The organism is Shewanella sp. YQ_9, from assembly GCF_043103185.1.
Taxonomy (GTDB): Bacteria; Pseudomonadota; Gammaproteobacteria; order Enterobacterales; family Shewanellaceae; genus Shewanella; species Shewanella algae.
Genome location: NZ_JBICJO010000007.1, coordinates 1 through 57,671, shown reverse-complemented (window position 1 = coordinate 57,671; position 57,671 = coordinate 1). Strand labels below are relative to the sequence as shown.

Below are 57,671 nucleotides of genomic sequence, written 5' to 3'. Positions count from 1 at the left end.
CGTCTCAGCGCCAGCTACATCGGCGCTGAGCTGCGGGTCAACGAGTTTTATGCCAAACACACAGATGCCAGTCTGTCGCTGGAAGGTGAACTGACTCTGGATAAACATTGGCCCATGGCACTGACGGTACAACTGGAGTTACAGCGTTTACCTGAACTACCGGGACTCGAGCAGCAACAGCTGGATCTCGCCCTCAAAGGAGATTTCAGCGACTTGCAGCTCAAGGCCAAACTCAGTGGCGAGCAGAGCCTGGCACTCAATGCCAGCGTCAATCTCGCCAACCCTGAACTGCCCTATTCAGTAAACATCTCAGAAGGGGAACTGCATTGGCCCTTTGATCTGGCTCAGTACAGTGTCAGCGGACTGGCGTTGGAAAGCCGCGGCAGCCTCAAGCAACAGGCCGCCAGTGTGGTCGCTCAGATAAGCACTCCCTTCTACCCTGAGCTCAGCCTCAATACCCGCCTGGCGCATCAAGGCCAAAGACTCAAGATTGAAGAGTTCAGCAGTGACAGCAGCGCCGGTAAACTTGTACTCCAGGGTACGCTGGATTACGCCGATGGCATCGCCTGGGATGCAAATCTTGCGCTTTCACACTTCAACAGCGGCGCAATAACCCTGCCTTCTACCGAAGAAGCTGTTAAGGAAAAAGACCCAAATAGCCAAGTTGCCCACAACAAGCGTAAGAGTGACAACGAGGCAACAAGTGCACAAAGCCAAGCTGACGAGGGCAAATCTGAAGAAAGTCTGGCGGAAGATACGCCGGTGATCCCGTCCAGCGATATCAGCGGACAGCTGGCCAGCAGTGGTCGCTGGCAGGATAGCAAGTGGCGAGTGAGTCTGAAGCAGACCCAACTTCAGGGCTCATTGGACCGCCTACCCTTTGAACTGACAGGCGATCTGGATATAGATGATTCGCTTGAGCTCAGCAGCCAGGGATTATCGCTGCGGGCGCTCAATACCCGCCTGGACTTTTCCGGCAGCGCCAAAGAGCAATGGGATCTCAGTGCCACGCTGGACGTGCCCGATTTCAATCTCTGGCATCCCGACGCTTTCGGTGCTTTGACGGCCGATATCCAGGTGGTGGGCGATGCCAAACACCCGCAGGTACAGCTCAAGGCCAATACCCAGAGTATCAGATTTGGCGATCTCAAACTCAGCGGCAGTCAACTCAAGGCGCTCTATGCACCGCTGGATCTGCATGAGTTTGCCCTATCGCTGAAGACAAGTGAATTTGACGGCGCAGGTATTCATCTCGATGGCATCACTCTCAGAGCCAAGGGTAATGAACAGCAACAGAAACTGGGGCTGGAAACCGAGGGCGATCTGCAGCTGGATACTGCCATCCACAGCAAGCTGGATCTCGCCAAACAAAAGGCCAAGGTGGAACTCAGCAAATTCAACTTGGGATCCGTTCTGGGGCTTTGGCAGCTTGAACAAACAGTGTCACTGAACTGGGATCTCAAGCAGAACCGTGGTGAACTCAGTGGCTTTTGTTTGAGTCACCCATCCAGCAGACTCTGCCTGACCGATAATGTCAGCCTCAGTGACAAGGGGGAAGCCAAGTTGCATTATCAGGGGCAACCCGGGCAACTGCTCGCCAAGCTGTTACCCGAGCAGTTCAGCTGGCAGGGTGATGCCTTGATGGATGCCGCCATCGCCTGGAAACCCGGCGCGCGTCCGCAGGGTAAGCTCGACTTCCAGTTGGCTCCCGGGAAAGTCAGCCTTAAACGCAAACAGCAAGCCAGTGCCAGCGTTGACTATCAGGCGTTGAAACTCAACGCCACCCTGGATGATGATGCGCTGAGAAGCCATATTCTGTTCAATTCCGATGCTCTCGCCCGCTGGGAAAGCCAGCTGGATATCAAGGTCACTCCGGATCGCAGCCTCAGTGGTTACGTCAATATTGAAAAAATCAATCTACAACTGCTTGGCCAGTTCATGCCACAACTTGAAACCATTGAGGGTTTACTCGGCGCCAACTTGAAGTTGGCTGGCAGCCTCAACAACCCAGAGCTCAGTGGTCAACTTAACCTACGCGATGGAGCCCTGGCCAGTACAGTCAACCCCACTAGACTGGAGCAGATATCACTGGATATGGCCTTTGCCGGCCAAACCGCCGAGCTCCAGGGCCAGTGGATGATGGGCAGCGGCCAGGCGAACCTCAGCGGTCAACTGCGCTGGCCTGAAGGACAATTCAGCGGTGATATCCAGCTCAAGGGACAAGAACTCGGTGTCATTCAACCACCACTGGCAATTGTCAATGTCAGCCCGGATATTCAACTGCATTTCAGCCCGGACGCGCTCGATATCAAGGGTGAGGTCAAGGTGCCCTCCGGCAATATCAAGGTGGTGCAACTGCCGGCCGGAGGGGTGAGCGTATCATCCGATGTGGTATTCAGCGACTCTATTTCCGAGCAGGAGGCCAAGGCATCCCCCATGGCTTTGAGCGCCGATCTGAATATTGATGTCGGTGATAAGCTGGCTATCGATGGTATGGGTCTCAAAGGGATGTTGGTGGGTACCTTACGGATGCAGCAATCGCCGCAGAAGCCGCCGCAACTCTTTGGTGATATCAAGGTAGTTAACGGCAGCTATAAATTCATGGGGCAGACGCTGAAAATTGCCACAGGTGCGGTGCAGTTTGTTGGGCCTATGCAAATCCCCAACCTCAATATCGAGGCTATTCGGGAGATCCGCGATGAAGATGTCACCGCCGGGGTACGTATTACAGGCACTCCCAACAAACCGATAGTGACCCTGTTTTCCACCCCCGCCAAGGAGCAGGCCGAAATCCTCTCCTATATTGTCCAGGGTAAAGGTTTTGGCTCCGGCAATGAGCAGAACAACTCACTGATGATGGGCGCAGCGCTGTCGCTGAGCTCCCAGGTCGATGGTGGCGCCATTTCCAGCCTGGGCGACACGGCGGCCGGCCTGGTAGAGATGTTTGGCTTCTCCAATGTGCAGTTGGATACCAATGATGATGGTAAAGTCGCCATCAGCGGCTATATTGGCAAAGATTTGATGATCAAATATGGTGTCGGTGTATTCAATCCGGGTTATGAAATGACGGTACGCTACTATCTGTTGTCGCAGCTCTACCTGGAAAGCGTATCCGGCACTCTGGGCCAGTCACTGGATATCTACTACAGCTTTGATCTTTAACTCATGGTAGCGGATGTCAGCCTTGCGGGTATCCGCTACTTATCCCATCCGGCCTGGACATAAAATGCGACTTAAAGCCTAATTAGCTGTCCCCGCTGCTCAAAACCCAAAATGCAGACATAAAAAAAGCGCCCTGAGGGCGCTTTTCAACATCCAATTATCGATTAAGCGTAAACGAAGTCTACGTGCTCGATCATTGGCTTGAACGCGTGACGCTGCATAGCCTGAGCGCGTACTTTAACTTCTTTACCGTCCAGAACTATGGTCAGATCGCTGGTGTAGAAGTCATCGTTGCTTTGGATGTTGATGATATCTTTGTGCTCGAACACAATAGCAACGGCTTCTTTGCCGGCGCCATAGATAACGGCTGGAACTTTCCCGTCACGACGCAGGCGGCGGCTCGAACCTTTCCCAATCTCAGTGCGGGTTTGTGCTGGAATAGTGTAAGACATAATAATACTCTTTTGATAGTCAATAACTGGCCACTATTTTCGACCAATAGCGGCCTTCATATAAAGCGGGCGAATACTAGCACAGAGGTAACTGAGCCGACAAGCTGATTTACCCTTTACAGGTAAAAGTGAAGTCAATTTCTCTCTCCCGCTGTTGCTCATCTGTAACATCTGTAATCATTAAGAAAAGCCATTGCTTAGCAGAGGTTTTACCCTGATCGAGATCACAATTTTTCCATCGCCCTGCTGCTACCCTGCTTTCAGTAATCTGGTTTTATTACATGAAGCAGGCCGATGAACGCCAATCTGCAGCAACTGATACGGGATGATAGCCTGTGCTATAAACTGGCAGCGGAACTCCATTACCTGATCGAACATGCTCCCTTTCAACAGGAGAAGCTCGACCTGATTTTATTGGAGTTTCTCGCCTGTAATCAGCAGAAAAGCGGCCATCTGTTACATTTGATGCGTGCCTGCAACTGCCCGGATCTCATCGAGCAATTGAGCTCAGACGCCCTCTTTTATGACAGACTCAACACCTTGGTCGCCGACTGGCAGCAAACCCGCGAGCTGTTACGTCTCAGATTGCAGTTCAGCGAGCTGATGGCACTGCTTGAAGATAGAAAGCCCCGCGAACAGGGCTTTATCCGCAGGGCGGAAACCAATCTCTCTGTGCCGGAAAAACCTACCAGCTGCGCACCGGCCCGCAGTCAACGTGGACAAATCCCGACTTCGGATAATAGCCGACTCCCCCTAGTTTTAATGACAGGGCAGCCTCACGCAAAGTCTCAAGCTTAACTCCGGGGATCGCGATATCCATTGCCATACCCCGCATATGGTAACTCTTCTTGGCTACGCCGTTACTCTTGCCGGCCAGCATGGCGTTGGTTTTAGGCGAGCGATAACCTGAAATCACATGGATCTCTTCAGAAACCGACAGCGTCTGCTGTAGGCTGAACAGGAGATCGAACAGGCGTTTATCCATAGGGGCCGCCAAATTCAGCCGATGATCTCTCAGCAGATGGCTGAACTGCGACAGAGTGTTACTCTGATAATGACCGTCTTTCCAATAAGTCCCATCGCCACGCTCCCCTGTATGCCGGTTATAAAAACTCAGATATCGACTACCTTTAGTAGACCGACTCGCCATCGCTTTTGAAGGAAGCATAGAAACCATTGCCGCGCCGCCAAGGCCCATCAACAACTGCCTACGGGCAGGACATACTACTGACACTTATTCACCTTGCACAAAAAACAACCACAAGGCGGCAAATTATACGGGATTAACGCCAAGGTCAAGCGCCGATTTAGAGGCAGCGCCGCGGCCTTTTGAGATGAAATAGACAGAAATCGAGATAATTCCTTGCACCACATTAAGTTAGTAAAGCTTGGGTTCGGCGCCCCAAAGATACTGTTTCTCAAGGACGCAGCAAATGCTCTTCACGTCCCTGACGCTGCTCTGCCTTGTGGGCCAATTCAGTATTCCTTATTGTCTGCGCCCCAAGAGCCACCTTAACTCCCGGGCTCAATTGATAGATGTCACTGCGAAATTGCGCTCTTTCCCGCTCATCCATCCACGCAGTCCAATAAACCAGATGAACAGGCAGGCGCTGCTCAAAGGCAAACCATTGAGTGGTTTGATAGTCACTTTGCATCTGCTGCCAGGTTCTCTTGTCCCGCACCAGATTATTGGCCATCCAGGACGCCAACTCTTCCACCTTGTCGACCCGGATACAACCGGAAGACAGGGCTCGATTGGCTTTGGCAAACAGATGCTTGTCCGGTGTGTCATGCAGATAAACATTAAAGCCATTGCTGAAATGGAACTTGTAGCGTCCCAAGGCATTATCGGCGCCCGGTTGTTGTACCAAACGATAAGGGAAACGGCCACTCGCCTCTTTTTGCCAGGCTTCGGCGCTTTCTTCCACTCTATTACCCTGATAGTCATAGACATTGAAATGCCGCTGCTGCAGATATTCACCATCCTTGCGGATCTGCGGCAGTAAGTCGCGCCTCAGTATACCCCTCGGCACAGTCCAGGTAGGATTTAAAACGATATTGGATACCTCACTGCTGAGCAGTGGTGTTTGCCGATAGGGTTTGCCGACTATGACCCTGGAGCGTAACTGCACCTGGTTGTCATCCACCAGAGTCAACTCGAACGCCGGGATATTCACCAACAGATAGCGCTTTCCCAATTGCTGCTTGTAGACGGTGCGGGCAACGAAGTTGCCGGCCAGCATGCGGGCACGTTGCAATGGTTCAGTATTGAGCCAACGCAGCGTATCAGGGCCTATGATGGCATCGGTTTTAAGCCCATGACGGGATTGAAACGCTTCTACCGCCGAGGCCAGCTGCGGTGAATAAACCTTGTTATCGCCCGGCTCGCTGCTGAGATCGCCAAGCCAATATAGACGCTTCGCAATTGTTGGGATCAGCAGATGACTGTCGCCAGGGCGCAGCCAACCACCGGGATCCAACCTGGGCCATTGATGCCGCTCAGCGAGCCAAATCAGATAGCGGATCCGGCTGCTGGTTGCCAGATAGTCGTCTTCCTGAGGCTCCAGCGCCAGCGCCCGGCTGAGCGAATTGGCGTCAAGGGGTAGCGTGTTGAAGGCCAAAGGAACGCCACGACGCTTCCAGAAGGCTGCAATATCCTGTTCAATCCCCTCACGCAACTCCAGTTGAAGGTTAAGATCGCCGCGGCTCATGGAACGTAAATCATCGGCAAACTCCTGCCCTTCAGGCAGCAGAGCCAGCAACTGCAGCTGATTATTCAGGATCCTGATAGCGGCATCATCGGCTTTAACTGCATATGCCGCGCCGCTGAGGAGCAGAATGATCAGTAAAGGCATTAACACGCGCTTTGTCATATCGGCCTCCCGGGACATAAGCTCAATTATGGCAAATATGCGCCGTGATTCGATGATATTTTGCTGACAATTGGCTGAACGACCATTGATTAACATAATACATTGGCAAGTAAATGATTATTAGCGATTGATAATTAACCACTTATCAGCACAAGCCTGTGATCATGGAGATTATTCTGATATAAAATCCTGCCAAAGCAGTAACAGGCAATATAATGAACAGACAAATGCTCATTCGGCAGATGGCCGAAAGACAACAGATCTCAAAGGCTCAAGCCAAAGTGCAACTGCAGCATATTCTGGCTAGCCTTACCCAGGCACTCAGTGAAGGCGAGAAGGTTTATCTGCCGCAGTTTGGCACTTTCGAGCTCAGATACCACCTTCCCCGCAACGGCCGTAACCCACAAACCGGTGAACCTTTGGAGATTGCCGGCAGCAATCAGCCTAGCTTTAAGGCTTCCCCTTCGCTGAAACAGGCTCTGCAGCCAGAGTAATACGTTCTCGGGGCAGGCTCTCTGCCCCCTGCATCAATAGTCATGCTTGTTGCTGGCCAAAGATATCAATACTGACGCTTGTATCTGACAGTTGAACCGGGATTTGATGTGATAAAAGTCAGCAGCTATTAACGAACGTAAACTTGGTATGAAAACAAGGGCTAAGTCTGCTTCTAGTGACTTCAAGGGAATTCAATTTAGGGGGATTAAATTTGGAGGCGCGACCCGGAGTCGAACCGAGATCGACGGATTTGCAATCCGCAGCATAGCCATTCTGCCATCGCGCCTTTTTGGGGTCACAGCATTGAGGTGCTGTGTGAGATTGGAGCGACATATCGGGTTCGAACCGATGACCTGTACCTTGGCAAGGTACCGCTCTACCAACTGAGCTAATGTCGCATCACTTTTCTTGCTTCGTTTTGTATTCAGAGCCAGCCCTGACTACGGATTGGCATTCTACGCTTTTAACCCCGACTGTCAACGAAGAATTAGTGCTTAACTGTTTGCTTGGACACTAAATAATCTTATCGAAACATTATTGTGCAATCGGGCACAAACTAGCACCGTTTAACCTGCTATCAGATCCTTCCAGGCGGCCTTGATATAACTGATCATCGACCAGAAGGTCAGGAAAGCCGCCACATACAGCAAGGCATAGGCGGTATAGATCATCCAGTCGCCCTGCTTCCAGATAAGCCCAATAATTGCCACCATCTGGGCTGCCGTCTTGTACTTGCCAATCCAGGATACCGCTACAGCGCCGCGTTTACCTATCTCGGCCATCCACTCACGCAGCGCCGATATCACCAGCTCACGCCCTATCATAAACAGCGCCGGCAAGGTCAGCCAGATGGTGTTGTAGTCTTCAACCAGCAGCACCAGGGCCGTGGTCACCATCAGCTTATCGGCCACAGGATCCAGGAAGGCACCAAAACGAGTGGACTGCTCCAGTTTACGGGCCGCATACCCATCCAAGGCGTCGGTAATGGCTGCAAGCCAGAAAACAAATGCAGCCATGAACGGCGCCCAACTGTACGGTAAGTAAAATACCAGAACAAAAACAGGCAGTAAGAACAGCCTAAACCAGGTAAGGGCGATGGGTATATTAAACGGCATGATAAAACCAAATAATCAAAAGCAGCGCCAATCTTGCCTGATTTTTACTACCCCCGCAATGCATCGTGTATCGTTTGAGCCATTTCTGGACTAATCCCGGGCACTTTTGCCAATTCCGCCACACTTGCCCCCTTCACCTGTTGTAATCCCCCCAGATATTGCAGCAAAGCCTTACGTCTTTTCGGGCCAATCCCCGGGATAGACTCAAGGCTTGAGGTGTTGCGGGTCTTTTGGCGTTTATTTCTATGACCGGTAATCGCAAACCTGTGGGATTCATCGCGAATATGTTGAATAAGATGCAGCGCCGATGAGTCATCCGGCAGTGAAAAGCTCTCTTCGGTATCACCGAAGATCAGGGTTTCCAACCCGGGTTTGCGGCTTTCACCTTTGGCGACCCCAATAAGTGTAGGTACGGCATCTATGCCGACAAACTTTTCGTTGACCACTTCCTGAGCCATTCTGAGTTGCCCAAGGCCGCCATCGATAAAGACAATATCCGGGATCTTGCCCTGTGCATTGACTTTATCAAACCTGCGAGTCAAGGCCTGCTTCATCGCCGCATAATCATCACCGGGAGTAATGCCCTTGATGTTGTAGCGCCGATATTCGCTCTTGTCCGGCCCTTCACGATTGAACACCACGCAGGAGGCCACAGTGCTCTCCCCCATGGTATGACTGATATCGAAGCACTCCATACGTTTAATCGGGGTGCTTTGTTCAAGCGCCTCTTCAAGCAGCAGGAATCTCTGCTCCACCGTATTGCGGTGGGCCAGCTTGGTATTGACGGCATTGGTAGCATTGGTCTTGGCCAGGCGCAGATAACCGGCTCTATCCCCCCTGACCCGAGTGCGGATGGCCACTTTCTTGTTCAGCGCTTCCATCAACACCTGCTCCAGCTCCTCCAGTTCCTCATAGCTGTCACTCAGGAGAATTTCCCGCGGGATAGTACGCTGAATATCGACATTGAGATAAAACTGCAGCATAAAGGCTCTGAGTACCTCAGCCATTTCGGTCTGCGCCGGCACGCTGGGATAGTAGCTGCGGCTACCGAAAATCTTGCCCTCGCGAATAAACAACAGATGGAAACAGGCCACCCCTGAGGCGTAGTGCACCCCAATCACATCAAGATCACCATGGCTGGATGACACTTCCTGCTGCTCGGCCACTCGTCTGAGCGCCATGATCTGATCCCGATAGCGGGCCGCCTGCTCGTAGGCCATGGACTCGGCCGCCTGCTCCATTTTCTTGACCAAGGCGCTGAGCACCTGCTGATCCTTGCCCTTGAGAAACAGGGTCGCCAACTTGACCTGCTCCAGATATTCCTCGTCCGAGACCTTGCCGACACAAGGGGCGCTGCAACGCTTGAGCTGGTACTGCAAACAGGGACGCGAGCGCGCCTTGTAGTAGAGGTCGTCACATTGACGAATAGGAAACAGTTTCTGCATCAAATGCAGGCTTTCACGCACCGCACCGCCATTGGGATAAGGCCCGAAATACTGCCCCTTCTCCCGTTGCGGCCCCCTGTGGTAGGCAAGCCTGGGGTGCCTGTGCTGGCTCAGCAAAATAAAGGGGTAAGACTTGTCATCCCTGAGCAGCACATTGTATTTCGGCAAGTACTGCTTGATGTAATCGTTTTCCAGGATCAGTGCTTCGGTTTCACTGTGAGTCAGTGTCACATCGATATTGGCGATATGGGACACCAGCGCCTGAGTCTTCACATTGGGCAGATTCTTGCGAAAATAAGACGAGAGCCGTTTCTTGAGATCTTTGGCCTTGCCCACGTAAATCACGCTACCGCCGCTGTCGTACATACGATAGACGCCCGGCGCTGAGGTCAGATTTTTAAGAAAAAGCTTGGGATTGAATTCCTGCGGCATGAACCCACTCTACGAATAACGGCTGAGGAGATAAAGATTTCAGGGACAGAAAACAACAAAAGAAAGAGGGAGCCATGGCTCCATGTGTAAATCAGAACTGCCCGGTGTCGAGCATTTTATACCGAATCGCCAATCGGGTCAGCTCCACATCGCCGCTGATCCCCAGTTTGGCAAACAAGCGATAGCGGTAGCTGTTAACCGTCTTGGGGCTGAGGTTCAGCTGCTCGGAGATATCATTGACCTTCTCACCATTGGTGATCATCATCATGATCTGCAATTCCCGCTCTGACAGCGACTTGAAGGGGTTCTCATCTGTCTGATCAAACTGACTCAAGGCCATCTGCTGGGCAATTTCCGGTGACAGATATCGCTGCCCGTGAGCCACCTGCCGAATGGCTTGGATCACCTCCGGCGGCTTGGCTCCCTTGGTCAAATAACCGGAAGCACCGGCCTGCATCACCTTGGTCGGGAAAGGGTCCTCTGAGTGAATAGTCAATACTATGATTCTGGCATGGGGTTGGTAACGCAGAATTTTACGGGTTGCCTCAAGCCCCCCTATTCCGGGCATATTCATATCCATCAAAATCACATCGGCTTCATTCTGCCTGCTCCACTGCACAGCAGCTTCGCCATCACCGGCTTCCCCTACAACTTTAATGCCTTTCTCATCTTCGAGGATCCGGCGGATCCCGGTTCTGACCAACTCATGGTCATCCACCAAATATACGGATATCAACTTCAACCCACCTTATTATTGTCGGCCTTTTCGTGTAGCCCTGATTCTTCGAAGCCTTTGGGATAATTTAGCCCATCTGCCGACAATAGAAAAGCTCAAGTTAACTTTATGATTATAAAAGAAACTCATTCTTATGTTGACTTGGATAAGGGATAAAGTGCAACAATCTTCCCTTTTGTTGCATAAAAATTCTCTTGCCAAGGCAATAAAATGCCAAAGTCAGTGCAACAATGCCTTGGCCGAAAGGCAAATGGGTTCGGGTCGACATTGAGCCGGTTAAGATTCAACCAACATATGCAAGTTCCGGCCAACCCGTTTCAGATCTCTCAGGGCAGCCGCTTCTGTAGCCATACGCAGCGGCCTTTGCGGAATTTTGATGGTATTATGCAAAATATCCATGTCATCGCGCTGGGTATGGGTAAATTCGATAGTGCCATAGGGTGTCTTGAAAACCCCCTTTCGACCTGTGGTCATCACGGTAATGTAACTGATAGGGATCTGCGAAATCGCACCATATTCAGACAGGGCCGATTCCAGCGAGACATAGTTATACTCACCGCGCCGCAGTGCACAGGCGATATGCTCTACCGCGTAACTATCTCGCCGGCTCAGTGCAAACAGGTATACGCCGCGGCAGGGCCTTTCCAGGATCCCCTGCTTTATCAACCTAGGCAGGCTCTGCTTAAACGCTTCTGCCGTATCATCAAAAAATAGCCGCTTCAGATTCCCCTTGGTATAAACATAGATGCCTTTACGATCAAAACTGTGCAGCCGTTGCAAAGCAGTACTGATATCCATAATCCAATCAAATAGACATAAAAGTGCTTAATAGCATACCTAAATGCTCACTTAAAGCCTATTGGAACGAGATAGCCTCTCTGTCTGAATTAAGAGGAAAATTAATGGACTTGAAACTGTGTAGGTGAGCTCTAACACAGAACTGATTTTCCAGTAGCAATCATTAAAACTGGGGCACGAAAAAGCCCGCTTATTTGCACAAGCAGGTCTCTCAGAATAAGGCAGAGGTACAGAGATTTAAATCCTGCATAACTGCGCTATAAACCCTGTTACGCTTCAGTCAGAATGACAACTAGCTTGGATAGATATGGAAATCAGGCATGAAAAAGCCCGCCTGTTTGCACAAGCGGGCCTCCCTGAATATGGCAGAGGTGCAGAGATTTAAATCCTGCATAACGGCGCTATAAACCCTGTTACGCTTCAGTCAGAATGACAACTAGCTTGGATAGATATGGAAATCAGGCATGAAAAAGCCCGCCTGTTTGCACAAGCGGGCTTCTCTGAATATGGCGGAGGAGCAGGGATTTGAACCCTGGATGGGCTATAAACCCATGCCGGTTTTCAAGACCGGTGCATTCAACCACTCTGCCACCCCTCCGGAACGACGCAAATAGTATATCCAACAAAAAAGCGTGTAAACCTTTAATAAATCATTTTATTCCAACTGCTTATTCGTTAAACAAAGCGGCTTTTAGTTGAGCATTTCAGAACTATAAACTGTCCCAACCCCGTCAGATAGATCTGAGTATCGTTGATGTAGTCGTTGGACAAACAAGTGGATTGCCTACTCTATTGGCGACTTTAAGTCTATAACTGGCATAGGAACGGAAATACGAAAGGCCCACCTTTTTGCACAAGCGGGCCTATCTGAATGTGGCGGAGGTGCAGGGATTTGAACCCTGCATAACGGCGCTATAAACCCGCTATTCTCTAACCGCCTATACCTGGCTAATCGCTATCATCAAAACTGAGATACGAAAAAGCCCGCCTGTTTACACAAGCGGGCCTCTCTGAATATGGCGGAGGAGCAGGGATTTGAACCCTGGATGGGCTATAAACCCATGCCGGTTTTCAAGACCGGTGCATTCAACCACTCTGCCACCCCTCCGGAACGGCGCAAATATTATAAGCTCACTAAGCCGTTGTAAACCCTTATTTCTAAAAATATGTTCATATGCCTAAATCTCAGCCATCCGAAGGATTCAAACGGAACTCATATCGAACAATAAAAGCCGCTCCAGAATGGAGATTTACCATGCCGCTCCGTCACCCCTGTGGTAAAATCAGCTTATCTTTAAATGACTTTGAGCCACAATGAAGCCTAGCTTGATCCCGGCCGGGGCCCTTACCCCTCAATACTCCAATCTGCAGCTTCCCACATCGAGCCAACTGACAGATCTATTACTTGGACAGGAAAGAGTCATAGACGCCTTTGGTCTGCTGCAAACCTTATCAGGACAACAGCTCTTCCTGGCAGACTTCCAGGGTATCCACCGCACTTGGCTGTTTGAAGCCCTGAGCGCCCAAAGCAAAATGCCGATGCAATATTTAAGCGGTCGCATCACCCGGGCGCAGCTACTCGGCTATCCGGATAGTCAACCATCAAGGCAACCGGGTGCCCTCGCAAAGCCCGGACTACTTTTTATCTGCGCCGAGTCCTTGTGGAAACGTGAGCCTTTATGGGAGCTATTGTTGGATGCCATCGAAAAAGGTGGCTTCGAGCTTCAGGGACAATGGCAGCCACTGCAAGCCAAAGTTGTATTGGTGGGCTCGAGTCTGCTCTACAGCGAGCTCAGGTACCATGAGCGCAGATTCAGCGAGTTGTTCGCCCTGCTTGGCGAGCTGGTATTTGAAATTGATTTGCAAAAGGTTACTGTCAATGCCTATGTAGCCTGGCTGGCAGAGCTGGCCAAGCTCAGTCATTGTCAACTGACCGAGTCGGCCTTACTGCCTCTGCTCAGGTACAGCAGTCGCCTGACAGAGCATCAGCAGCGCTTGAGCCTCGCCAGCGCAGATTTGGCACAGGTGTTCGCTGAAGCTGCTTTTTACAGCCAGGGGCAAGCGCTGGATGCCAACGCCATTGAACATGCCCTGGAACAACGTCAGCAGCGACATAACGCCCAAGAACAGCAGTCGGCACAAAATCTTGATGACGCCTTCATCTATTTGCCAACTGAGGGTGCTATGGTGGGGCAAATCAATGGCCTGACAGTGATAGACACCTTGGATTATTGCTACGGCGAGCCGGCCAGGATCACGGCATCGGTGCATTATGGTGATGGTGAAGTGGCCGACATTGAACGGAAATCTGAGTTGGCGGGCAATATCCACGCCAAGGGAATGATGATCCTGTCCGCATGTCTCTATCGGGTATTTGGCCGCGACGCGCCCTTGCACCTCAATGCCAATATTGTATTTGAGCAGTCCTATCAGGAAATTGACGGCGACAGCGCCTCCTTGGCCGAATATTGCAGCCTGATCTCGGCGATAACCGAACAGCCAATAGACCAAGGGCTGGCGGTGACAGGTGCGCTTGATCAGTTCGGCAACGTACAGGCCATCGGCGGTGTCAACGAGAAGATTGAGGGTTTCTTCAAGCTCTGCGCCAGGCGTGGCTTGACCGGCAGCCAAGGGGTGATTATGCCCAAGTCCAATGTGCAGCAACTCAACCTGGCACCCGAGATCATAGCGGCGGTAGAGCAAGGTCAATTCCTGCTCTACGAAATCACTCATGTCGACCAAGCTGTCACTCTGTTGATGGGGATAGAGGCCGGGGAAGCAGACGAAGACAACAACTTCCCCGAAGACACTTTATACGGCATGGTGCAACAACGACTGGACAAGTTGGCAGGCAATCTTGATGAAGAACCGGGCTATTTTGCGAGCTTGCTGGCAAGATTGCCATTTTTTCGCCAATAAGTAGCTGATCGGAGTTGTTTGGCTTACACCTGTTCGCTAATCTTGGCGGCACTTGATGAAGGATGTGGTAACAACAATGACTAAAGCAAACAGTTTCAACAAAGAAGAGCTCATCGCCTGCGGCCATGGTGAGATATTTGGCAAGAACTCCCCTCGCCTGCCCGTGGACAACATGTTGATGATCGACAGAGTCGTCACCATCAACGACAACGGCGGAGCCTTCGGTAAAGGTGAAATTGTTGCAGAACTGGATATCAACCCGGATCTCTGGTTCTTTGGCTGTCACTTTGTTGATGACCCTGTTATGCCAGGTTGTCTGGGACTGGATGCCATGTGGCAACTGGTTGGCTTTTTCCTTGCCTGGGAGGGCGCTGTGGGTAAAGGCCGTGCACTTGGTGTAGGTGAGGTCAAATTTACCGGCCAGGTGCTGCCAGGCGCCAAGAAGGTGACTTATAAGCTTAATATCAAGCGCACCATACACCGCAAACTGGTGATGGGTATTGCCGATGCGACTTTGGAGGTAGATGGCCGCGAGATCTACTCGGCCACGGATCTGAAAGTGGGTGTATTCAGCGATACCTCAACCTTCTAAAGCCATCGAATACAAGTAACAAGGTCGGCAATTGCCGACCTTGTTGTTTCAGAGCGCTATAAAAATGCCCTCATCTGGGAGGGCAGTCTTGCTGAATTACTTATTGAACAGGCCGTTTATCCGGCCTTCTACCCCTTCGCGCCAGCCTCCTAGCCACTGGGAGCGAGAATCAAGATTCGAATAAGGACAAAGCTCCTTGGAGCGGCCGCCGACACCGGCTTGGAATCCCTTCGAAAAGGCTCGGTCTAAACGATCTCGTTTTTGTCTCTTCATGCAAGCGTCCTCTGTACTATTTTACATAGAAGCATCAGCTTCACCTGCTATGAATAGAACTTTTCAACGCCGAGATCAATCAAAAAATCGCCAATTATAGCGAAGAAATTTTAAACTATTGAGATCCTGATTAAAAAAAATCGGCGCCTTTTGGGCGCCGATCTCACAGGCTTAAACTAAGCTTAAATTTTGCGTCTGCGCCACCAGATCAGCGGCAGTAATGCCAACCAACCCAAACTGGCCGCACCGGAACGCTCAAACGGCTTATCGATATCACCGTCGTCCACCTGAGTACAGGCTTCACCACTGCCACTGGGCTTAAGAACAACCATACGCGGCAGATAAGAAGTCACTGGCTGACCGTTACCATTAAGCTCAAACAGCGGTTTGCCGTTTTCACCAATCACCAAATTACCTTTTTCATCAAACTGGTAAGAAGGCTTACGGATAAAGGCAGTACCTACTATGGTGCCTTCCTCATTGATGCTGTTGGCTTCCACCACCACTATGTCAGTGTTGTAGGTCAGGGTTTTGCCTGAGCCATCTTCAACACTCACTTCATGACGTTTCCAGTTGCCTTCGGCATCTTTCTCATAGCCTTTGGACTCACAGGTCAGCAGCTTATTGAGATTACTGAACTCACCGGACTCTTTGTCAAACAGGAAACCCACCTTAGGTCTTGGTTTATCCTTGTCATGGGTAGACTCGATATAACCCACGACCTGACCTTTGTTGTTGATATCTCTGGGCTTGCTAGAGAGATCTGACATGGTGTTGTAGAAATCATTGGGGGTAACCGGCTTGGTCTCAGGGGTATTGGTATCATAGATAAAGAACTTATCGCGGATATAACCCTGAATGTACTTGTTGTAGCTACCGACCAAGATCCCTGCATCATTGACATCATAGGCAATGGAGTTGCGCACATCATCATCGACAACCGGGATCCAATGGTACTTGTATTCACCATTGGCATCTTTACTCCAGTAGGCCGCATCCATTCTCAGGTTGTCTGAATCGTTATAACGATAAACATGGGAGCGTCCGGCAACAACTCCTGAGTTGTTCAGCCCCAGTCCCTGAGCGGTAAAGGTATAGTCTGAATCACCGGGAGTCAAACCAAGTGGTAGTTCAGTACCGGTAACCGCGCCATTTTCATACTGCCAGACATAGGCACGCATCTGGTACTGAATATTGCGGGTGTTGTTGGCGTTGGGATATTTTTCCCGCTGCAAGCACACATCCAGCGGCAGCGTGTTGTCGTCACTGAGGCAAGCCGCGGCCCGTTCGGCGCCATAGTTGCTGATGGCGGTACTGGCATAGCCGGCAACCAGGTTATTGCTGTTGATGGCAGATGCCATGGACCAACCGCCGAGCTCGGCCGTCTTGTCGTCCTTGGTATAAGTAGTATAAGGCGGCAACAGCGGCACTTCAGTACTGCCGTCTTTAACAAAGCCGCGCTGCTCGAAGTCACGGTAATACCAGTACTCCTGCCCTTCGGTTTCTCCGGTGTAGTCGACTTTCTTCTCTTTACCTGTCATGGCACCGACACGAATACCGGCGTCATTGACGTCGTAGAAGAAACTATCGACCGAATTGACACTGGCCGGATCGGCAGGGTCGGTATCCGCAGGCGGCGTGCTACCGTTTACACTCTCGAAATTGGGTGTCCAGGGACTGGCAGGATCGTTTTCCTGAGAGTTGAAGGTGAAGTTATTGGCAATGATGGGATCATTGATGGAATAGGTGATCTTTTCCTCTGGGGCGATACCATCTTCAATGTCGATAATGCCGTCATCATTATCCACATCCGAGGTGCTGAGCTTTTTCTTGCCCTTGGCTACACCTATGGCTTCATTATTGGCATTAACGCCCATACCATAACCAGTACGAGTATCGGTCAGGTTACCTTTGAGATCATATTCATCCAGGTTGACGACTTCATAGACAGGAGCCGCCTGCGATACCTGTAATACACTGATAACCCCCATGGCCACCAATGACAGCGCACTATTCAACTTCATTAATTTGATTCCCATTTAAATTTTTGAGCTTACTTCATTGACTCGAGTTCTTCCCAACGCTCGAAGTAAGCCTCCAGTTGCTGTTCTTTCTCTGCCAACTGTTGCAATTCGCTGCTCACAATAGCTTGATCCTGCGAATAAAAGTCCGGCTGATTGACGCGCTTCTGCAGCTGTTCCAACTCCTGCTCCAGAGTTTCCATCAAGGCAGGTAAAGCATCCAACTCACGTTGAAGCTTATAGGAAAGCTTTTTGGCTGTCTTGGGTTCTGCGGCTTTTTGCGGCGCAACCTCCTGTTTGACAGGCTTAGCTGCCTCAGGTTCCTCAGCGTCGCGATAGAAACGTGCCCCTTGGGCAACCGCATCCTGATAGCCGCCGACATATTCACTCCAACGGCCGTTGCCACTGAACCACCAGGAACTGGTGACTGTATTATCAATAAAGGCCCGGTCATGACTGACAAGCAGCAGAGTGCCTTCATATTCAGTGAGCAGAGACTCTAGCAATTCCAGTGTCTCTATATCAAGATCATTTGTCGGTTCATCGAGAATGATAAGGTTGGCCGGCCTGAGCAGCAGTCTGGCCAGTAGCAAACGGTTTTTCTCACCGCCACTGAGCGCCTTGACCGGAGTCCGGGCCCGCATGGGTGAAAACAAAAAGTCTTGCAGATAACTGAGGATATGCCTGTCTTTGCCGTTAACAGTAACAGTGCTCTTACCCTCGCCGACGTTTTCTTCAACTGTCTTCTCCGGATCCAAGGCTTCACGGTATTGGTCAAAGTAGGCGACTTCCAGCTTGGTACCCGTCTTGATTTCACCACTCTGCGGCGCCAACTGACCTATCAACAACTTGATAAGCGTGGATTTACCGCAACCGTTGGGGCCAATCAGTGCGATGCGATCGCCGCGCATCACATTGGTGGAAAAGTCTCGCACCAAGTCCTTATCTGCCAGGTTGTAATTGAGATCCTGCACCTCAAACACCAACTTGCCACTGCGATCGGCTTCAGACACCTGCATTCTGGCATTGCCCTGGCGTTCCAGGCGGGCCCGGCGCTCCATTCTCAAGGCCTTGAGAGCCCTCACCCGGCCTTCATTACGGGTACGGCGAGCCTTGATCCCTTGACGGATCCACACTTCTTCCTCGGCGAGTTTCTTGTCGAAATGCGCATTTTGCTCGGCCTCAACCCTGAGCCACTCCTGCTTACCATCGAGATAACTCTGGTAATCACCGGGCCAGGAGGTAACCACTCCACGGTCCAGATCCACTATGCGGGTGGCTATCTTCTGAATAAAGCCACGGTCGTGACTGATAAAGGCGATGGCGCCCTTATATCCCAACAGAAACTGTTCCAGCCATTCTATGGTGTCGATATCCAGGTGGTTGGTAGGCTCATCAAGCAGTAACAAATCCGGCTCGCTCACCAAGGCTCTGGCCAGGGCGACTTTACGTTGCCAGCCGCCGGAGAGTTCAGACAGAGGTTTATCCGGGTCCAACCCCAGCAGCCGACAGTTTTGCTGAATACGGTTGTCGAGCTGCCAACCATCGAAGTGATCCAACTTGGATTGCAACCGCTCAAGGTTTTTCAGCATTTTGTCGAGCGCTTCGCCCTGGGCCTTGGCCATAGACTGCGACAGTTGATGGTATTCTTCGAGCAGTTGGCCCACATCGGCCAGACCGGCGGCAATATAGGAATAGACAGTGCCCTGTTCCGCTTTGGGTGGGTCCTGTTGCAGGCGGCTGACTTTAACATCGGTGGCGATATTGAACTCACCATCATCAAGCAGGACTTCTCCTGCCAACACCTTCAATAGACTGGACTTGCCGGCGCCATTACGGCCGACAATACAGACCCGCTCGCCGGCTTCAATACTGAAATCTGCCTGCTGCAGCAGAGGGGTATAACCATAGGCAAGCGAGCCATTATTGATACGAACCAGACTCACATTATGCTCCTGTAAAGCGTTTTACTTGCTGTTCATCGAAGGGCCAACAGAGTTCCTCACCCATGCTGTTGGCCAGCACAGGAATAAGCACTCCATAGCGTTCGGCAAGCGTTTCTTGCTCGCAAATATCCTGGGTGCGATAACCAATATTCAGGCCATCGAGCAAGGTCATGGCCAACTCACACAGATGGCAACCATCTGTGTGGTATAGGGTCAATGGCGTCTCAGGCATGGGTTATCAACCAGGTATTATGAATATGCGGATTGCGCTTGTAATCCATTGGCAGCATCTGGGCATCCATATTGGTAACTGACATGCCCTGAGCCGCCATGGCCTCGCTATCCATTTTGAACTTACGTTTATTGTTGGAAAAGATTATCTCTCCGCCCGGATTGAGCAGCTTGAATAGATCAGACAACAACTTGACGTGATCGCGCTGTACATCGAACGAGTCTTCCATCCGCTTGGAGTTGGAGAAGGTTGGCGGATCGATAAAGATAAGATCGAACTTACGGTCACAATCGCGGATCCATTGCAGGCAGTCACCCTGCTCGAAACGATACTGTTTGCCAATCAAACCATTGAGCACAAAGTTATCCTTGGCCCAGTTAAGGTAAGTGTTGGACATATCCACAGTCGTGACCGACTTGGCACCGCCAAGCCCGGCGTGCACCGACGCGGTTCCCGTATAGGCGAACAGGTTGAGTACGTCGCGACCGTTGGCCTTACTGCCCACCAGTTTGCGAATAAGCCTGTGATCGAGAAACAACCCGGTATCCAGATAGTCGGTCAGGTTAAGTTTGAAACGGGCACCGTACTCCTGGGTAACCAGCTCCAGCTTTTCTTTGTCGAGCCGCTGATACTGATTTGTACCCTTCTGCCGCTCGCGGGTCTTGAGGATGATCTTGTCCGGCTCAACACCTATGGCGCCGGGCAAAGACAGGAGCACATCGGTCAAACGTCGCTTGCTGACGGCTTCAGGTATGCTGGCGGGCGCCGCATACTCTTGGATCACAACATAATCCAGATACTTGTCGATAGCGACATTATATTCAGGGATATCTGCATCATAGAGGCGATAACTGTCGATCCCCTCTTTACGAGCCCACTTATCCAGCTGTTTCAGATTCTTTTTCACCCGGTTGGCAAAGGCACTGGCGATGTCACTGACCTCAGCCCCCGACTGCTCGGCCGCTACAGCCGCCCTGCGGGTAGAGTTGGCATGCAGAGTATAGAGGTTAAAGGCGCACTCCAGTGCTCCGTTGAACATCTTCATCTGCTTATCGGCCTTGAGCTTAAGCGATGAGATCAATTCGATATCACTGCAAAGCAAGGCCACTTGCCAGCCACCGAACTCACGCTTGAGCTTGTCGCCAAACTGATAGTAAAGCTGCAACAAAGAGGATACATTACCCAAACGCTCACCATAGGGCGGGTTGGAGATCAACAAGCCTTTGTCCAGCGGTGGCGTGATATTGAGAGCATTGGCCACACTGAACTCAATCAAGTCACTGACACCGGCACTCTTGGCATTACGTTTGGCCAGCGCCACCATGCGCGAGTCTATGTCCGAGCCGAAGAACTTCACATCACAACGGTTCTTGCCTATGCTGGCCCGCGCCTTGGCTTCCTCGACTATGCTTTGCCAAAGTTTGGCGTCATGGCGATACCAGTGCTCAAAGCCAAAGCGACTGCGTTGCAGCCCCGGGGCCATATCGGCCGCGATCATAGCCGCCTCAATCAACACTGTGCCACTGCCACAAAATGGGTCCAGCAAAGGCGTTTGTTTATCCCATTGGGCCCTGGCCAACATGTTGGCGGCAAGGTTCTCTTTTAATGGCGCCTCACCGGTACCGCTGCGATAGCCACGTTGATGCAGCGCCGGACCGGAGAAGTTCAGCGCTATGGTTACCTGACCGTTTCGGTAGTGGGCATCGATTTTGAAGTCGGCATCGACACGTTGCACATTGGGGCGGTTGAGATCGTCTTCGCGGAAGCGATCCACTACAGCATCTTTAATCTTGAGGGCGCCGAACTGGGTGTTCTTGATAAAACCGCCCATGCCGTGAAAGTCGATACTAAAGGTACAACGGTTATCAAAGTGGCTCGGCCAATCGATACAGAAGGCCGCATTATAAAGCTGTTCGGCGGAATCACAGGGACCGCGATGCAATATAAGCAAAATACGGCTTGCCAGTCTGGTCCAAAGGGTAATGCGGTATGCCAGCTCCAGTGGACAGGAGAAATAAACCCCAGCCAGGCTTTCCTTGACCTCAAGCGCACCAAACTCGCGCAGTTCCTGCGCCAAAGCATATTCAAACCCCTTGGGGGCCGCCGCAAAAAAATTCAACATGAACAAACCAGATAGCAAAGCAAAAATGAATGGCGCATTATACCCTTTGATTAAGGTAAAAGATAAAAACTTCCGTTTTCAGGACCGCTTTTCTTGGTCAATCCTGCCGAATTGTTGGAGTTGTGACCGATACGTTTAATCTCCGCGCACGGATGAATTAAATTTGAACACTCAATGGCATTTTGATGATTTGTCCTTGCATTGCCGCCCCTTGGTCGTTATAGTCCACCCCGCTTTAACGGACGCGGGATGGAGCAGCATGGTAGCTCGTCGGGCTCATAACCCGAAGGTCGTCGGTTCAAATCCGGCTCCCGCAACCAATTCCTTAATTATGAATTCAAACTGATTAGCACAATTCGGACGCGGGATGGAGCAGCATGGTAGCTCGTCGGGCTCATAACCCGAAGGTCGTCGGTTCAAATCCGGCTCCCGCAACCAATTTCAAATTCCTTAATTATGAATTCAAACTGATTAGTAGAAATCGGACGCGGGATGGAGCAGCATGGTAGCTCGTCGGGCTCATAACCCGAAGGTCGTCGGTTCAAATCCGGCTCCCGCAACCAATTCCTTTCTAAAGTACCAACTTCTCTTATTTACTAAATTTGAATGATGAGCATAGATCGGGATCGGCTTGTTCTCGTGTCGCAAGAAATTGTAAATGCTTCCCCTCCTCTTGCTTCAAGCTCAAAATATCAACCTTTGTCATAACCACCAATTCCTTGGGCACATGATTCTTACCCAAACCTGCAAGCAACAGGCAGCGCTTTGCCGATAGTACATAAAAGAAAAGCCACTCTGTGAGTGGCTTTATCTGTGTTCTATTTCAATAAATCGGCGGCATACCTTCCGGACGAGTGCGCAGTACCTTAAGAAACCACATGTACTGCTCAGGATAGGCGTTGATCACCTGCTCCACCGCCTTATTCAGCGCCTTGGCTTCATTTTCCTTGCCCTGCATCGACTCGGGATCAATTGCCGGCATAACAGTCAAACGAAAGCACCTGGCTTGCTCGTCGTAGCCAATCTTCACCGGCATTACCTGAGCGTTACCAGCCTGTGCCAAACGGCCAACCACAGGTAAAGTAGCCTTGACTGTTCCTAAAAATGGCGCAAATACGCTCTGTTCCGGTCCCAAGTCTTCATCCGGCAAATAGAAGAAACTGTTACCCTGTTTCAGCTCAGCCAACAAGGCCCGGATCCCGGCTTCACGCATATAGATATTGCCGCCTTGAGAGCTGCGCATCCGGTTATTGAACCAGTTGAACAATTCATTTCGATGCGCCTTGGCCATGGAGACCATGGGCAAGTCCAAATTCAGCCTCAAACCGGCATACTCTATGCCCCACACATGGGGCATGATAAAGATAATCGGCTGCCCTGCTTCACGGGCAGCGGCAATATGCTCTTCTCCCTCAACCTTGACTCTTTTGCGTATATAGGAGCTCGGCATCAAGATAAGCTCAGATTGGGCCAGCAAGGTCATCACAAAAGCTTCGGTGTTGCGCTCCAGCAACTGCTCGATTTCCGATTCACTCTTATCGGGGAAACAGGCTTTGAGATTGGCTCTGGCCACCTTAATGGGCTTATGGGCTATACGCCTGACCAAACGTGACAAGCCGCGAGCGATAGGATCGCGAATAATGGCGGGCAAGAGACCAAAGAGAACCAGTACGCCTATCGCCAACCAACTGCCCCAAAATCTGGGATGCAACAATGAGCAACGGAAGCGCCTATCGAAGTATTTGCCTTTCTTAGGCTTGGAAGGTGTATTTGACAAGGTTTAACCCCTGGGTGTAATTCCAATGCAATGCCAAACCAGGCATTAAAAATGCGATACAGCATAGTAGAAGTGTTTTCTACAGACACAAACAGGGAAGCCACTCACAGGAGCGGCTTCCCTGTTCTGAATTACTGACCGAGCAGTTATTTGCCTTTGTTAGCGGCTTCTACGCGACTCTTCAGCTTCTGTCCCGGACGGAATGTCACCACCCGACGGGCAGAAATTGGAATGTCCTGACCTGTTTTGGGATTCCTTCCCGGTCTTTGATTCTTATCCCTAAGATCAAAGTTGCCAAAGCCAGATAACTTGACCTGCTCACCATTTTCAAGCGCAGTTCGGATCTCTTCGAAAAACGCTTCAACCATCTCTTTGGCTACCCGCTTGTTAATGCCAAGCGTTTCAAAAAGATGCTCTGCCATTTCGGCCTTGGTAAGTGCCATACTTTAATCCCTCAACGATGCGTTGAACTCGGACTTGAGTGCAGAAACCACTGTATCAACCATCTCAGCTATCTCTTTTTCCTCAAGTGTACGAGTGTTATCTTGTAACGTAAGTGCGATCGCCAGACTCTTTTTGCCCTGCTCTACACCTTTACCTCGGTATACATCGAACAAGTTTAAGCCAACCAACTGATTTTCGCCAACTTTTCTTATCAGCGTCATCACGTCACCTGCGGCGACTTCTTCATCAACCACTATGGCGATATCGCGGCGATTGGCTGGAAACTTAGACACAGCCTGGGCTTGCGGTAATTTAGCCTGCAGCAAGGCGTCCAATTCCAGCTCAAAAACTATGGTTTTGCCATTCAGCCCAAAAGGCTTCTCGAGGCTGGGATGGACTGCGCCTATATACCCTATGACCCGATCATTTCTCAATATTTCAGCACATTGCCCCGGATGCATAGCCGGATGCTGCGCTCCTTTAAAACTAAATTCAGCTTCGGAAACTGTCAAGCCAATAATGGCCTCTAAATCACCTTTAAGATCGAAGAAATCAACGGTTTTCGACTCCATGCTCCAGTGTTCGTCACTCTGGGGACCGGCGATCACCGCACCCAGCATGGCTTGTTGTCTTACGCCGGATTCTGCTTGTGCATCAGGAATAAAGCGTAAACCGGTCTCAAACAGGCGTACACGAGTCTGTTGACGGGCCTGGTTGTAACCCACAGCATTCAGCAATCCGGTGAACATAGACAGGCGCATGGCTGACATTTCACTGGAAATCGGGTTAGGCAGCACCATGGCTTCGCTATCAGGATGCACCAGTTTTTGCAGCTTGGGATCAACAAAACTATAGGTGACAGCTTCCTGGAAACCTCGGGCCACCAACATAGCCCTCACCCGGCTAAGCTTCAGATCCGACTCTTTATGATCTGTCATAGAGAGGTGCGCCAGCGGGGCTGTGTTCGGAATATTGTTATAGCCGTAAATTCGGGCTACTTCTTCGATAAGATCTTCTTCAATTGCCATGTCGAAGCGGTAAGTGGCGGTTTTCACCTGCCAGTCGCTGCCCTGCTTTTCAACCTGGAAGCCCAGACGGGTCAGGATCTCTTCCACATCGGCATCACCAATCTGATGACCAAGCAGTTTGTCCAGCTTGCTGCGGCGCAGTTTAATGTCGGCAGCCTTTGGCAGATGCGCTTCGCTCTTGGCCTCAACCACAGGGCCGGCTTCGCCGCCACAGATATCCAGCACCAGGCGGGTAGCTCTGTCCATAGCCTTATGCTGCAGCTCTGGGTCAACGCCGCGCTCAAAACGATGCGAAGAGTCGGTGTGCAGCCCAAGGCGACGGGCCTTGCCCATGATGGCCAAAGGCGCGAAGAACGCACACTCCAGCATAATATCGCGGGTTTGCTCACTGACGCCGGAAGCCTCACCACCGAATACACCAGCCAGGGCCAATGCCTGGCTGTTATCGGCAATCACCAGGGTATCGGCTGGTACAGTAATTTCGTTGCCATCGAGCAGAGTCAGCTTCTCTTCACCATTACCCAGACGCACCTTGATGCCGCCGTCAATCTTGTCCAGATCAAAAGCATGCATAGGTTGACCGAATTCAACCAATACATAGTTGGTGATGTCCACGATAGGATCTATTGAGCGAATACCGCTGCGGCGCAGTTTTTCCACCATCCAGTCAGGCGTTTGCGCCTTGACATTGACATTGCTGACCACCCGGCCCAGATATCTCGGGCAGGCTTCCGGGTTGACCACGTCAATTTCAACTCTACGCTCACTACTGACGTTGGCAGCTTCCCAGCTTGGCTCGGTCACGTTAAGACGGTTGAGCACGCCCACTTCGCGGGCCAGCCCCACCATACCCAGGCAATCTGCACGGTTGGCGGTCAGATCCACATCGATAATCACATCATTAAGCTGCAGATACTCACGAATATCGGTACCGATAGGAGCATCCAGCGGCAGCTCAATAATGCCGTCGCTTTCAATCTCTATGCCCAGCTCGCCATAAGAGCACAGCATACCGTGTGAAGGCTGTCCACGCAGTTTGGCTTTCTTGATTTTGAAGTCACCGGGCAGCACTGCACCGACAACGGCCACGGCAACCTTGAGTCCCTGACGGCAGTTAGGTGCACCGCAGACGATATCCAACAGCTCTTCGCTGCCGACATTGACCTTGGTGACCCTTAGCTTGTCGGCATCGGGGTGTTGACCACATTCAACCACTTCACCCACTACCACGCCGGAAAAGTCACCGGCAACGGCAATGACGTCGTCCACTTCCAGGCCGGCCATGGTGATTTGGTGAGTTAATTCGTCACGGCTAATCGCAGGGTTAACCCACTCACGAAGCCAGGATTCACTGAATTTCATAATACTAAAGCTCCGTTATTTGAATTGCTTGAGAAAACGTAAGTCGTTTTCGAAGAAGGCGCGCAGGTCGTTGACACCATAACGCAACATGGCCAGACGCTCGACGCCCATACCAAAAGCAAAACCGGAGTATTTATCAGGATCGATTCCCACACCGCGCAGCACATTAGGGTGAACCATGCCGCAGCCGAGCACTTCCAGCCAGCCGTTCTTGCCTTTCACATCCACTTCGGCAGAAGGCTCGGTAAAGGGGAAGTAAGAAGGACGGAAACGTATCTCCAGATCCTCTTCAAAGAAGTTACGCAGGAAGTCGTGCAAAATGCCTTTCAGTTCGGCAAAATTAACATTCTCATCCACCAGCAGGCCTTCCACCTGATGGAACATAGGCGTGTGAGTCATATCGTAGTCATTACGATAGACACGACCTGGAGAGATAATCCGCAAAGGTGGCTTTTCCACTTCCATGGTGCGAATTTGCACCCCTGAAGTCTGGGTACGCAGCACTACCTTGGGATTGAAGTAGAAAGTATCGTGATCGGCACGAGCAGGATGATGCTCGGGAATATTCAAAGCATCGAAGTTATGATAGTCGTCTTCAACTTCCGGCCCCTGTTTGACACTGAAGCCCAACTCACCAAAGAAGCTCTCAATCCGTTCAATGGTTCGGGTTACCGGATGCAAACCACCATTGTCCAAACGACGCCCCGGCAGGGTGACATCGATTTTCTCAGCCTGGAGCTTCTGCTCCAACTCGGCTGCTTTCAGCCCTTCAATTCGCTGACTGAGGAACTGCTGTACCTTTTGCTTGGCTTCATTGACCTTCTGGCCGAAGGCGGGCTTTTCTTGTGGACTCAGGGTCGCCATCAACTTCATCATGTCGGTGATCTTGCCCTTCTTGCCAAGATAATCGACGCGGATGTCATCGAGGATTTTCAGATCACTGGCCCCTTCGATGGCGGCTAAGGCCTGTTCTACGATCTCAGTTAACTGCTGCATCTTCTCTTCCAGTGCATGCCGGCCCGTAGGCGGCGATTTTGGTGTCTGTTTGAATTAAAACAGTAAAAGAGTGAAATTTTACGTTAGCTACAGGTCTTTGACCAGTGGTGTGAGGCATTTTAGCAAATGAATTGCCTACAAAAAGTGCTTTTTTTAACCATTGATGCCCTGAGCAAGACGAGTTGTGGTGTCCGAGGATAGAAAGTGGGCAACAATGCAGGAAAAGCACAGTACCCGAGCACGTCTGTGATAAGCTCGCCCCACGGTCAATTCCTCTTTGCAAGTCAGTGTCAACAGATAGTAAAAAGCCAGTAGCTCAGAAAGCGACGACAAAAACTCAGGCAGAAGATACCGCCAAGGCCGGCATTCGCCTACGTGATTATCAGCAACAAGCTGTGGATGCAGCTGTGCGCTATTTCCGCACTCAATCAGGCTCGGCAGTGATAGTGCTGCCCACGGGTGCCGGCAAGAGTTTGGTGATTGCTGAACTGGCTCGTATCGCCAAAGGCAAGGTACTGGTACTGACCCATGTTAAAGAGCTGGTCGCCCAAAACGCCGAAAAAGTTGCCCTGTTGACTGATGAAGCCAGTATCTACTCGGCCGGCCTGAGGCAAAAGCTCACCCAAGGCAAAACCGTTGTCGCCAGCGTGCAATCCGCCGGGCGCAACCTTGAAGCCTTTGACAGCCACTACTCCCTGGTGGTCATAGACGAGTGCCACAGAGTGAGCCTTGAGCAGGACAGCCAGTATCAGCAACTGCTTGAACACCTCAAATCCCACAACCCCAAACTTAAGCTGCTGGGTTTGACGGCCACCCCTTATCGCCTTGGACTGGGTTTTATTTATCGCCGCCACTATCACGGCCGGGTTGGTAATCCCGACCGAGGGATTTTCGATGACTGCATCTTTGAGTTGCCCTTAAGGCCCCTAATTAAACAAGGCTATCTGACGCCGCCCAGGCTTTACGATGGCCTGAGCGCTCAGTATGACTTCAGCAGCCTGCCGAGCAACAGCAATGGGGAATATGATGAGGCTAAGGTCGATGCCCTGCTCAGTCACAGTGGCCGTGCGACCAAGGCCATTGTTAACCAGCTAAGGCAACTGGCCAACACCCGCAAGGGAGTGATTATTTTTGCCGCCACTGTGCGTCACGCCGAAGAAGTGCTAACGCTACTGGCTGACGAACAGGCAGCGCTCATCACAGCGACCACAGAGATGCAACAAAGGGATACCGTCATCCGCGCCTTTAAAGCCCAGGAACTTAAGTTTCTGGTCAATGTGGCCGTACTCACAACAGGGTTTGATGCGCCCCATGTAGACCTTATTGCCATCATGCGGCCCACGGCATCTGTGAGCCTGTTTCAACAGATGGTTGGCCGCGGGCTGAGGCTAGCCGAAGGCAAACAGGACTGCCTGGTCATAGATTATGCCGCCAGCGGCTTTGACCTGTTCTATCCCGAGGTCGGCACTCCCAAGCCCGCGGCAAACTCGGTGCCGGTACAGGTTCCCTGCCCCGAGTGCGGTTTTGCCAATATCTTCTGGGGCAAGACGGATGAGGATGGCGACATCATCGAACACTTCGGCCGCCGCTGCCAGGGACTGTTGCAGGACAATAGTCAATGCAGTTATCGCTATCGCGCCAAGTCATGCCCGGATTGCGGCGCCGAAAACGATATCGCAGCCAAGATTTGCCATCAATGCCAATCGACGCTGGTCGACCCGGACAAACGTCTCAAAGAGGTGTTGTCAAAACAACATCATCATCTGTTCAAGGTACAGCAAATGTTGCTGCACGCCGAAGAGGGGCGTCTCAGAGTTCAGTATCTGGATTATGACGGCAATGACTTCAACCAGTATTTTAAAATGGAGACCAGTGCTCAACGCCGGGCACTGTTTGCTTGTTTTATTCATCCCCACAGCAAAACACCTGGGCTGAAACTGCCGAAATACAGTCAACCACAACAACTGGTCGACGATGCTGCGCGGTTTCGGGCGCCGGATATGCTGCTGCTGAAAAAACAGGCGCGGCGCTGGGATTTATTGCAAACTTTCTTTGATTATCAAGGCAGGTTTCAAACCGAAAAATCATTCCTGGGATCAAGCGACTTAGCATAGGTCTTTAAGCTGTGGTATAACTGCTGCAAATCAAGTCCATGGGAGTCAATATGTTTGTAGTTATTTTCGGTCGTCCAGGTTGCCCATATTGTGTGCGTGCAGTGCAGCTTTCTGAGCAACTGGCTGAAAAGCGTGATGATTTCAAATTTAAGTATGTCGATATTCACGCCGAAGGCATCACCAAGGCCGATCTGGAAAAAACCGTAGGCAAGCCGGTTGAAACAGTGCCGCAAATTTTCGTCGACAAAGAGCACGTCGGCGGCTGCACTGAATTTGAAGCTTATGTCAGAGAAAACAACCTGCTCTGAAGCAAGCCTCCTTCTCGACGCTAAGGCACCCAAAGGGTGCCTTTTCTTATATCCCCAGTCCGGATTGCATATCTCTGCCCGGTTTCGCGCTCAGCCCAACTGCAAACCCTGCGCGCTCATTCAGCACGAGTGCCCCCACTAACTATTAGGTGCCCTTAGAAAAATGGCGGCTTTTCTCAAGAGGTTGTATTATGTAACAGCTTGAAAAGCTTATTACTGAGGATATATGCAAGGGAACCAGGCAAAGCAACAATCCAACCGATTACCTTGGCTTCCCGGCTGGCTGAAACGCTTGCCGGTCAAGTTTGCCCTCAGTCAGTTACTCATCAGCGCCCTCATTGTCATCAGCACTGTGCTGGTATTGCTCAGCATTCAACGTAACCAGTTGCTCAGTCAACAAAGAGCATTGAACCAAAGTTATGGTCAAGTCGTTACCGCAAGACTGCAGGAAGTGACCTCTCAGATAGAAAGCCTGGTCAGTACCATGGCGAATCTTGGTGCCCTTTACCGCAGCAATGGCACAGCGCTCAAGGCCAGTATCGAGTCGGTGCTGGAATTGGAAACCCAGAAAGAGATGATCACCGGCGGCGGGATCTGGCCTGAACCCCGAGCCTTTGAACCCGGGCGGATCCTCGACAGCCTCTTTTGGTATCGCGACAGCTACGGCAAACTGCAGCAACTTAACAGCTATAACGAGCAGCCACAGCAACGCTACCACAACGAAGACTGGTATAAACCCACCCGCTTTTTTCCGGCCGACAGAACTTTCTGGTCCAGCGCCTATCGCGATTCCTACACGGCCGAAGCCATGGTCACTGCCTCTGTCCCTATCTGGCAGGATCATGAGTTTATCGGTGCCGCCACAGTGGACATCAGCCTTGGTGGCCTTAATCGTTTCTTCAGAGGCGCCCTCAAAGATCTCAGCGGTTATGTGTTTGCCCTCGACTACCGCAACCATCTGCTCGCCTCTCCCTGGGAAGATGAGTTGCTGGACAGCACGCTGGAAAAGCCGCTGAGTCTGGATAATTTTCAACGCCTTGAACGCCTGTTCCCCGAGTTTCAATCTGTTGGTGAAGCACTGCGCAGCGCCGATCAGGTGCTTATTCAGGAGGCCAATCAACATAAGGCCTTCAGCAGTCAACAGCTCAAAAGCCTGATGGGCGAGCGTGATGAAATCGAGGCGGCACTGCTTGCCACCATAATCAACAACTCTGCCAGAGAATGGCCGGCCAATGCCAAGCTGCTGCTGACCCAAGAACTGACCCGGGATCCCTTGCTCAACGAGCCAGCGCTGGTTTCGGTATTTTTGATGCCCAAGACCTATTGGAAAATAGTGATAGTCACACCGCTGTCATCCCTCAAAGAGGACGCGACATTGATTGCAGGCAAAGTCGGCATCTACCTGGTGGCGATCCAGTTGCTGGCACTGCTGCTGTTATTTCTAGTGCAGCACAGATTGTTTATCAAACCTATCAGCCGCATGGTGGCAGCGCTCAGGGAAAACAACCCTGCCCGGCTGGAGTTGGACGCCAGAGACAGAGAAGATGAACTGGGGATGCTGGCCGGCAGTTTTATCTCCCGCACCCGTCAGTTGGAAACGGCGATGGCCAGCCTGGATGCCAGTAACCTGGCGCTGGAGCAGCAACTGGAGGTGCAACATAACGCCCAACAAATTCTCAAAACACGTACCGAGCAGCTCAATGCATTGATGAATCATTCACAGAACATCATCTACATCAAAGATTTAACCGGGCAATATACGCTGGTCAACGACAAGTATTGCGAAATTACCGCCCACGAACGGGCGCAGTTTATCGGTGCGGATGACAATCAGGTCTTCCCTCTCGGCCTGGCACAAATTTACCAAGCCAACGATCAAAGGGTGGTCAGTAACCAAAGCCCCTTCTGCTCCGAAGAACCCATTGCCACCCCTCTGGGGGATGTCCTGTATCAGGTAACCCGCTTCCCCATCCGCGACGAATTTGGCGAACTGTGTGGCATAGGGGCAATTGCATTCGATCTTTCCAGTCACAAACGCCAGGAACAGCAGTTGGGGCAAGCCCTGGAGTTACAGGCCGATATCAATAAACGCAACAGCCGTACCCTGCAACAACAGCAGCAACAGATAGCTCAATTGGAAGGTCAGTTGCAGCAGGCACAAAGCAAGTCTCAGTTGCTCAGTCTCAGCAGCACCTTGATGAAAGAGCAGGAGTTGCAGCTGCCAAGACTACTTGCCCAGCTGGTTGCTGACTTGTCTGCCGACTTCGATCAGCTCGGCGCGAGTTTGTTTGAAGCCGAAAGCACCGAAGTTTTGAATCAGTCCAAGGAACTTATTCTGCTTGGTTCCGCCAGATTGCGTCACCTGTTGGCGCTGGTCAATTATCCACAGACAGAGGTCAAGACGCTTCATTTCGATGAATTCGCGACTCACCTGCAGGCTCTGATGGCACCACAGTTTGCCGCCGCAAACGTTGAAATGAAATTGGCGATTGCGGAAAAGCTGTTGCCTGGTGCCAAACCCTGGCAGCTTTTATTGCTCTTCTACCCTTTGCTGAGCAATATCCTGCATCATGCATTTACTCATCAATCTGCCAATGCCCTAATAACTATTGAGGCGGACAAGCTGGACGAGCGCCATCTGGAGGTTACAGTAACAGACAACGGCAGCGGAATAAGTCAGGAGATGCTGGCCCGTATTGAACAGGCCGCGTCACAAAGCGGAACCGGTACTCTGTCACGGTTACAGAGCTATGTGAGGCTAAAACTGCTTGGAGAAATGACCATCAGCTCCCAAGAGGGAGACGGCTGCCGCGTCCGCCTGCTGCTGCCGCTTGAGTCCATTGAGTAGCTTAACCCGGCTCCCCCTGAGGCGAGAGAAGACTCAAGCACTGGACTTATCAAACCTTTGCAAAACTCTTTCAGCTAGACAATTTCACATGGGCCGGGATTTCAGCATAACCCAAGTCTAAACAATGAGAAGCAAAGGGCTGCCATTCCATGCCATTGAAAAACATCACTATAATATTAATGAGTTTCACCTCTGAATGACAAAAGCCGCCATAATAGGCGGCTTTCCCGGGGTATGGTTAGAAGCGCTTAGCTGTCAGTCGCTTTCTTTCAGGCTGACATCCACCAGATAGTGACCCTGCAGCCAGTTTCGGCCAATCAACAGTTTATGGGTCATCTTGCTTCTGTCTTTAAGGTTAACCTTGACCGGATACTCTCTTCCCGGCTCGCCAATGTTGAGTTCCACCATATAACGAATTTCACTGCCTTGGGCATTACGGATAAGCGAGGTATTGGTGATCATGGCATGCAGGCGTTGCTTTTCGCCCTTTTCGTTTTCTGTGGTGAAGCTCAGCTGCTTACCGATATTCTTTTCCATATCCTCATCGCCGTTTTCCACTTTCAGATCCGTAGCATGCAGTGAATTTTCCACCGCGCCGGTATCGATACGGGTTTGGAAAATCAGTCCTGATTCCCGCACACTGATGGGAGCGACCGGCCCTATGATGCGCTTTTCAGCCACATCGACCAGAAAGTCATCGGACAGCCAGTTGCGGCCGATAAGCAGTTTATAATCCATGTGGCTGCGGTCTCTGAGATTAACCTTGACCTTACGTTTGTGATCGCCAAACGCGACGTTCAACTCCACCATGTAACGCGTCTCTCGTCCCTGAGAGTTACTGACAGTAGATGTCTTGACGATTTTGGCCTTGAGCTGCTTTTTCTCACCACGTTCGTTTTCTGTGGTAAAGCTGAGCATTTTGCCCACGTTATCCTGCATCTTCTTGGCACTGCCGCCAATGACCTTGAGATCCATCGCATGCATGGAGGTGTTGGCCGCCCCGGTATCGATACGGGCCTCAAAACTGAGCCCGGCTTCGGCGACCGTCATAATTTCAGTCTGACCTATGACTGTTTTTTCCTGGGCAAACACTGATGTCGAAAGCAACATAAAACAAAGACCAAGTTTTTTAAGCATAGGACTATTCCATTCATTTCACTTAACAAGATGAAAATCCGGCTGAAATGCCGGAACTTACAGATAAGACAGATGTTAACGCTTCAGGTTCCCGAGAGCCAGGCTCGGCCCTTGGCCATTTCCGCTCTGGGAAACACGGCCACCGGGCAAGGGAGCATCAGCGCCAAGGTTTGAGCCATGCCCTCGATGGCAGGGCTATCGGTGATCACAGCTATACGGGAAAAGTCCTGCAGATGAAACAGTCCAAGGCAGGCATCATCCCACACCGCTTGCAAAGAGATGCCCTCAAAGTCGGCGCCGTATTCATACCAGAGTTTAATGAGCACATGTTCCCTGAGTTTGGACTCGACCGCCGGCAGCAAAACAGCATCGTAATCATCACCGCTGATCACACCGCTGGCGCGAACTGCCACTGTATTGTCATCAAACCCGGAAAGCAGTGTCAGCATCGAGCGCCTCCACCTGTGTGCGTTATTGAGACAGGAGCTTGGCGATTTCCTGATCAAACAGATTCTTGATCAAACCGGCAAACTCGCTGATAAACAAGGTTTGCTTTGCCGTAGCCTTATGATTGGCCACCTTGGCCAGGATCTCTTCCAAATCGTACACTATGGCATCTATCTCACGGATAACAGTGTTACGCTGGGCAAAGGACAGTTGCGGATTCTGGCCACAGACCATAATAATCTGCGCCGACAGCTGCTCTTCAAACTGTTCCATGACGCTGCTGTCGCCCAAAGATTCCCCTTCGGGAGTCTCAAACAATCCAAGGTGTTCGGTCAGGAATTGTATGAGGTGCATATAGCCGTCTTTGTCTGTAACCATCTTTCTTCCCGCGTGCAACGTCTCAGGCCAACCCATAAGGGGCAAACTTCCGAACGCCGCCAATGCGGCGATCAGAGAGTCACATTATGAAACAAAATCCGCCTTGAGTCTTGCCTCAAATCAAGCCGTCGTTTGTTACTTGTTTAATCTTAGAACAAAAGAGACAGGAACAGCCTTACTGATGCTGGATAGACCGGCAATTTCACGTAATTTTTCAACCCCATCGGTCAAACCAAACTCTTCGGCGTTCACTATGACGGCTTTTTGTGAGGTTACCAAAAGGCTCGACTCACCGAGTCTGGCCACCACCACACCAAAGCGCTTATTCTGATTCTTGCCATGCAGCGACAACACGCCATCAATCTCAGTGGTCAGCAACTCGCCGGGTTTGAGCTTGTCCAATAGATCCGCAGGCACTTGCGCTGTCAGCGTCAGGCTAGGAAAGTTAGCCACCTCAAACAGCATGGTTTGCATCCGCTTATCGCGGATTTCAATGCCGGTATTAACGCCGTTGAGCGGGATCTCCAACTTGAATTCGCCACTCTCGGCAAGTGTGCCACTCACCTGGTTGAACTCATGTACCTCGGCGATATCACCTTTCTTGACCGACACAAAGCTAACCTTGGAGTCGGCATTGTCCAACTGCCAGTCAGCCGCCAGGGCCAGGTTACTGAAGGCGCCGAGCGCCAGCAAGGGGATCCATTTCTGCATATTCTTGTTCCTTGTAGGGTGTGAATTGAACTGCGCCCGATTTCACCCGGGTAAAAGCAAGCGCTTTTTGTAGATTACTCATTACTAAAGCATATTGTTCACTTCAAGAAAACCTTTGCCGCTATTGAGTGAACTTTTGCTCACGGACCACCACGGCCGCCTGCAACCATTTCTCTCAGCGTCACCAGACTGTCAAGCCAATGAAACAAAACCCTTTTATTCTACAAACGCTAATACAGACCAGCAGCCAAGATTAGGTAACGAGGAAACTATGTCAGAGCAACAAGTGACAGGAACCGTTAAATGGTTCAACGATGAAAAGGGCTTTGGTTTTCTAACCCAGGAAAACGCCGCCGATGTGTTCGTCCACTACCGCGCCATTCAAGGCAGCGGCCGCCGCACCCTGAAAGAGGGTGAGAAGGTCAGCTTCAGTGTGACTGAAGGCCAAAAGGGGCTGCAAGCGGAAAACGTAGTGCGGTTAAAATAGCTGACGGATAAAAGTAAAGGGACGGCATCTGCCGTCCCTCTTGTTATGCCATAGCGTCATCAAGGTGCGAGGCGATTGATCTCCCATCCGTCATCTGTGCGGCTGTAGAGGAATCTGTCATGCAGCCTGTGCTCACCGCCCTGCCAGAATTCCACACTGGAAGGCACTATGCGGTAGCCGCCCCAAAACTTGGGCAAAGGAACTTCGCCCTTGGCAAACTTGGCCTTCATCTCGGCAAACTTACTCTCGAGTGCCTGACGGGCGCTAAGCTTGCTCGACTGTTTCGAGACCCAGGCCGCTATCTGGCTGTCTTTCGGACGGCTGACAAAGTACTTGAATACCTCTGTAGCAGACAGGGCTTCGGCTACACCTGTCACGGCCACCTGGCGCTCCAGCGGATGCCAGGGGAACAGTAAACTGACCTTGGCGTTGACGGCAATCTGCTGCGCCTTACGGCTTTCCAGATTGGTAAAGAATACAAAACCCTGCTGATCAAAACGCTTCAGCAAGACTATCCGCTGAAACGGTTGGCCGGTTTCGTCCACTGTGGCCACCACCATGGCGGTAGGGTCCGTCAAAGGTGCATCCTTGGCCTGCGCCATCCAGCGCTCAAACTGCGCCATGGGCTCGGCGGCCAGATCGGCGCGCCTGAGGCCGCCCTGGGTGTATTCGCGGCGAATATCACTCAAATCTGTCATCGTCTATCCTTGTCCCTGAGCCGGGCACAAAGCCCCAGCGAAACGGAACCCCCAGCCTAGGCTGGGGGCTCTATACAAGAAGGAAAGCCAACGACAAGCGTTGGCTTAAAGTGAAGCGGCTTACTTGACTTTGCCCTGCCCCAGCGCCCAGACATGCAGCATTTCCAGGCCCAGCGTCGCGCCCGCCAGCGCGGTAATGTCGGCGCTATCGTAAGCAGGTGCCACTTCAACCACATCCATACCCACTATGTTGAGGCCCTTGAGACCGCGGATAATTTTCAGCGCCTTGTCGCTGGTGAGACCGCCGCATACCGGAGTACCGGTTCCCGGCGCGAAGGCAGGATCCAGGCAATCGATATCGAAAGTCACATATAAAGGCATATCGCCAACCCGCGCCTTGATCTGCGCCACGATTTCATCGGCGGTCATTTCATTGGCCATGGCGGCATCAATCACCTGAAAACCGTGGCCTTCTTTGGTGTATTCGGTGCGGATCCCCACCTGCACAGAATGAGCCGGATCGATCAAGCCTTCGTTGGGGGCATGATAGAACATGGTGCCATGGTCAAACTTGCTGCCCTGACTGTAGGTGTCGGTGTGAGCATCGAAGTGCAGCAGCGCCATCTTGCCAAACTGTTTGTGGTGCGCGCGCAGCAGCGGCAGGGTCACAAAGTGATCGCCACCAAAGCTCAGCAGTGTCTTGCCGGCGGCCAGAACTTTGCTGGCAAAGTTTTCGGTGCGCTCGGTAAAGTCAGCGGCATCACCACAGTTGAATACCAGATCGCCGGCATCCACTATCTTGATATATTCGCTGAGGCTGAAATCCCAAGGCCAACGCTTCTCTTCCCAGGCCAAATTGGTCGAGGCATTGCGGATAGCTCCGGGCCCCATACGGCCACCGCTGCGACCGGTAACGGCCATATCGAAAGGCAAACCTATTACCACCACATCCGCATCGCTTTCTAGCGGTTTGAAATCCAGTGGCTGACGCAAATAACCAAACGCATTTGAATAAAGCGAGTAATCAGGTTTATCTGCTAAAGTGGTCATAAATACTCCAAAACTTGGCTAATGCCGATATTTACATGGACTCAGGGATCAGCACTTCGTGGCACATCTGCTGATAGTGACTGAAGCCAACATTATAACCCTGCTCCAGGGACAAAGAGCAACTTCCCAGACATAAATGTTCAGGGTAACCACGGGTGTCCAACTGGGCGTTGAAGCCGATGACATCCCAGCTGCCGGGATTGAGAATGGCCAGCAAACGGGCGAAGATATCTATCGGTTGTACGGCGAGATCCAGGTTGGTCTCGAAGCTGACATAAGAGCTGCTTTCCTGGGGCGTGATATGAATAGTCATATACTCTTTGCCGCGAATGCCGTTGATGGAATAACCAAAGGGCTCAAACAGGAAGTCATCAAACTGGAATCCGGGCAGCATCTCTTCCAGTGCCAGCAGTTGGCGCACCCCGGCGCAGCTTTGGTTATCGGAGCGTAGATAGTCGGCCGCCTCACCGCGAATGTGATACATCAACAGCTCACTGGTGGCATCACCGCTCTCGGCGCTGAAGGCCTTGTCACTGCAAAACAGATAATGATGATGGGAATCCAGATGACCGATACGGTACGCCACGCCGGACAGTTTCTCTCTCAGTGCCTGTAAGTCCTGCTCAAAAGAGCTGGCCTGCAGGTGCGACAGATATTCGTTTTTGCGCTGAAAAGTCGCAAAGGCTATCGCCTCTTCGCCGAGGGAGTCGATAAAATGCAGGGTCGAGCGCGCCAGTGTGGTGGTACCACAAGTCAACATTAAAAACCTGTCGTCCCAAACAAACAGACTCGACTCGCTGAGCAGATAGGCATCGCAATAATCATTGCTGACGGAAGAGAGGATTTCTGCATTGGCCTTGGCCACCATCTCTTCCCAGAAGGGCTTTCCCAGTGAGCGCAGCGAAGGCGTAGCCGGCGTCACTATCACTTCAATTTTTTTTTCTGAACCTTCAAAAAACATCTTTTATCTCTACTTGTTGCAGGCCCCGAAGGGCCTGCTGAATGCACCGACCTTATGAAAAATCTTCCAGATAGGTATAACCCTTAAGACCCAATTGCAGCTCTTCAAGGATCGAGGTGCGTTCGTCTTCGGCAATATGCTGATTCACCAGCTCTTCGTAGGTGCGCATAAAGGATACGGCATCCAGGTTCACATAGCGCAGCACATCGGCCACAGTGTCACCGGACAGCACAGACTCTATGTTGGCTAGGCCGCTTTCATCGAGACGCACCACAGCCGAGTTGGTATCACCGAACAGGTTGTGCATATCACCGAGGATCTCCTGATAAGCCCCAACCAGGAAGAAACCGATAAGATACGGGCTCTCGGCACTCCAGGCAGGAACCGGCAGTGTGGTTTCAATCCCCTGCCCGTCCACATACTGATCCACCATGCCGTCCGAGTCACAGGTGATATCCAGCATCACGGCGCGGCGCTCTGGCGCGGTATCCAGCCCGGTCAGCGGCAACACAGGGAACACCTGATCTATACCCCAGGCATCCGGCAGCGATTGGAACAGCGAGAAGTTAACGAAGAACTTGTCGGCCAGTTTCTCATTGAGTTCATCAATGATGGGTCTGTGATAACGGTTCTTGTTGTTCATCAAGCCCTGTAGCTCGTGACAGACACGCAGGTTGGTCTGCTCCGCCCAGGCGCGCTCTTCCAGGCTAAGTTGCCCAAGAGCAAACAGAGCGTGAGCTTCGGCCAGATCCGATTGGGTATCGTGGAAAATCTCAATCAGGGCACGGGAATCGGCGCGGCCGCGGATATCGCTCCAGGACTGCCACATGTTGTGCAGCAGCTGTGGGGCATCCTCTGCCGGTGGCTGGATATTCTCAGGGGAATAGGCCTCGGTACCGATAACATCCGTGATAAGTACGGCGTGGTGCGCGGTCAGGAAACGGCCGGACTCAGAGATAATCCTCGGCACCGGCTGCTCGTACTCGGCGCAGACATCACTCAGGGCGCTGACGATATTGTTGGCGTATTCGCTCAGGCCATAGTTCATAGAGTTGTTGCTTTGGCTGCGGGTACCGTCATAGTCCACCGCCAGGCCGCCGCCCACGTCGAAACAGTTGACCTTGGCACCCAGTTTTCTCAGCTCACAGTAGAAGCGCGCCGCTTCACCCACACCATGGCGAATATCGCGGATATTGGCAATTTGCGAACCCAGGTGAAAATGCAGCAACTGCAGCGAATCCAGCATGTCGGCACTCTTGAGCTCGTTGACCACCCGCAGCACCTGCGCAGCAGAAAGACCAAACTTGGACTTTTCACCGCCACTGGCCTGCCACTTGCCCTTGCCCTGGAACGCCAGGCGTGCGCGCAGACCCAGACGCGGAGTAACCCCAAGCTCGCGGGATTCCTGCAGCACCATCTTAAGCTCGGACATCTTCTCCAGCACTATGTAGACCTTGTGGCCCAGCTTTTCGCCTATCAGTGCCAGGCGGATATATTCTTTATCCTTGTAGCCGTTACAGACTATGACTGAGCTGGCCTTTTGTGCCATGGCCAGTACCGCCATCAGCTCAGGCTTACTGCCAGCTTCAAGCCCTAGTTGCGGTGCTTCTTTGCTGACCTGGCTGGCGAGGATTTCCTCAACCACCGTCTGCTGCTGGTTCACCTTGATGGGATAAACCAACAGATAGTCCTCGCTGTACTCGTACTTTTGAATCGCCTGATTAAAGGCCTGGCACAGGCTATCGACCCTGTGGTGCAAAATCTGCGGGAAACGGACCAGCACAGGCAGGTTAACACCGGCCTTCACCATATCTTTGGCCAGTTCGTTCAGGCCGATTTTGCTGTCCGGATTCAAAGGATCCGGTGACACTGTCACCTCACCCTGATCGCTGATCCCGTAAAATCCCTGGCTCCAGTATGCGACGTTGTAGCCGACGCGGGCATCGTCAATAGACCAATCACTCATGTTCGTTAGCCTGTTATCAAAAAATGGGTTATGCGGTAACCGTCATCGCTGACGCGACCGCCTGTTCGACAAACGCCGGCAGCGCAAAGCTTGCCTGATGGATAGCCGGCGTGTAATAACGGGTGGTAATACCGGCCCGTTCAAAACGCTCTTCGAGAGTAGCCAGGCTATGCTGACGCGCCTCAAGATCATCGGTTGCCCAGGCAAAGGCCATGCTGCCACCCACATAGGTAGGCACGGCCGCCATATAGAACCGACACTCTTTCACATAAGAGCTCATGCGTCTGACGGTATTTTGCACTTCATCCAGCTGCATAAAAGGCACGCCGTTCTGAGCGACAAAAATCCCATTTTCATTGAGACAACGCTTACAGCCCTCGTAAAAGTCGGAACTGAACAGTACTTCTCCCGGACCAAGGGGATCTGTGCAGTCAGAGATAATCACATCAAATTTTTGCTGTGATTGCCTAACATAATCCATCCCGTCGCTGATCACCAAGTTGACTCTGGGGTCATCGTAGGCGCCTTGGGAATGGTTTGGAAAATAGCTTTTACACATTTCCACCACGGCGGCATCAATCTCCACCATGGTAATGGATTCAATCTGTTTATGTTTGACCACTTCCCGCAGCATGCCGCCGTCACCGCCGCCTATGATAAGCACCCGCTTGACGTCGCCGTGGGCCAGAATAGGCACATGGGTCAACATTTCGTGATAGACAAACTCATCTTTCTCTGTGGTCTGGATGGCGCCATTGAGCGCCATGACCCGTCCCATAGCGGCATTTTCAAAAATGCTCAGGTGCCACTGTTCGGTCTTTTGCTCGAACAGCACCTTTTCCACCTCAAAATACTGCCCGTATGCCGGATGCAGTGTCTCGTAGTAAATATTCTTGGCTTGCATTTAACCTAAAACTCTTGGTGTTGAATGTAAGGGTGGACAAATAACCCGTCCTCGGCGATTCAAAAATGAATGCCGAGTGAATTTATCGTCGTAGATGGACGACGGGCTCAGTTGGGACTATTGGCCTGTTCGCGGCCGGAATTGATGCGGATTAACGTGAGATGTTTCAAGCCGGTATTGTCATAGCTGACAATGGTTGAAAACCTGTGTTGTGGCACTTGGCGAACCAGTGCGGCAAATGAATGGCTGTGCATTAGCTAAAACCCTCTTAACCCCGTGTAAATGGTGCTTTTTTCATTTACACGGTTAATGACTCGTGAACCATAATAACCCTGTTACTCACGTTTGCCTGTCAGGACTGAATGTACCTTCAAAACGGCGCAATTAAACCTTGCTGTGCCCCATAATGCAAGCACGAATCACAGTTTATCCAAGCCTTTGAAATATAAACTACAGTTGCTATGTTCACTCATGCCATTTAAACGGTTTTTTTTCGATTTATATCAATAGATTGAGCCATGAAAGCCGATTTCATCTGTTCAAGATTTTTTAAATACACAGGCTCCCTATTTTGATCGCCAGATACCGCTTTGGGTACCTAGTTTGATTCAATGCAGCCCCCTTGGGGAATTTGAGGGTGAAAACTCACCCTCAAACAAAGGGTTGTTATCGTGAAGCCTGGCGATTCAAGCAAAAATCGCGGCAGCTAAAAACGCCACCCAATTTAGCGAATTAATCAAAGGTCATTTCCGGCACAGACTCGCCGCAATGCAGTCTGCCCGCCGTCTTGGCGCGGATCTCCTCAACAGTTACCCCCGGCGCGCGCTCCAGTAGATGAAAACCGCCGTCACGGATTTCCAGCAGTGCCAAGTCCGTCAGCACCCGCTTGATACAGTTAACCCCGGTCAGCGGCAACGTGCAACGCTCAAGCAACTTGGACTCACCCTGTTTGCTGCAGTGCATCATGGTACATATGATGTTGGCCGCGCCGGCCACCAGATCCATGGCGCCGCCCATCCCTTTGACCATCTTGCCCGGGATCATCCAACTGGCAATATTGCCCTGTTGATCCACCTCCATCGCCCCCAACACTGTGAGATCCACATGCCCGCCCCTTATCATGGCAAAGCTCAGGGCCGAGTCGAAAATCGCCGCGCCTTTGACCGCAGTGACAGTCTCCTTACCGGCATTGATCATGTCGGCATCTATCTTTTCCTCCAGCGGAAACGGCCCCATTCCCAACAGACCATTTTCCGAATGCAGCATCACCTCTATCCCGGGTGGCAGGTAGTTGGCTACCAGAGTGGGAATGCCTATGCCCAGATTGACATAATCACCGTCACGGATCTCTCTGGCGACCCGCATAGCCATCTGTTCGCGACTCAACGCCATAATGCTGTTCTCCTGTTAGCTGGGTCGAAAGGTGCGCTTTTCGATGCGTTTTTCAAACTGTCCCTGCACCAGGCGATCGACAAAAATTCCCGGTGTATGAATTTGTGATGGCGGCAGGCTGCCTGGCTCGACTATCTCTTCGGCCTCTACCACGGTTATCTTGCCCGCCATCGCTGCCAAGGGGTTGAAGTTCATCGCGGTGTGGCGATAGATGCAGTTGCCCTGCCAATCGGCCTTCCAGGCACGAACCAGCGCAAAGTCGGCGACTATGCCACGCTCCAGCAGATACTCCCGCCCTTCGAAATGTTCACTGGGTTTGCCCTCGGCCACGGGGGTTCCTACCCCGGTGGCCGTGTAAAACGCCGGGATCCCGGCGCCGCCGGCGCGGATCCGCTCGGCCAGAGTGCCCTGAGGCACCAGCTCCACCTCCAGCTCACCAGTCATCATCAATTGCTCAAACAGGGCGTTTTCACCCACGTATGACGCCACCATCTTGCGAATTTGGCGGTTTTGCAGCAAGAGCCCAAGACCGAAGTCGTCGACGCCACAGTTGTTGGACACCAGCTCCAAATTACGCACTTCTTTGCGTACCAACTCGGCTATCAAACCCTCGGGTATGCCACAAAGGCCAAAGCCTCCGGCAATGATCCGCATCTCATGGGTTATCCCCTCCAATGCCTGTTCATGACTGGCAACCCTTTTATCCAACCCGGCCATAGTGATTCTCCTGTGTCAGCCTCTCTTGCCTTATTGCGCGGTCCAGCCACCGTCCAGCACCAGCGTCTGGGCGGTAATATTGCGCGCCGCTGGCGCCATCAAAAACGCCACCGAATGCACGATTTCATCGACGCCGATAAACGCCTTCTTCGGCATGGGGGACAGCATGATGTTGTCGATAACCTCTTGCTCGCTCATGCCGTGCTCCCTTGCCTGAGACGCTATCTGCGCCTCCACCAGCGGTGTCTTCACATAAGCCGGGCAGATAGTGTTGACGGTAATGTCCCAGTCGGCGTTTTCCAGCGCCACGACCTTGCTCAGTCCCAGTAAACCGTGTTTGGCGGCCACATAGGCCGACTTGTACCTGGATGCCACCAGTGCATGGATAGAGCCGATATTGATGATGCGGCCAAAGTTGCGCTCCCGCATTCCCGGCAGCAATGCCTTGCAAAGCATCGCCGGGCCGGTGAGCATCACCTGTTGCAGCAGTTGCCACTTCTCGGCCGGAAAGGCATCGAGGCGCGCCACATGCTGCAGTCCGGCATTGTTGATGAGCACATCCACTTCAATGTCAGCCAGTTGCTCGGTCAGCGTTTCAATGGCCCGGGAGTCGGCGACATTGAGCCCAAGGCCCAAGCAGTTGCCGCCGGCTTGATTGAGCGTGTTGGCGGCCAGTATCGCCCGCTCAGGGTCGAGATCGCTCAGCAATATCCTGTGGCCAAAGGCCGCCAGCTCAGTGGCAATCGCCAGGCCGATACCGCTGGCCGCGCCGGTGATCAATACGGTTTTAGGGTCTTTCATACAGGCTCCTTAAAATTACGCCCTGCGGCGGCTTGACTCAGTCCGCCAGAAATGTACGGATTTCATCACTCTTGCTCTGAATGGAGAACAAGCCATCGAGATGGCCCCAGGGGCCTTTAATTTCACTTATCTCTACCTCTTTACCCAGTTCCTTCAGGGTGGCGGCCATCTGCCTCACCCTCTGGGGCCGCAACAGCAGATCGCCACTGGCGGGCAGCAACAGGCTCTTGGCCTTTATCTTGGCCAAGGCGAGTTTCAGCTCGCCCCCTTGCCAATCGGCACTGAACAGTTGCGAGGCCCGTACCAGATACAGCACATGGTTGGCATCCTGCAATGCCGCCCTGGCCCCGGCGCGCTGTTGCAAGATCTGGCTGATTTGCGGCAGCGTGCGAATATCCGCCAGCGCGCCTTTGTCGGCCACAGTGAAGTCCTTGAAGCTGGCCAGATAGGCCTCCGGCGCCATTGCATCCTGGGTGATATTGAGCAGCGCCGCGGTCAGCCCTGCCACCGGGGGCGTCTTGCCGTAGTAGTCGCCGCCGCGCCAGTTGGGATCCAGCCGGATAGGCAGGGCCCATTTTTCCAGTGCCGGTACGCTCCAGGCATCCATGCTGTCGGCGCCGATAACATGAATGAGCCGCTCGACTCTGTCCGGGTAACTCACCGCCCAATCTAGCGCCTGAAATGACCCCATGGAGGCACCCATCACCGCATGGAGTTTTTCAATGCCGAGACTCTCCAGCAGCAAGCGCTGCACCTCGACGAAGTCATGAATGGTCACCACGGGGAAATCCAATCCCCAGGGTTTGCCGGTTTCAGGGTTGATGCTGGCAGGCCCTGTGGTGATGGTATGACCGTCGTGCACATTGGCGTTGACCAGAGTGTCGGCGCTGACAACAAAGAAGCGATTGGTATCTATCGCCTTACCCGGCCCTATGATGGCGTCCCAATAGCCACTCTGGGGATCAGACTCGGCGTACTTGCCGGCGGCGTGGGAATTACCGGAAAAGAAATGAGTGATCAGTATGACATTGTCCTTGGCCGCATTGAGACTGCCGTAGCTTTCCCAGCCGACGGTCACACTGGGCAACACTTTGCCCGATACTGTGCGAAACTCAGTGGTGGTAAACGACTTTTTCTCCACCAGCATAGGCTGGGCGGCCGCTTTCAAGGACGAAGCCGCCGAGGCAGAAACAGACTCGGCCGAAGCCGGAGCACTGGCTTGGGCAACCCCAAGCAGCGCCGCAAACATGCAGGATGCAAATAACTTCATATTCACCTCTTAAAACCAAATAAACAGAGCCAGTGCCAGCGCGACACCGATAAGCGGCAGCAGGGTCGTCAGCGCCGCCATCGCCCAATAGGCGCGCTTGTGGGTTTCCTTACAGATGGCGCGAATGGTGGTAACCACATAACCGTTATGGGGCAAGGTATCCAAAGCACCGGAAGAGATAGCCACCACTCGATGCAGCTGATCCGGGTTCACCCCCATATCCAGATAATGGGGCGCCACCAAAGGCAGGGCTATCGCCTGGCCGCCGCTGGCAGAGCCGGTAAGGCCAGCAATCACGCTCACCGCCACCGCAGCCCCCAACAGCTCATTGCCCGGCATATTGGTCATCACCTCAACCGCAGTGGCAAAGGCAGCCGATGATTTGGCCACGGCGCCAAAGCCGACCACGGCGCTGGTATTGCCTATGGCCACCAAAGCGCCTGTGGTGCCGTCATTGACCGCCCGTCCCAGATGATGAAAATGGCGGAAGTTGATTAACATCAGCGTCAGCACCCCACCGAGCAAGGCAACTATCAGGGCATTTTGTGCCAGGGTATCGTGCAGCCAAAAGGAGATAACCAGCACCACAATGAGAGGGATCACCCCTGTGATGGGATGGGGCAGATCCCGCTCCGGCACTTCAGGATCATCACTGCGCGCCTCGAAACGCTCACCTCTGGCGATGGCTCGGTTAATCATCCACTTGAGCCAGAAATAACCGCTGACCGCCATAAACAGGGCCACCACCAGGCTCACTTCCCAGGCGGCCCAGGGAGAGGTATTGAGGTATTTGATCGGGATCCAGTTCTGGATCTCAGGCGAACCGGCCGAGGTCATGGTAAAAGTCACCGAGCCCAGTGCCAACGCTGCCGGAATAAAACGCCGCGGCAGATTGGCATCCTTGAACAGCCCCAGCGCCATGGGATAGACGGAAAATGCCACAATAAATACGCTGACGCCGCCATAGGTCAACACGGCACAGGCGGCTACCACTGCCAGCACCGCATAGCGGATCCCGAGTTTCCCCACAATAAAATGCGCCACCGCATCGGCCGCGCCGGTATCTTCCATAAACTTGCCAAACAAAGAGCCCAGCAAAAACATAAAGAACCAGGACGCCAGAAAGCCGGAAAAACCGCCCATATAGGCACTGACAAAGTCAGCCCCCGAGGCATCGAATAACGGAATATGGTTGCTCAGCGCAACCAAGGCCGCGCACAGTGGCGCGGCGACAAACAGGTTGACACCTCTGAGTGTCAAAATGATCAGCAGCAGTAAGCCACCGAAGAGTCCCAGCATACTCAACATAAGCCCATCTCTTGTTGTTGGTCGCCCTATTCCGGCGCCGCAAATTTGCAGCGATTGACCAGGCACCATTGTTAATTTTTTGCAACCAATTTTTGTAACCAAGAGAGTGACAAGCAAAAGCCGGATTGAACATAACACCATAGTGCTATACACAAAATAACCAATAAATTTCAAATCATTAAATAACACTGTACTAAGGTGCTAATTCCCTTCTGCTTCCTTTGCTCTAGAGTAAACGCCGAAGTATTAACAAAAACAAAACAAACAAAACAGCAAAAGGACTTAATCATGAGTCAAGCCAAGATCCCCTACTCTCTGCTGGCACTGGCCATAGCTTCGGCACTGACGCCGATAGCGGCTCAGGCAGAAGAAACCAACAATAAGGGCGAGCTGGAACGTATTGAAGTCACCGCCAGACGCACAGTGGAAAACCTGCAGGAAATACCGGTCGCCGTCACCTCAGTCAGTGAGGCCGAGCTTAATGAACGCGGTATTACCGTGGTGACCGAAGTGCAGCAGTTCTCCCCCAATACCACGCTGCAGGCGAGTCGGGGAACCAACTCCACCATCACCGCCTTTATTCGCGGCGTGGGCCAGCAGGACCCGCTCTGGGGTTATGAGCCCGGCGTCGGTATCTATGTGGATGATATCTATATCGCCCGCCCACAGGGGGCGGTACTGGATCTGCTGGACGTGCAGCAGATAGAGATACTGCGCGGCCCTCAGGGCACGCTTTACGGCAAGAACACCATAGGCGGTGCGGTCAAGTATGTGACCAAGGTGATGTCCGGCGATCCCCAGCTGAATATTCAGGGCTCCTACGGCAGCTTTAATCAGAAAGATCTCAAGATCACCGGCCAGTATCCGTTGATAGACGAGCAGCTGTATCTGGGCTTTGGCTATGCCAACCTCAACCGCGATGGTTTCGGTAAGTTTTTGACCTCGGCCGAGCCGAACCAGGACAAAGAGAACTACAACAAAGATCTCAGTGCCATGCGGCTCACCCTGGAGTATCACCCAACAGACTCACTGTTTTTCCGCCTCGCCTGGGATAAAACAGACGATAAGTCCAACGCCAAGGGGGGCTATCGCCTGCTGCCGAGTCTGCTGACCAATGCCCCGGTACCGGACAGCAAGTTCGACTCCTACACCAGTCTGCCCACCTGGAACGAGGTGGACCTCGAAGGTTGGAGCTTCACCGGCAGCTGGGATATAAACCACTCAACGCAGCTGAAATATATTGCGGCCAGAAGAGAGAGTTACTCACCCACCAACATAGATTTCGACAACACCTCACTGCAAATTTTCGACGTACCGGCCATCTATGACGACGAGCAAACCACCCATGAGCTGCAGCTGCATCACAGCGGCGACAACTACAAGCTGGTGTCAGGTCTTTACTACTATGATGCCGATTCCTGCGGCCAGTTTCAGGCGATTCTCGAAGAGCTTGGAAAGGTGCTCAACGCCCCTGGGCTGACCCGTGAAGTGAGCGGCTGCTCCAATTCCACCAGCAAGGCGGCCTATATTCAGGGCAGCGTAGACTTGAGTGACAGCTGGTCCATGACCCTGGGGCTGAGATACACCCAAGATGAAAAGCAGGCCTATGTCCGCAACGGCCTGATATTTGATACCGTCTATCCCGAATCCGGCTGGGTGCCGGGCTATGTCCGCCCCGACGGCGACTTGGTGCCCTTGGTATTGGACGACAGTGAAGACTGGTCCAAGCTGACCCCAAGAGTCGGGGTGGAATACCAGTACTCGGATGACATCATGTTCTTTGCCAGTTACGCCCAGGGCTTCAAGTCAGGCACCTTTAACCCCAGGGCCGAAAGCGCCGAGCCGGCGGCAGATCCTGAAACCGTTGACAGCTTCGAGCTGGGGATGAAGAGCGAATGGGGCCGCAACTTAAGGGCCAACCTAACCCTGTTCAGCCTGGATCATAAGGACAGGCAGTATATCTCTGTTTTGCCGGGCGACACGGCTGCCGATCTCAATCAGCGCCTGGGCAACATAGGCTCTTCGGAGGCCCGTGGCGCAGAGCTTGAGATGACCTGGGTGGCCACAGATGCGCTGAACTTTGACCTGGCGGTGGGCTATATCGATGCGGAATTCAGTGAAGTGTTCGATACCAACCCAGTTACGGGTGAAACCTTCGACAAATCGGACAGGTTCACCATAGCCAATACCCCGGATCTCACCTTTAACCTGGGTTTCACCTATCGCCTCTATGCCGATATCGGTGAGTTTGTCTTTAACGGCAACTATTACTATCGCGGTGACTATGTGCTGTTTGAGGAAGACAGCCTGCTAACCCAGGACGCCTACGGCCTGCTGAATCTGGGGATCACCTGGTATAGCAATGACGGCAGCTGGTATGCCGGCCTCTATGGCAAAAACCTCACCGATGAAGAGTACCTTATCGGCGGCTATCAGTTTGTCACCCCAGATCCGAGCGATCCGACAGATGTCAGCAAGTACACCCCAGGACTCGGTGGCGACAACACCCTGATTGGTTATTACGGCGATCCACGCACAGTGACCCTGACGGTAGGCTACCGCTTTTAATCCGTGCCCCGAACAAGGCTTACCCTAGTGTAAGCCTTGTTTTTATTGATACTTTCCCGTATAAAATTTGAAACCCGGAGCCCTTAGGATGAGTCTGGTGAAAGCCATAATTGCCGATGATCACCCGCTGTTTCGCAGCGCCCTCAAGCAGGCCGCCGCCTGCGTATTGGATGAAGCACAGATACGCGAATGCGCCGATCTCGAGGGGTTGTTTGAGCTGCTCGGGCGACACAGTGAAACTGAGCTGGTGTTTCTCGACCTCGGCATTCCAGGAGCCAATGGTTTGCAGGGACTGTCGCAACTGCGCAATCAATATCCGGATGTGTTGATCATCATGGTGTCGGCCACCGAAGCACCGGCGATTATGCAGCAAGCCATCGCCCTGGGCGCTTCGGCCTATGTGCCCAAGTCCTCGCCGCTGGAGCGGATATCCGAAGCCATCGCCGAGGTGCTCAATGGCGAAACCTGGCTACCGGCGGATTTGGCGCTGGAAACTCTGGACGCCGATGACGAGCAGACGGACTTTGCCAGAAATCTGGAAAAACTGACGCCGCAACAATACAAGGTGCTGGCGATGATTGCCGATGGCCTGCTCAATAAGCAGATAGCCTATGAAATGCAGGTGCAGGAAACCACGGTCAAGCAGCATGTATCGGCCATTCTGCGCAAGCTCGGCCTCAACAACCGAACCCAGGCCGGCATCCGCTATAACCAGCTCAGCCGCCCCGAATAACGGTTTCCCCTTCCCCACAAAGCGCTTTATTTAAAAGCGCGCCTCAATTGAGCAAACGCTTGATACTGCGCCTGAGCGCCGGCAACTTCAGTGGCTTGTAAAGCAAGGGGAAACCGGCATCACTGACCTGCTCGCGAATGCTTTCGGCCTGATTGGCGGTATTGATAATCACAGGTAATCCGGACAACCCCTGGGAGGCCAACAGCTCAACCCCGGTGAGACCGGCATCCAACTGATAATCGACTATCAAAAGTTGCGGCAAGGGCAAACGCGCTTGCAGTTCAGCCAACTGCTCGGCGCCGGTGGCCTTTTCTATCTCGCAGCCCCAACTGCCCATGACCTGCCCCAGGGCTTCGAGCACGGTTTGATCATTATCCACCAGCCAAACCCGCAACCCGGCAAAATCGGACTCACTCTCCAAAGTCTTGGGTTTGACCGCGGCCACAGCCCCCGGCAGCGACTTGCATTGCAGCAACAAGGTAAACTGAGTACCGGTTCCTAACTGGGAACCCAGCAGCAAGGGGATGTCCAACAGATCGCAGATACGCTTGGTAATCGCCAGCCCAAGCCCCAGCCCTTCGGCGTTACCGCGGCTGCCGAGCTGCTTGAACTCTTCAAATATGGTCAATTGATCTTCCTTGGCGATACCAATGCCCGTGTCTTCCACTATCAATGACAAGAGTCCGTTTTCAAGATAGGTCTTCAGCCGCACTTCGCCCTGCTCGGTATAACGAATGGCGTTGCTGAGCAGATTACGCAGCACACGTTTGAGCAGCGCCTTGTCGGTATTGAGCAGCACTTCCTGACTCTCGAGATGAAAGCCTATGCCTTTTTGCGCCGCAAGTGCCTGATATTCGTGCCTGAGGGGATCTATGATTTGCCGCAGTGAAAATTCGCTGACATTCACCTTGAAGGCTCCGGCGTTGAGCTTGGTCAGTTCCAGAATACTGCTGAGCAGCTCTTCGGCGCTGCCAAGGGAGCTGCGGATATTATCGGCCAGGGTTTCCAGCTCACTGCCCCTGGCCTTGTCACTCATCAAGGAGCAGAACAGGCTGGCGGCATTGAAGGGTTGCAATAGATCGTGACTGGCGGCGGCAAAAAAGCGGGTCTTGCTCTCGGTTGCCTGCTCGGCCACCCGTTTGGCATTGGACAGCTCGCGGTTGGCCTGGGTCAACGCCCGGGTGCGTTGGTTGACTTTTTCTTCCAGCGAGGCATTGACGTGTTCCAGCTGGCGCTGCTGACTGACAAAGTCGGTTACGTCCGTATAGGTGGTCACAAAGCCGCCACCGGGTAAGGGGTTACCCTGCATCTCATACACCCGGCCATTGCTGTGGGTGCGCTGATACTTATAGGCGCTGCCCCGACGCAGATAGTCGAGACGCTTGGCAATTTCCTGTTCGGGGTCTTCGCCGCGAAACATGCCTCTGTGGGCGTTGAGGCGAATTATCTCTTCCACCGGCCGACCTATATAGAGCGCCTCATCCGGGTAGAGGAACATATCCTTGTAGCCCTGATTCCAGGCCACCAGCCTCAGCTGGGAGTCCACCACACTGATCCCCTGTTGGATATTTTCTATGGTCGATTGCAGCAAGTCGCGATTAAAGCGCAGCACTTCGCGGGCCTCATCGACAAATTCGGCCACCTGCTCCAGCCCCTGATGTTTCTCATCTTTGGCGGCATCGATAATCAGCCTGGCCGAGGCGCCGCCGACCATAGCGGCGAGCTCTCTCTCGACCAGCTGCTCGGTTCGCACCGGCGCATCCGCTTTCCAGTGATTGGGATCCAGCGGGAACTCGCTGGCAACCAACTGACTGACCGAGTCGGCTTCGCCGAAGCGTTTCAGCAAGGCCGCCAGATCATGAAAACTCAAACTGGCCTTGGGCACACCTTCCCGTCTGTCATCCCGGCTGATAACAAACTTGCTGCTCTGCAGCCGCTCGGCGAGCCCCGCCGGGCGCAGCACTGGCAGCAAGATATACACCAATAGATTGAGCCCAAGCGACAGCAGCATGGACTGGGTAATATCATCCAGCCCCAGCCCAAGTAGATCCCGCGGCGCCAAAGCCTGAACTCCGAATGGGCCATTGTCGAGCCAGGGCTGGTAACCAACCGCGCCTATCACCAGGTTCGGTAGCAGCAAGGTATAAAACCACACCAGCGAGCCTGAGGCGATCCCCAACTGCGCCCCAAGACAAGAGGCCTGACGCCACCACAAACCTATGATCAGCGCAGGTGCAAACTGCGCCACCAGGGAAAAAGACATCAAGCCCACCATGGCAAGGGAGTTGGTATCGGCCAGTATTCTGTGGGTAAAGTAACTCAGTAGCAACAGCGCGAAGATCACCGCCCTTCTGGCCTGCAGCAAGGCGTTTTGGCTGAGGCCGCGACTGCCGGAGGCCAGTGATGAACGCCGCAGAATAAACTGGTTGATAAAGTCGTTAGTGATCATGATTGACAGCACTATCGCCGAGACAATCACCATGCTGGTGGCCGCCGAAAACCCGCCGAGAAACACCATCAGGGAAACGGCGTGATTCTCTACCGCCATCGGCAAGGCCAGTACGAAGGAGTCCGGCGCCACCTGCTCCTTACCGAACCATAACAGGCCGGCTACCGCGATAGGCAAAATAAACAGATTGATAAGAATGAGATACAGCGGAAACAGCCAGCGCGCCGTACTGAGATGGCCCTCGCCGCCCGTTTCAATAAACTGCATATGAAACTGACGCGGCAAACAGAACATGGCCAACACCCCAAGCAGGGTATGGGTGGCATAGATGTAGCCGGAGTCGACCTCAAAGCTCAAGCGCCCTTCGGCCTTGGCGCTCTGAGCCTGTTGCCAGAGTGCCAGCGGGCTGTCGAACAAACCGAAACAGACAAACAGCCCAACCGAAATAAAGGCAGCCAGCTTCACCAGCGATTCAAACGCCATACTGGCCACCAGCCCCGGGTTGTGCTCGCTGGGTCTTGGACGCCGGGCACCAAACAGTACGGCAAACAGCGCCAGCAGCAACATGATATAAAAGGTACTGTCTTGCCAGAATCCGCCTGAGGAAACCTCTTCGCCCGTGAGCATGGCGATACTTTCTGAGGTGGCCGACAGCTGCAACGAAATATAGGGCACTATGGCAATCACGGAAATAAAAGACACCAACCCGGAGAGGCTGGAAGACTGGCCATAGCGGCTGGCGATAAAGTCGGCCAGGGATGTGAGTTTTTCATCGCGGCAGATTTGTGCCACCCGGCAGTAAAGCCGCCAGCCAAATAGAAACAGGATCAAGGTACCGGCATAGGTGGGCGCCAGCCACCAACCATGATTGGCAGCCTGAGCCGTGGTACCGAAAAAAGCCCAGGAGGTGCAGTAGACGCCGAGTGTCAGGCTGTAAAACAGCGCCCGAAAGCGTTTGGGTTTATATTTATCCGCCCACCAGGCGATGATAAACAACAGCGCGAGATACAAGAGTGCCAGCAGGCTGACGGACCAGATAGAGAACATAGGCAAAGGTTTTTATTTTCAGCTTAACCAGTTCTGCTGCAAAAAGCAGCGCTAACTTTAGTCTTATTCAAACTTAGGGAAGTCTGACTTCGACAGGCCCCGGCATGCCTTCAGTCAGATGCCTTGAACGCCAATTGCTGTGCAAGCCACGCCCTACAAAAGAGAAGGCCACGAGGACTTATTCGTACCTTCCCTAACAAAAGGCACGGGCATAGGTGAGCGCAATCCGTTATAATCCGCCGCAGCTGAAACAAAGTTAATCAGGTTCAAAAACAGATGGCAGAAATAGGTCAAAGTTGCACCCTGGAAGTGGTCAAACAGGTTGATTTCGGGGTTTACCTCAACGCTCATGAGTTGGGACAGGTGTTATTACCCAATAAAGTGGTGCCCAAGGGTTGTCAGGTTGGCGACAAGTTGGAGGTGTTCCTCTATCTGGACTCCAACGACCTGCCTATCGCAACCACTAAAAAGCCCTTGGCTCAGGTGGGTGAGTTTGCTTATCTCAAGGTGGTTTCCATTGGTCGGGTCGGTGCCTTCCTCAATTGGGGACTGGAAAAAGATCTGCTGCTGCCCTTCGGTGAGCAGCACAAGCAGGCCGAAGAGGGCCGCAGTTACCTGGTCTATGTTCACCGTAACCGCGCCGACGAGCGGATTGTCGCTTCGTCCAAAATCGATAAGTTTGTCGATAAGAGCCCGGCTTGGTACAAGAATGGTCAACAGGTTGACCTTATCATTGCAGGTACTACAGATCTCGGCTACAAGGCGATAGTCAACAATAAGCATTGGGGCGTCATCTATCAAAATGAGGTGTTCCGTAAGCTGAAGTTTGGCCAAAAGCTCAAGGGTTATATCAAGCAGGTGCGTCACGATAACAAACTGGATCTGACCCTGCAAAAGGCTGACCGTCAGGAGTTGGATCAGCAATCACAGCGGATCATGAAGAAGCTGGCCCAGGCCGGCGGTTTCCTGCCCTACAGCGACAAGACCTCGCCCGAAGTGATCTACGCCGAGCTCGGCATGAGCAAGAAGGCCTTCAAAAAAGCCATCGGCGGCCTGTTCAAGGCCGGAAAACTGCGCATCGAAGATGACGGTATCCACGCCAATAATTGAACAAAGAACTGGCAAAGAATTGAGCTAAAATAACGCGCCTACCCTATTCAGGACAGGCGCAGCCGAAGAAAACCGCGACATCGGCTCAAGGCTCTGATATAACTCAAAAACACTGAGTAAAATGTCGGTCAGTTGGCCGATATCTGCCTTGAATGGAACTGTCAATTATGTTGCAACTCAATGCCATCGAAGCCAGAGTGATTGGCTGCCTGCTGGAAAAAGAAGTCACCACTCCGGATCTTTATCCCCTGTCTCTCAATTCACTGACCCAAGCCTGCAATCAAAAGACCAGCCGCGATCCCGTGATGGAACTGAGCGAGTCTGAAGTGCAGCAAGCCTTGGACAGCCTGAGTAAAAAACGTCTGCTGAGTGAGCAATCCGGCTTTGGCAGCCGGGTCATAAAATACCGCCACAGATTCTGTAACACTGAATTTGGCGAGCTGCAGTTTTCCCCGGCGGAGCTGGCGATAGTGTGTTTGTTGCTGCTGCGCGGCGCCCAAACCGCAGGTGAACTCAGAAGCCGGGCTCAGCGGCTGTTTGAATTTGACGGCCTGCCACAAGTGGAACAAACCCTATTGGCGCTGAAAGACAAAGGCTTTATCCGCCAACTGGCCAGGGAGCCTGGAAAACGTGAGATACGCTTTGCCGAGAACTTCACCGAGAATGATGGTGTATCTGAAGGTTCCGGCGGCGCAGATACCACTCAGATTGCCAATCAAGCTGCAGCTCACCATGAAGGTGAGCGCGAAGGTGAGTGCGAAGGTGAGCCAGAAACGGCGAGCCAGAGCCGGATAGCCTTGCTTGAACAAGAACTGGCGACAATGAAGCAAGAGCTGGCTTTACTAAAACAGGAATTGGCCGAGCTTAAGGCGCAACTGGCATAATTGGACCGTAAAAACGACAGCTACCGCTTGAAATAGCGGCCAGGCGTTGGCCTGCCTGGCCTCATGGTGTTAGGCTGGCGTCCTATCGGCAACCCAGTGCTTGCGCCGGTCGCTGCAAGGACTCCATATTTGGAGCAAAACAAGGAACCACATGACAACTGCAACTCACAGCACTCATCCCGGAGGGCTGAAAAACGCCCTGCAACTCGCGGGATTTGAACTCTATAAACTCATTTTCCACCGCCGTGGCACCCTGGCGATGATAGCTTTCGCCCTGGTGTGGCTGCTGATCCTCGCCTATCCGGTCCGAGGTGCCGCCAGCTTTCTGTTGAACCCGGACTTCAAGCATTTTGTTACCGGTGCCTTCGGTGAAGGCACTCTGGATCAACTGTTTGCCTGGCCGGTTGCCGAGCAAGCCGTCTATTGGGTCATCAGTCTCTACCTGTTCCCCATGTTCAGCATTCTTATCTGCGGCGATCAGTTCGCCTCGGACAAAAACCGCGGCACACTGCGCTTCCTCAGCCTGCGTTCGGGCCGCGATGCCCTCTTCTTCGGCCGCTTCCTCGGCATGATATTGATCCAATTGCTGTTGGTTGCCATCACAGTCATAGCAACCGTATTTTTGGCCATGAGCCGGGATATGGCGTTGGTGCTACCCGCGCTGACTTCCGGCTTGATGATGACACTCAATCTGGTATTGATCCTGCTGCCCTACACCGCCCTGATGGCGCTGTTCTCACTCTGGGCCAGCTCGGCCAGATTAGCCAGTGTTTTTGCGGTGCTTTTCTTTGCCGCCATGATGATAGTAATGGCGGTTATCAATGCTCAGCTGCCCATGCTCTCTTTCATCGGTTATCTGGTGCCCGGAGCACAGATAGATGCCATGCTCAATGCCCAGCCGCTAACGGCACTGTCAAGTGCTTGGTTGCCACTGCTGCAAACCATTGGGTTATTGGCAATAGGCCGCACCATGATGCAGCGAGGTGATCTATGAGTCTGATTAACTGTAAAGGCCTGAGCAAACTCTACGGCAGCAAGCGGGCATTGGATAGCGTCGACTTGCAACTGGAGCCCGGTAGTCCCATCGCCCTGGTCGGCCCAAACGGTGCCGGCAAGACTACATTGATGAGCCTGCTGCTGGGTTATATACGTCCAAGTAGTGGTGAAATCACTGTGATGGGACAACGCCCGGGTAGTAGCGAACTTTTGGGACAGATCTCTGCCCTGCCCCAGGACGCCGCCCTGGATCCCGGCTTCAGCCTGCTGACTCAATTCAGCCTGTTTGCCCGCATGCAAGGTATGGGCGCCGAAGCTGCCAAGGCTGAATCCATGCGGGTGCTGGCGCTGGTAGGCCTTGAGGACGTCGCCAATCAAAAACCCAACTCTCTGAGTCATGGTATGGGGAAACGCGCCGCGATTGCTCAGGCGCTGATAGGCAACCCCAAGTTGGTGCTGCTGGATGAACCCACGGCCGGACTGGATCCCGCCAACGCCCGCAAAATTCGCGAGTTGGTAGAATCCCTGAGCGCAGACACCACCTTTATTATCAGCTCCCACAATCTGGATGAGCTGGAAAAGCTCTGTGATAGAGTGCTGTATCTGGACAAAGGTAAACTGAGCCAGTCGGTCACCATGCAGCAGAGCAGCGTCGAAGCCTATCTGACGTTGCAGATGCAACACTGTGATCAGGAAAAACTGCTGGAGGCACTCTACGCCCTTGAAGGTGTTTACGAGGTCTCGGCCAAGGGCAAACAAAACTACCTTATCCGTTACCAACCGGAGAAGGACACCTTGGATATCGAGCTGCTGCAGCTACTCAAGCAGAATGGCTGGCAATATCGCAGCCTGATGCGAGGCCGCACACTGGAAGATACACTGTTCGACGGCGCAGCCTGAATCTCAGCCACTCGTCTATACCTGTCGAGCCCTGACACGCAAAAACCTATGCCTTGGCATAGGTTTTTTCTTTCGTCTACAGCAGGTTAGTGTCACGCTTTTACTTTTTTAATCGAACCACCCAGGGTATTTTCACCTAGCCCCGCTATTTACACTCATTCATATCAGTTTGTATCAAAATCAGTTTGCAGCAGCTTAATCACATCCCTTTCTACTTTATGCCTGCTATTTTCACCAACAAAGTCTTGGGAAAGGCACAAGTGCGTT

The 57,671-nt window shown here is 52.5% G+C and carries 46 protein-coding genes, 7 tRNA genes and 1 pseudogene (1 of these 54 running past the window's edge); 18 read left to right on the top strand and 36 right to left on the bottom strand.

Annotated features, from left to right (window positions below; genetic code table 11):
* Nucleotides 1-3,162, top strand: the 3' portion of a protein-coding gene (locus ACF8D4_RS02090) for a translocation/assembly module TamB domain-containing protein (protein ID WP_144133546.1). 837 nt of this gene lie to the left of the window's left edge; 3,162 of the gene's 3,999 nt are visible here — the last part of the coding sequence; its start codon lies beyond the left edge, outside the window; its stop codon occupies nt 3,160-3,162.
* A gap of 164 nt (nt 3,163-3,326) precedes the next feature.
* Here the strand turns inward: ACF8D4_RS02090 and rplY are convergent, their stop codons facing one another.
* Entirely contained in the window at nt 3,327-3,614 is a 288-nt protein-coding gene (gene rplY / locus ACF8D4_RS02085) for a 50S ribosomal protein L25 (RefSeq protein WP_025009640.1), read from the bottom strand.
* A gap of 294 nt (nt 3,615-3,908) precedes the next feature.
* Here rplY and ACF8D4_RS02080 point away from each other — a divergent pair, with 294 nt between their 5' ends.
* Nucleotides 3,909-4,412: a hypothetical protein gene (locus ACF8D4_RS02080; RefSeq protein ID WP_044734399.1), complete on the top strand. Its 504-nt coding sequence runs from the start codon at nt 3,909-3,911 to the stop codon at nt 4,410-4,412.
* Here the strand turns inward: ACF8D4_RS02080 and ACF8D4_RS02075 are convergent.
* The gene (locus ACF8D4_RS02075; protein WP_054744685.1) at nt 4,300-4,848 is read right to left on the bottom strand and encodes a DUF882 domain-containing protein; all 549 of its coding nucleotides are present in this window, start codon (nt 4,846-4,848) and stop codon (nt 4,300-4,302) included. The genes ACF8D4_RS02080 and ACF8D4_RS02075 overlap by 113 nt on opposite strands.
* A 184-nt stretch (nt 4,849-5,032) precedes the next feature.
* Entirely contained in the window at nt 5,033-6,487 is a 1,455-nt protein-coding gene (locus ACF8D4_RS02070; protein WP_257578214.1) for a murein L,D-transpeptidase, read from the bottom strand.
* 203 nt (nt 6,488-6,690) lie between these two features.
* Here ACF8D4_RS02070 and ACF8D4_RS02065 point away from each other — a divergent pair.
* A pseudogene (locus tag ACF8D4_RS02065) lies at nt 6,691-6,981 on the top strand (HU family DNA-binding protein); the annotation flags it as partial.
* 213 nt (nt 6,982-7,194) lie between these two features.
* Here the strand turns inward: ACF8D4_RS02065 and ACF8D4_RS02060 are convergent.
* The 8 genes from ACF8D4_RS02060 to ACF8D4_RS02025 form a co-directional block, all read right to left on the bottom strand.
* A tRNA-Cys gene (locus ACF8D4_RS02060) sits at nt 7,195-7,268 on the bottom strand.
* Nucleotides 7,269-7,304: 36 nt separating this feature from the next.
* Nucleotides 7,305-7,380 (bottom strand) — tRNA-Gly (locus ACF8D4_RS02055).
* A 168-nt stretch (nt 7,381-7,548) separates the two neighbouring features.
* Nucleotides 7,549-8,097 carry a CDP-diacylglycerol--glycerol-3-phosphate 3-phosphatidyltransferase gene (gene pgsA / locus ACF8D4_RS02050; RefSeq protein ID WP_028779289.1) on the bottom strand — a complete coding sequence of 183 codons (549 nt, stop codon included), beginning with the start codon at nt 8,095-8,097 and terminating at the stop codon, nt 7,549-7,551.
* Nucleotides 8,098-8,144: 47 nt separating this feature from the next.
* On the bottom strand, nt 8,145-9,974 hold the full coding sequence (gene uvrC / locus ACF8D4_RS02045; RefSeq protein WP_096141699.1) for an excinuclease ABC subunit UvrC: 1,830 nt from the start codon (nt 9,972-9,974) through the stop codon (nt 8,145-8,147).
* 91 nt (nt 9,975-10,065) lie between these two features.
* Entirely contained in the window at nt 10,066-10,710 is a 645-nt protein-coding gene (gene uvrY / locus ACF8D4_RS02040) for a UvrY/SirA/GacA family response regulator transcription factor (protein WP_025009635.1), read from the bottom strand.
* A 276-nt stretch (nt 10,711-10,986) separates the two neighbouring features.
* Nucleotides 10,987-11,508, bottom strand: a complete 522-nt coding sequence (gene abiEi / locus ACF8D4_RS02035) for a type IV toxin-antitoxin system AbiEi family antitoxin (RefSeq protein ID WP_044734395.1) — start codon at nt 11,506-11,508, stop codon at nt 10,987-10,989.
* A 507-nt stretch (nt 11,509-12,015) separates the two neighbouring features.
* A tRNA-Ser gene (locus tag ACF8D4_RS02030) sits at nt 12,016-12,106 on the bottom strand.
* Between the two features lie 419 nt (nt 12,107-12,525).
* Nucleotides 12,526-12,616, bottom strand: a tRNA-Ser gene (locus ACF8D4_RS02025).
* Nucleotides 12,617-12,822: 206 nt separating this feature from the next.
* Here ACF8D4_RS02025 and ACF8D4_RS02020 point away from each other — a divergent pair.
* Nucleotides 12,823-14,427, top strand: a complete 1,605-nt coding sequence (locus ACF8D4_RS02020) for a Lon-insertion domain-containing protein (RefSeq protein ID WP_392468242.1) — start codon at nt 12,823-12,825, stop codon at nt 14,425-14,427.
* 76 nt (nt 14,428-14,503) lie between these two features.
* Nucleotides 14,504-15,019: a bifunctional 3-hydroxydecanoyl-ACP dehydratase/trans-2-decenoyl-ACP isomerase gene (gene fabA, locus ACF8D4_RS02015; RefSeq protein ID WP_025009632.1), complete on the top strand. Its 516-nt coding sequence runs from the start codon at nt 14,504-14,506 to the stop codon at nt 15,017-15,019.
* A 96-nt stretch (nt 15,020-15,115) separates the two neighbouring features.
* On the opposite strand, the gene rmf is transcribed toward fabA, so the two are convergent.
* From rmf to rlmKL, 5 genes are all read right to left on the bottom strand, one after another.
* Entirely contained in the window at nt 15,116-15,292 is a 177-nt protein-coding gene (gene rmf / locus ACF8D4_RS02010) for a ribosome modulation factor (RefSeq protein ID WP_081737068.1), read from the bottom strand.
* 182 nt (nt 15,293-15,474) lie between these two features.
* Nucleotides 15,475-17,316 (bottom strand): DUF3466 family protein, encoded by a 1,842-nt coding sequence (locus ACF8D4_RS02005; RefSeq protein ID WP_144130871.1) that lies wholly within the window; start codon nt 17,314-17,316, stop codon nt 15,475-15,477.
* Nucleotides 17,317-17,345: 29 nt separating this feature from the next.
* Complete coding sequence (locus ACF8D4_RS02000) at nt 17,346-19,259, bottom strand: ABC transporter ATP-binding protein (protein ID WP_159353207.1); 1,914 nt, start codon at nt 19,257-19,259, stop codon at nt 17,346-17,348.
* Between the two features lies 1 nt (nt 19,260).
* Nucleotides 19,261-19,491: a glutaredoxin family protein gene (locus ACF8D4_RS01995; protein WP_208141604.1), complete on the bottom strand. Its 231-nt coding sequence runs from the start codon at nt 19,489-19,491 to the stop codon at nt 19,261-19,263.
* Entirely contained in the window at nt 19,484-21,613 is a 2,130-nt protein-coding gene (gene rlmKL / locus ACF8D4_RS01990) for a bifunctional 23S rRNA (guanine(2069)-N(7))-methyltransferase RlmK/23S rRNA (guanine(2445)-N(2))-methyltransferase RlmL (RefSeq protein WP_392464501.1), read from the bottom strand. The genes ACF8D4_RS01995 and rlmKL overlap by 8 nt, the downstream gene beginning before the upstream one ends.
* A 243-nt stretch (nt 21,614-21,856) precedes the next feature.
* On the opposite strand from rlmKL, the gene ACF8D4_RS01985 reads away from it, so the two are divergent.
* The 3 genes from ACF8D4_RS01985 (at nt 21,857) to ACF8D4_RS01975 (ending at nt 22,176) form a co-directional block, all read left to right on the top strand.
* Nucleotides 21,857-21,933: transfer RNA gene (locus ACF8D4_RS01985), tRNA-Met, on the top strand.
* A gap of 41 nt (nt 21,934-21,974) precedes the next feature.
* Nucleotides 21,975-22,051, top strand: a tRNA-Met gene (locus ACF8D4_RS01980).
* Nucleotides 22,052-22,099: 48 nt separating this feature from the next.
* Nucleotides 22,100-22,176 (top strand) — tRNA-Met (locus ACF8D4_RS01975).
* Between the two features lie 260 nt (nt 22,177-22,436).
* Here the strand turns inward: ACF8D4_RS01975 and lpxM are convergent.
* From lpxM to pheS, 4 genes are all read right to left on the bottom strand, one after another.
* Nucleotides 22,437-23,390 carry a lauroyl-Kdo(2)-lipid IV(A) myristoyltransferase gene (gene lpxM, locus ACF8D4_RS01970; RefSeq protein WP_107111085.1) on the bottom strand — a complete coding sequence of 318 codons (954 nt, stop codon included), beginning with the start codon at nt 23,388-23,390 and terminating at the stop codon, nt 22,437-22,439.
* 146 nt (nt 23,391-23,536) lie between these two features.
* Nucleotides 23,537-23,833 carry an integration host factor subunit alpha gene (gene ihfA / locus ACF8D4_RS01965; protein ID WP_025009628.1) on the bottom strand — a complete coding sequence of 99 codons (297 nt, stop codon included), beginning with the start codon at nt 23,831-23,833 and terminating at the stop codon, nt 23,537-23,539.
* 3 nt (nt 23,834-23,836) lie between these two features.
* Entirely contained in the window at nt 23,837-26,224 is a 2,388-nt protein-coding gene (gene pheT / locus ACF8D4_RS01960; RefSeq protein ID WP_208162204.1) for a phenylalanine--tRNA ligase subunit beta, read from the bottom strand.
* A 15-nt stretch (nt 26,225-26,239) separates the two neighbouring features.
* Nucleotides 26,240-27,220 carry a phenylalanine--tRNA ligase subunit alpha gene (pheS, locus tag ACF8D4_RS01955; RefSeq protein WP_044734381.1) on the bottom strand — a complete coding sequence of 327 codons (981 nt, stop codon included), beginning with the start codon at nt 27,218-27,220 and terminating at the stop codon, nt 26,240-26,242.
* Between the two features lie 365 nt (nt 27,221-27,585).
* Between pheS and ACF8D4_RS01950 the strand changes: the two genes are divergently transcribed.
* The 3 genes from ACF8D4_RS01950 (at nt 27,586) to ACF8D4_RS01940 (ending at nt 32,490) form a co-directional block, all read left to right on the top strand.
* Nucleotides 27,586-29,334 carry a DEAD/DEAH box helicase gene (locus tag ACF8D4_RS01950; protein WP_345843197.1) on the top strand — a complete coding sequence of 583 codons (1,749 nt, stop codon included), beginning with the start codon at nt 27,586-27,588 and terminating at the stop codon, nt 29,332-29,334.
* Nucleotides 29,335-29,384: 50 nt separating this feature from the next.
* On the top strand, nt 29,385-29,642 hold the full coding sequence (locus ACF8D4_RS01945) for a GrxA family glutaredoxin (RefSeq protein WP_025009626.1): 258 nt from the start codon (nt 29,385-29,387) through the stop codon (nt 29,640-29,642).
* A 226-nt stretch (nt 29,643-29,868) separates the two neighbouring features.
* Nucleotides 29,869-32,490, top strand: coding sequence for an ATP-binding protein (locus ACF8D4_RS01940; protein ID WP_208221704.1), 2,622 nt, complete (start codon nt 29,869-29,871; stop codon nt 32,488-32,490).
* 255 nt (nt 32,491-32,745) lie between these two features.
* Here ACF8D4_RS01940 and ACF8D4_RS01935 read toward each other — a convergent pair whose 3' ends face one another.
* The 4 genes from ACF8D4_RS01935 to ACF8D4_RS01920 form a co-directional block, all read right to left on the bottom strand.
* Complete coding sequence (locus tag ACF8D4_RS01935) at nt 32,746-33,627, bottom strand: RimK/LysX family protein (RefSeq protein WP_025888977.1); 882 nt, start codon at nt 33,625-33,627, stop codon at nt 32,746-32,748.
* An 83-nt stretch (nt 33,628-33,710) separates the two neighbouring features.
* Nucleotides 33,711-34,076, bottom strand: coding sequence for an STAS/SEC14 domain-containing protein (locus tag ACF8D4_RS01930; RefSeq protein ID WP_025009623.1), 366 nt, complete (start codon nt 34,074-34,076; stop codon nt 33,711-33,713).
* Nucleotides 34,077-34,098: 22 nt separating this feature from the next.
* On the bottom strand, nt 34,099-34,452 hold the full coding sequence (locus ACF8D4_RS01925; RefSeq protein WP_025888976.1) for a DUF3802 family protein: 354 nt from the start codon (nt 34,450-34,452) through the stop codon (nt 34,099-34,101).
* A 135-nt stretch (nt 34,453-34,587) separates the two neighbouring features.
* Nucleotides 34,588-35,163: a YceI family protein gene (locus tag ACF8D4_RS01920; RefSeq protein WP_096141693.1), complete on the bottom strand. Its 576-nt coding sequence runs from the start codon at nt 35,161-35,163 to the stop codon at nt 34,588-34,590.
* A gap of 271 nt (nt 35,164-35,434) precedes the next feature.
* Between ACF8D4_RS01920 and ACF8D4_RS01915 the strand changes: the two genes are divergently transcribed.
* Nucleotides 35,435-35,650, top strand: a complete 216-nt coding sequence (locus tag ACF8D4_RS01915) for a cold-shock protein (protein ID WP_025009621.1) — start codon at nt 35,435-35,437, stop codon at nt 35,648-35,650.
* Between the two features lie 59 nt (nt 35,651-35,709).
* Here the strand turns inward: ACF8D4_RS01915 and pdxH are convergent, their stop codons facing one another.
* From pdxH to ACF8D4_RS01860, 11 genes are all read right to left on the bottom strand, one after another.
* Entirely contained in the window at nt 35,710-36,348 is a 639-nt protein-coding gene (gene pdxH / locus ACF8D4_RS01910) for a pyridoxamine 5'-phosphate oxidase (protein ID WP_028779301.1), read from the bottom strand.
* A gap of 120 nt (nt 36,349-36,468) precedes the next feature.
* Nucleotides 36,469-37,398 (bottom strand): agmatinase, encoded by a 930-nt coding sequence (gene speB, locus ACF8D4_RS01905; RefSeq protein WP_096141692.1) that lies wholly within the window; start codon nt 37,396-37,398, stop codon nt 36,469-36,471.
* A 31-nt stretch (nt 37,399-37,429) separates the two neighbouring features.
* Complete coding sequence (locus ACF8D4_RS01900) at nt 37,430-38,359, bottom strand: adenosylmethionine decarboxylase (protein ID WP_392464498.1); 930 nt, start codon at nt 38,357-38,359, stop codon at nt 37,430-37,432.
* Nucleotides 38,360-38,411: 52 nt separating this feature from the next.
* Complete coding sequence (gene speA / locus ACF8D4_RS01895) at nt 38,412-40,325, bottom strand: biosynthetic arginine decarboxylase (protein ID WP_025888969.1); 1,914 nt, start codon at nt 40,323-40,325, stop codon at nt 38,412-38,414.
* 28 nt (nt 40,326-40,353) lie between these two features.
* Entirely contained in the window at nt 40,354-41,229 is an 876-nt protein-coding gene (gene speE, locus ACF8D4_RS01890; RefSeq protein ID WP_028779304.1) for a polyamine aminopropyltransferase, read from the bottom strand.
* Nucleotides 41,230-41,336: 107 nt separating this feature from the next.
* Entirely contained in the window at nt 41,337-41,483 is a 147-nt protein-coding gene (locus ACF8D4_RS01885) for a hypothetical protein (protein ID WP_093983023.1), read from the bottom strand.
* A gap of 478 nt (nt 41,484-41,961) precedes the next feature.
* Nucleotides 41,962-42,621, bottom strand: a complete 660-nt coding sequence (locus ACF8D4_RS01880) for a CoA transferase subunit B (RefSeq protein WP_028779305.1) — start codon at nt 42,619-42,621, stop codon at nt 41,962-41,964.
* Nucleotides 42,622-42,636: 15 nt separating this feature from the next.
* Nucleotides 42,637-43,338: a CoA transferase subunit A gene (locus ACF8D4_RS01875; protein ID WP_144130859.1), complete on the bottom strand. Its 702-nt coding sequence runs from the start codon at nt 43,336-43,338 to the stop codon at nt 42,637-42,639.
* A 30-nt stretch (nt 43,339-43,368) separates the two neighbouring features.
* Nucleotides 43,369-44,139 (bottom strand): 3-hydroxybutyrate dehydrogenase, encoded by a 771-nt coding sequence (locus ACF8D4_RS01870; protein ID WP_144130857.1) that lies wholly within the window; start codon nt 44,137-44,139, stop codon nt 43,369-43,371.
* 37 nt (nt 44,140-44,176) lie between these two features.
* Nucleotides 44,177-45,409, bottom strand: a complete 1,233-nt coding sequence (locus ACF8D4_RS01865) for a homoserine O-acetyltransferase (protein ID WP_117200641.1) — start codon at nt 45,407-45,409, stop codon at nt 44,177-44,179.
* 9 nt (nt 45,410-45,418) lie between these two features.
* Nucleotides 45,419-46,717 (bottom strand): GntP family permease, encoded by a 1,299-nt coding sequence (locus ACF8D4_RS01860; RefSeq protein ID WP_025009614.1) that lies wholly within the window; start codon nt 46,715-46,717, stop codon nt 45,419-45,421.
* Between the two features lie 288 nt (nt 46,718-47,005).
* Between ACF8D4_RS01860 and ACF8D4_RS01855 the strand changes: the two genes are divergently transcribed.
* Together ACF8D4_RS01855 and ACF8D4_RS01850 are read left to right on the top strand one after the other, a co-directional pair.
* Complete coding sequence (locus ACF8D4_RS01855; RefSeq protein WP_208162200.1) at nt 47,006-49,285, top strand: TonB-dependent receptor; 2,280 nt, start codon at nt 47,006-47,008, stop codon at nt 49,283-49,285.
* An 88-nt stretch (nt 49,286-49,373) separates the two neighbouring features.
* The gene (locus tag ACF8D4_RS01850) at nt 49,374-50,018 is read left to right on the top strand and encodes a response regulator transcription factor (RefSeq protein ID WP_025888960.1); all 645 of its coding nucleotides are present in this window, start codon (nt 49,374-49,376) and stop codon (nt 50,016-50,018) included.
* Nucleotides 50,019-50,061: 43 nt separating this feature from the next.
* On the opposite strand, the gene ACF8D4_RS01845 is transcribed toward ACF8D4_RS01850, so the two are convergent.
* Complete coding sequence (locus tag ACF8D4_RS01845) at nt 50,062-53,514, bottom strand: PAS-domain containing protein (RefSeq protein ID WP_392464494.1); 3,453 nt, start codon at nt 53,512-53,514, stop codon at nt 50,062-50,064.
* A gap of 276 nt (nt 53,515-53,790) precedes the next feature.
* Here ACF8D4_RS01845 and ACF8D4_RS01840 point away from each other — a divergent pair, with 276 nt between their 5' ends.
* The 4 genes from ACF8D4_RS01840 (at nt 53,791) to ACF8D4_RS01825 (ending at nt 57,404) form a co-directional block, all read left to right on the top strand.
* On the top strand, nt 53,791-54,624 hold the full coding sequence (locus tag ACF8D4_RS01840) for a S1 RNA-binding domain-containing protein (RefSeq protein WP_044734372.1): 834 nt from the start codon (nt 53,791-53,793) through the stop codon (nt 54,622-54,624).
* Between the two features lie 167 nt (nt 54,625-54,791).
* A complete protein-coding gene (locus ACF8D4_RS01835) occupies nt 54,792-55,508 on the top strand; it encodes a YceH family protein (RefSeq protein ID WP_392464492.1) in 717 nt (238 codons plus the stop codon).
* 151 nt (nt 55,509-55,659) lie between these two features.
* Nucleotides 55,660-56,502, top strand: coding sequence for an ABC transporter permease subunit (locus ACF8D4_RS01830; protein ID WP_392464490.1), 843 nt, complete (start codon nt 55,660-55,662; stop codon nt 56,500-56,502).
* A complete protein-coding gene (locus ACF8D4_RS01825) occupies nt 56,499-57,404 on the top strand; it encodes an ABC transporter ATP-binding protein (protein WP_335920823.1) in 906 nt (301 codons plus the stop codon). The genes ACF8D4_RS01830 and ACF8D4_RS01825 overlap by 4 nt, the downstream gene beginning before the upstream one ends.
* Nucleotides 57,405-57,671: the final 267 nt, after the last annotated feature.

Bases quoted from the DNA above. Each gene is read 5' to 3' on its own strand.
- rplY (WP_025009640.1), bottom strand. From the start codon at position 3,614: ATGTCTTACACTATTCCAGCACAAACCCGCACTGAGATTGGGAAAGGT.
- ACF8D4_RS02080 (WP_044734399.1), top strand. From the start codon at position 3,909: ATGAACGCCAATCTGCAGCAACTGATACGGGATGATAGCCTGTGCTAT.
- ACF8D4_RS02070 (WP_257578214.1), bottom strand. From the start codon at position 6,487: ATGACAAAGCGCGTGTTAATGCCTTTACTGATCATTCTGCTCCTCAGC.
- pgsA (WP_028779289.1), bottom strand. From the start codon at position 8,097: ATGCCGTTTAATATACCCATCGCCCTTACCTGGTTTAGGCTGTTCTTA.
- uvrC (WP_096141699.1), bottom strand. From the start codon at position 9,974: ATGCCGCAGGAATTCAATCCCAAGCTTTTTCTTAAAAATCTGACCTCA.
- abiEi (WP_044734395.1), bottom strand. From the start codon at position 11,508: ATGGATATCAGTACTGCTTTGCAACGGCTGCACAGTTTTGATCGTAAA.
- ACF8D4_RS02020 (WP_392468242.1), top strand. From the start codon at position 12,823: ATGAAGCCTAGCTTGATCCCGGCCGGGGCCCTTACCCCTCAATACTCC.
- fabA (WP_025009632.1), top strand. From the start codon at position 14,504: ATGACTAAAGCAAACAGTTTCAACAAAGAAGAGCTCATCGCCTGCGGC.
- rmf (WP_081737068.1), bottom strand. From the start codon at position 15,292: ATGAAGAGACAAAAACGAGATCGTTTAGACCGAGCCTTTTCGAAGGGA.
- ACF8D4_RS02005 (WP_144130871.1), bottom strand. From the start codon at position 17,316: ATGAAGTTGAATAGTGCGCTGTCATTGGTGGCCATGGGGGTTATCAGT.
- ACF8D4_RS01995 (WP_208141604.1), bottom strand. From the start codon at position 19,491: ATGCCTGAGACGCCATTGACCCTATACCACACAGATGGTTGCCATCTG.
- rlmKL (WP_392464501.1), bottom strand. From the start codon at position 21,613: ATGTTGAATTTTTTTGCGGCGGCCCCCAAGGGGTTTGAATATGCTTTG.
- ihfA (WP_025009628.1), bottom strand. From the start codon at position 23,833: ATGGCACTTACCAAGGCCGAAATGGCAGAGCATCTTTTTGAAACGCTT.
- pheT (WP_208162204.1), bottom strand. From the start codon at position 26,224: ATGAAATTCAGTGAATCCTGGCTTCGTGAGTGGGTTAACCCTGCGATT.
- pheS (WP_044734381.1), bottom strand. From the start codon at position 27,220: ATGCAGCAGTTAACTGAGATCGTAGAACAGGCCTTAGCCGCCATCGAA.
- ACF8D4_RS01945 (WP_025009626.1), top strand. From the start codon at position 29,385: ATGTTTGTAGTTATTTTCGGTCGTCCAGGTTGCCCATATTGTGTGCGT.
- ACF8D4_RS01940 (WP_208221704.1), top strand. From the start codon at position 29,869: ATGCAAGGGAACCAGGCAAAGCAACAATCCAACCGATTACCTTGGCTT.
- ACF8D4_RS01935 (WP_025888977.1), bottom strand. From the start codon at position 33,627: ATGCTTAAAAAACTTGGTCTTTGTTTTATGTTGCTTTCGACATCAGTG.
- ACF8D4_RS01930 (WP_025009623.1), bottom strand. From the start codon at position 34,076: ATGCTGACACTGCTTTCCGGGTTTGATGACAATACAGTGGCAGTTCGC.
- ACF8D4_RS01925 (WP_025888976.1), bottom strand. From the start codon at position 34,452: ATGGTTACAGACAAAGACGGCTATATGCACCTCATACAATTCCTGACC.
- ACF8D4_RS01920 (WP_096141693.1), bottom strand. From the start codon at position 35,163: ATGCAGAAATGGATCCCCTTGCTGGCGCTCGGCGCCTTCAGTAACCTG.
- ACF8D4_RS01915 (WP_025009621.1), top strand. From the start codon at position 35,435: ATGTCAGAGCAACAAGTGACAGGAACCGTTAAATGGTTCAACGATGAA.
- pdxH (WP_028779301.1), bottom strand. From the start codon at position 36,348: ATGACAGATTTGAGTGATATTCGCCGCGAATACACCCAGGGCGGCCTC.
- speB (WP_096141692.1), bottom strand. From the start codon at position 37,398: ATGACCACTTTAGCAGATAAACCTGATTACTCGCTTTATTCAAATGCG.
- ACF8D4_RS01900 (WP_392464498.1), bottom strand. From the start codon at position 38,359: ATGTTTTTTGAAGGTTCAGAAAAAAAAATTGAAGTGATAGTGACGCCG.
- speA (WP_025888969.1), bottom strand. From the start codon at position 40,325: ATGAGTGATTGGTCTATTGACGATGCCCGCGTCGGCTACAACGTCGCA.
- speE (WP_028779304.1), bottom strand. From the start codon at position 41,229: ATGCAAGCCAAGAATATTTACTACGAGACACTGCATCCGGCATACGGG.
- ACF8D4_RS01885 (WP_093983023.1), bottom strand. From the start codon at position 41,483: ATGCACAGCCATTCATTTGCCGCACTGGTTCGCCAAGTGCCACAACAC.
- ACF8D4_RS01880 (WP_028779305.1), bottom strand. From the start codon at position 42,621: ATGGCGTTGAGTCGCGAACAGATGGCTATGCGGGTCGCCAGAGAGATC.
- ACF8D4_RS01875 (WP_144130859.1), bottom strand. From the start codon at position 43,338: ATGGCCGGGTTGGATAAAAGGGTTGCCAGTCATGAACAGGCATTGGAG.
- ACF8D4_RS01870 (WP_144130857.1), bottom strand. From the start codon at position 44,139: ATGAAAGACCCTAAAACCGTATTGATCACCGGCGCGGCCAGCGGTATC.
- ACF8D4_RS01865 (WP_117200641.1), bottom strand. From the start codon at position 45,409: ATGAAGTTATTTGCATCCTGCATGTTTGCGGCGCTGCTTGGGGTTGCC.
- ACF8D4_RS01860 (WP_025009614.1), bottom strand. From the start codon at position 46,717: ATGTTGAGTATGCTGGGACTCTTCGGTGGCTTACTGCTGCTGATCATT.
- ACF8D4_RS01855 (WP_208162200.1), top strand. From the start codon at position 47,006: ATGAGTCAAGCCAAGATCCCCTACTCTCTGCTGGCACTGGCCATAGCT.
- ACF8D4_RS01850 (WP_025888960.1), top strand. From the start codon at position 49,374: ATGAGTCTGGTGAAAGCCATAATTGCCGATGATCACCCGCTGTTTCGC.
- ACF8D4_RS01845 (WP_392464494.1), bottom strand. From the start codon at position 53,514: ATGTTCTCTATCTGGTCCGTCAGCCTGCTGGCACTCTTGTATCTCGCG.
- ACF8D4_RS01840 (WP_044734372.1), top strand. From the start codon at position 53,791: ATGGCAGAAATAGGTCAAAGTTGCACCCTGGAAGTGGTCAAACAGGTT.
- ACF8D4_RS01835 (WP_392464492.1), top strand. From the start codon at position 54,792: ATGTTGCAACTCAATGCCATCGAAGCCAGAGTGATTGGCTGCCTGCTG.
- ACF8D4_RS01830 (WP_392464490.1), top strand. From the start codon at position 55,660: ATGACAACTGCAACTCACAGCACTCATCCCGGAGGGCTGAAAAACGCC.
- ACF8D4_RS01825 (WP_335920823.1), top strand. From the start codon at position 56,499: ATGAGTCTGATTAACTGTAAAGGCCTGAGCAAACTCTACGGCAGCAAG.